The sequence below is a fragment of the Nocardioides lianchengensis genome (assembly GCF_900101465.1).
GTDB classification, from domain to species: Bacteria; Actinomycetota; Actinomycetes; order Propionibacteriales; family Nocardioidaceae; genus Nocardioides; species Nocardioides lianchengensis.
In genome coordinates, this window is the sequence record NZ_FMZM01000010.1 from 1 (window position 1) to 55,188 (window position 55,188).

58 protein-coding genes and 1 tRNA gene are annotated in these 55,188 nt (G+C 72.1%); 24 read left to right on the forward strand and 35 right to left on the reverse strand.

Annotation, left to right across the window (positions count from 1 at the left end; genetic code table 11):
- Both BLT76_RS17565 and BLT76_RS17570 read right to left on the reverse strand, forming a co-directional pair.
- On the reverse strand, positions 1-408 hold a 408-nt coding region (locus BLT76_RS17565; RefSeq protein ID WP_211753043.1), incomplete at its 3' end, for a hypothetical protein.
- A 175-nt stretch (positions 409-583) separates the two neighbouring features.
- Positions 584-1,774 (reverse strand): Nramp family divalent metal transporter, encoded by a 1,191-nt coding sequence (locus BLT76_RS17570; protein WP_244509460.1) that lies wholly within the window; start codon positions 1,772-1,774, stop codon positions 584-586.
- Between the two features lie 438 nt (positions 1,775-2,212).
- Here BLT76_RS17570 and BLT76_RS17575 point away from each other — a divergent pair, with 438 nt between their 5' ends.
- The 5 genes from BLT76_RS17575 to BLT76_RS17595 all read left to right on the forward strand — a co-directional run bounded on the left by BLT76_RS17575 (position 2,213) and on the right by BLT76_RS17595 (position 5,217).
- Positions 2,213-3,139: a ferritin-like domain-containing protein gene (locus tag BLT76_RS17575; protein ID WP_090859197.1), complete on the forward strand. Its 927-nt coding sequence runs from the start codon at positions 2,213-2,215 to the stop codon at positions 3,137-3,139.
- Between the two features lie 194 nt (positions 3,140-3,333).
- On the forward strand, positions 3,334-3,750 hold the full coding sequence (locus BLT76_RS17580) for a sec-independent translocase (RefSeq protein WP_090859199.1): 417 nt from the start codon (positions 3,334-3,336) through the stop codon (positions 3,748-3,750).
- Positions 3,751-3,764: 14 nt separating this feature from the next.
- Positions 3,765-4,019, forward strand: coding sequence for a twin-arginine translocase TatA/TatE family subunit (gene tatA, locus BLT76_RS26615; RefSeq protein ID WP_090859201.1), 255 nt, complete (start codon positions 3,765-3,767; stop codon positions 4,017-4,019).
- Between the two features lie 7 nt (positions 4,020-4,026).
- Entirely contained in the window at positions 4,027-4,869 is an 843-nt protein-coding gene (gene tatC, locus BLT76_RS17590; RefSeq protein ID WP_090859203.1) for a twin-arginine translocase subunit TatC, read from the forward strand.
- A 135-nt stretch (positions 4,870-5,004) separates the two neighbouring features.
- Positions 5,005-5,217, forward strand: coding sequence for a hypothetical protein (locus tag BLT76_RS17595; RefSeq protein WP_090859205.1), 213 nt, complete (start codon positions 5,005-5,007; stop codon positions 5,215-5,217).
- 36 nt (positions 5,218-5,253) lie between these two features.
- Here BLT76_RS17595 and BLT76_RS17600 read toward each other — a convergent pair whose 3' ends face one another.
- From BLT76_RS17600 to BLT76_RS17660, 12 genes are all read right to left on the reverse strand, one after another.
- Positions 5,254-6,897, reverse strand: coding sequence for an LCP family protein (locus tag BLT76_RS17600; RefSeq protein WP_090859207.1), 1,644 nt, complete (start codon positions 6,895-6,897; stop codon positions 5,254-5,256).
- A gap of 60 nt (positions 6,898-6,957) precedes the next feature.
- Entirely contained in the window at positions 6,958-7,932 is a 975-nt protein-coding gene (locus BLT76_RS17605; protein ID WP_090859209.1) for a GNAT family N-acetyltransferase, read from the reverse strand.
- 67 nt (positions 7,933-7,999) lie between these two features.
- Positions 8,000-8,072: transfer RNA gene (locus BLT76_RS17610), tRNA-Asn, on the reverse strand.
- Between the two features lie 61 nt (positions 8,073-8,133).
- Positions 8,134-8,586 carry a hypothetical protein gene (locus BLT76_RS17615; RefSeq protein WP_211753044.1) on the reverse strand — a complete coding sequence of 151 codons (453 nt, stop codon included), beginning with the start codon at positions 8,584-8,586 and terminating at the stop codon, positions 8,134-8,136.
- 23 nt (positions 8,587-8,609) lie between these two features.
- Positions 8,610-10,511: a DNA primase gene (gene dnaG, locus BLT76_RS17620; RefSeq protein ID WP_090859210.1), complete on the reverse strand. Its 1,902-nt coding sequence runs from the start codon at positions 10,509-10,511 to the stop codon at positions 8,610-8,612.
- 28 nt (positions 10,512-10,539) lie between these two features.
- A complete protein-coding gene (locus BLT76_RS17625) occupies positions 10,540-11,454 on the reverse strand; it encodes a 2-hydroxyacid dehydrogenase (protein ID WP_090859212.1) in 915 nt (304 codons plus the stop codon).
- A 24-nt stretch (positions 11,455-11,478) separates the two neighbouring features.
- The gene (locus tag BLT76_RS17630) at positions 11,479-12,717 is read right to left on the reverse strand and encodes a deoxyguanosinetriphosphate triphosphohydrolase (protein WP_090859213.1); all 1,239 of its coding nucleotides are present in this window, start codon (positions 12,715-12,717) and stop codon (positions 11,479-11,481) included.
- A 24-nt stretch (positions 12,718-12,741) separates the two neighbouring features.
- Positions 12,742-13,596 (reverse strand): VldE C-terminal domain-containing protein, encoded by an 855-nt coding sequence (locus tag BLT76_RS17635; RefSeq protein WP_170867120.1) that lies wholly within the window; start codon positions 13,594-13,596, stop codon positions 12,742-12,744.
- A gap of 152 nt (positions 13,597-13,748) precedes the next feature.
- Positions 13,749-14,897, reverse strand: coding sequence for a tRNA dihydrouridine synthase DusB (dusB, locus tag BLT76_RS17645; protein WP_090859219.1), 1,149 nt, complete (start codon positions 14,895-14,897; stop codon positions 13,749-13,751).
- Between the two features lie 37 nt (positions 14,898-14,934).
- Positions 14,935-15,597, reverse strand: coding sequence for a hypothetical protein (locus BLT76_RS17650; protein ID WP_090859221.1), 663 nt, complete (start codon positions 15,595-15,597; stop codon positions 14,935-14,937).
- Positions 15,598-15,621: 24 nt separating this feature from the next.
- On the reverse strand, positions 15,622-17,019 hold the full coding sequence (locus tag BLT76_RS17655; RefSeq protein ID WP_090859223.1) for a glycine--tRNA ligase: 1,398 nt from the start codon (positions 17,017-17,019) through the stop codon (positions 15,622-15,624).
- A gap of 65 nt (positions 17,020-17,084) precedes the next feature.
- The gene (locus BLT76_RS17660) at positions 17,085-17,405 is read right to left on the reverse strand and encodes an antibiotic biosynthesis monooxygenase family protein (RefSeq protein ID WP_090859225.1); all 321 of its coding nucleotides are present in this window, start codon (positions 17,403-17,405) and stop codon (positions 17,085-17,087) included.
- A gap of 61 nt (positions 17,406-17,466) precedes the next feature.
- Here BLT76_RS17660 and BLT76_RS17665 point away from each other — a divergent pair, with 61 nt between their 5' ends.
- Genes BLT76_RS17665 through BLT76_RS17680 form a run of 4 tightly spaced genes read left to right on the forward strand, consistent with a single transcriptional unit; the run spans position 17,467 to position 20,669 of the window.
- Positions 17,467-18,465, forward strand: coding sequence for a metal ABC transporter substrate-binding protein (locus tag BLT76_RS17665; protein WP_090859227.1), 999 nt, complete (start codon positions 17,467-17,469; stop codon positions 18,463-18,465).
- The gene (locus BLT76_RS17670) at positions 18,462-19,265 is read left to right on the forward strand and encodes a metal ABC transporter ATP-binding protein (protein WP_244509461.1); all 804 of its coding nucleotides are present in this window, start codon (positions 18,462-18,464) and stop codon (positions 19,263-19,265) included. Before BLT76_RS17665 ends, BLT76_RS17670 begins: the two co-directional genes overlap by 4 nt.
- Complete coding sequence (locus BLT76_RS17675; protein ID WP_244509479.1) at positions 19,265-20,281, forward strand: metal ABC transporter permease; 1,017 nt, start codon at positions 19,265-19,267, stop codon at positions 20,279-20,281. Before BLT76_RS17670 ends, BLT76_RS17675 begins: the two co-directional genes overlap by 1 nt.
- Positions 20,268-20,669 (forward strand): Fur family transcriptional regulator, encoded by a 402-nt coding sequence (locus tag BLT76_RS17680; RefSeq protein ID WP_090859229.1) that lies wholly within the window; start codon positions 20,268-20,270, stop codon positions 20,667-20,669. The genes BLT76_RS17675 and BLT76_RS17680 overlap by 14 nt, the downstream gene beginning before the upstream one ends.
- A gap of 6 nt (positions 20,670-20,675) precedes the next feature.
- On the opposite strand, the gene BLT76_RS17685 is transcribed toward BLT76_RS17680, so the two are convergent.
- From BLT76_RS17685 to recO, 4 genes are read right to left on the reverse strand one after another with little or no spacing between them, the layout of a single operon-like run.
- Positions 20,676-22,238 carry a PAS domain-containing sensor histidine kinase gene (locus tag BLT76_RS17685; protein WP_090859231.1) on the reverse strand — a complete coding sequence of 521 codons (1,563 nt, stop codon included), beginning with the start codon at positions 22,236-22,238 and terminating at the stop codon, positions 20,676-20,678.
- Positions 22,239-22,254: 16 nt separating this feature from the next.
- Positions 22,255-23,034: an isoprenyl transferase gene (locus BLT76_RS17690; RefSeq protein WP_090859233.1), complete on the reverse strand. Its 780-nt coding sequence runs from the start codon at positions 23,032-23,034 to the stop codon at positions 22,255-22,257.
- Positions 23,035-23,054: 20 nt separating this feature from the next.
- Positions 23,055-24,710 (reverse strand): sensor histidine kinase, encoded by a 1,656-nt coding sequence (locus BLT76_RS17695; RefSeq protein ID WP_090859235.1) that lies wholly within the window; start codon positions 24,708-24,710, stop codon positions 23,055-23,057.
- A gap of 56 nt (positions 24,711-24,766) precedes the next feature.
- Entirely contained in the window at positions 24,767-25,495 is a 729-nt protein-coding gene (gene recO / locus BLT76_RS17700; RefSeq protein WP_090859237.1) for a DNA repair protein RecO, read from the reverse strand.
- 59 nt (positions 25,496-25,554) lie between these two features.
- Between recO and BLT76_RS17705 the strand changes: the two genes are divergently transcribed.
- Entirely contained in the window at positions 25,555-26,775 is a 1,221-nt protein-coding gene (locus BLT76_RS17705) for a serine/threonine-protein kinase (RefSeq protein ID WP_170867121.1), read from the forward strand.
- Here BLT76_RS17705 and BLT76_RS17710 read toward each other — a convergent pair.
- Positions 26,765-27,622 (reverse strand): alpha/beta fold hydrolase, encoded by an 858-nt coding sequence (locus BLT76_RS17710; RefSeq protein WP_090859241.1) that lies wholly within the window; start codon positions 27,620-27,622, stop codon positions 26,765-26,767. The two genes, BLT76_RS17705 and BLT76_RS17710, sit on opposite strands and share 11 nt — an antisense overlap.
- A 50-nt stretch (positions 27,623-27,672) precedes the next feature.
- Between BLT76_RS17710 and BLT76_RS17715 the strand changes: the two genes are divergently transcribed.
- On the forward strand, positions 27,673-30,453 hold the full coding sequence (locus BLT76_RS17715) for a PAS domain-containing sensor histidine kinase (RefSeq protein WP_090859243.1): 2,781 nt from the start codon (positions 27,673-27,675) through the stop codon (positions 30,451-30,453).
- An 82-nt stretch (positions 30,454-30,535) separates the two neighbouring features.
- Here the strand turns inward: BLT76_RS17715 and leuA are convergent, their stop codons facing one another.
- The gene (gene leuA / locus BLT76_RS17720) at positions 30,536-32,245 is read right to left on the reverse strand and encodes a 2-isopropylmalate synthase (RefSeq protein ID WP_090859245.1); all 1,710 of its coding nucleotides are present in this window, start codon (positions 32,243-32,245) and stop codon (positions 30,536-30,538) included.
- Positions 32,246-32,503: 258 nt separating this feature from the next.
- Between leuA and BLT76_RS17725 the strand changes: the two genes are divergently transcribed.
- From BLT76_RS17725 to BLT76_RS17735, 4 genes are read left to right on the forward strand one after another with little or no spacing between them, the layout of a single operon-like run.
- Complete coding sequence (locus BLT76_RS17725) at positions 32,504-33,118, forward strand: response regulator transcription factor (RefSeq protein WP_090859248.1); 615 nt, start codon at positions 32,504-32,506, stop codon at positions 33,116-33,118.
- Between the two features lie 49 nt (positions 33,119-33,167).
- A complete protein-coding gene (locus BLT76_RS25790) occupies positions 33,168-33,320 on the forward strand; it encodes a hypothetical protein (RefSeq protein WP_170867122.1) in 153 nt (50 codons plus the stop codon).
- The gene (locus BLT76_RS17730) at positions 33,317-33,751 is read left to right on the forward strand and encodes an SRPBCC family protein (RefSeq protein WP_090859250.1); all 435 of its coding nucleotides are present in this window, start codon (positions 33,317-33,319) and stop codon (positions 33,749-33,751) included. The genes BLT76_RS25790 and BLT76_RS17730 overlap by 4 nt, the downstream gene beginning before the upstream one ends.
- A complete protein-coding gene (locus BLT76_RS17735) occupies positions 33,748-34,365 on the forward strand; it encodes a methyltransferase (RefSeq protein ID WP_090859252.1) in 618 nt (205 codons plus the stop codon). The genes BLT76_RS17730 and BLT76_RS17735 overlap by 4 nt, the downstream gene beginning before the upstream one ends.
- Before the next feature lie 4 nt (positions 34,366-34,369).
- Here the strand turns inward: BLT76_RS17735 and BLT76_RS17740 are convergent, their stop codons facing one another.
- From BLT76_RS17740 to BLT76_RS17760, 5 genes are all read right to left on the reverse strand, one after another.
- Entirely contained in the window at positions 34,370-34,585 is a 216-nt protein-coding gene (locus BLT76_RS17740) for a CDGSH iron-sulfur domain-containing protein (RefSeq protein WP_244509462.1), read from the reverse strand.
- Positions 34,582-35,520, reverse strand: a complete 939-nt coding sequence (locus tag BLT76_RS17745) for an iron-containing redox enzyme family protein (RefSeq protein WP_090859254.1) — start codon at positions 35,518-35,520, stop codon at positions 34,582-34,584. Before BLT76_RS17745 ends, BLT76_RS17740 begins: the two co-directional genes overlap by 4 nt.
- A gap of 208 nt (positions 35,521-35,728) precedes the next feature.
- Positions 35,729-35,875: a DUF1059 domain-containing protein gene (locus BLT76_RS17750; protein WP_090859256.1), complete on the reverse strand. Its 147-nt coding sequence runs from the start codon at positions 35,873-35,875 to the stop codon at positions 35,729-35,731.
- 10 nt (positions 35,876-35,885) lie between these two features.
- Complete coding sequence (locus tag BLT76_RS17755) at positions 35,886-36,641, reverse strand: response regulator (protein WP_244509463.1); 756 nt, start codon at positions 36,639-36,641, stop codon at positions 35,886-35,888.
- A 25-nt stretch (positions 36,642-36,666) separates the two neighbouring features.
- A complete protein-coding gene (locus BLT76_RS17760; protein WP_170867123.1) occupies positions 36,667-38,550 on the reverse strand; it encodes a PAS domain S-box protein in 1,884 nt (627 codons plus the stop codon).
- A 129-nt stretch (positions 38,551-38,679) separates the two neighbouring features.
- Here BLT76_RS17760 and BLT76_RS17765 point away from each other — a divergent pair, with 129 nt between their 5' ends.
- The 3 genes from BLT76_RS17765 (at position 38,680) to BLT76_RS25795 (ending at position 40,422) form a co-directional block, all read left to right on the forward strand.
- Complete coding sequence (locus BLT76_RS17765; protein WP_090859262.1) at positions 38,680-39,498, forward strand: sigma-70 family RNA polymerase sigma factor; 819 nt, start codon at positions 38,680-38,682, stop codon at positions 39,496-39,498.
- 13 nt (positions 39,499-39,511) lie between these two features.
- The gene (locus BLT76_RS17770) at positions 39,512-39,997 is read left to right on the forward strand and encodes a flavodoxin family protein (RefSeq protein ID WP_090859264.1); all 486 of its coding nucleotides are present in this window, start codon (positions 39,512-39,514) and stop codon (positions 39,995-39,997) included.
- A gap of 281 nt (positions 39,998-40,278) precedes the next feature.
- Positions 40,279-40,422, forward strand: a complete 144-nt coding sequence (locus BLT76_RS25795) for a hypothetical protein (protein ID WP_170867124.1) — start codon at positions 40,279-40,281, stop codon at positions 40,420-40,422.
- Positions 40,423-40,432: 10 nt separating this feature from the next.
- Here the strand turns inward: BLT76_RS25795 and BLT76_RS17775 are convergent, their stop codons facing one another.
- Together BLT76_RS17775 and BLT76_RS17780 are read right to left on the reverse strand one after the other, a co-directional pair.
- Complete coding sequence (locus BLT76_RS17775) at positions 40,433-40,777, reverse strand: STAS domain-containing protein (protein WP_090859267.1); 345 nt, start codon at positions 40,775-40,777, stop codon at positions 40,433-40,435.
- Between the two features lie 96 nt (positions 40,778-40,873).
- Positions 40,874-42,826 carry a SpoIIE family protein phosphatase gene (locus BLT76_RS17780; protein ID WP_139175654.1) on the reverse strand — a complete coding sequence of 651 codons (1,953 nt, stop codon included), beginning with the start codon at positions 42,824-42,826 and terminating at the stop codon, positions 40,874-40,876.
- Between the two features lie 305 nt (positions 42,827-43,131).
- On the opposite strand from BLT76_RS17780, the gene BLT76_RS17785 reads away from it, so the two are divergent.
- From BLT76_RS17785 to BLT76_RS17800, 4 genes are read left to right on the forward strand one after another with little or no spacing between them, the layout of a single operon-like run.
- Entirely contained in the window at positions 43,132-43,971 is an 840-nt protein-coding gene (locus BLT76_RS17785; protein ID WP_090859270.1) for a sigma-70 family RNA polymerase sigma factor, read from the forward strand.
- Positions 43,972-43,977: 6 nt separating this feature from the next.
- A complete protein-coding gene (locus BLT76_RS17790) occupies positions 43,978-44,709 on the forward strand; it encodes a GAF and ANTAR domain-containing protein (RefSeq protein ID WP_090859272.1) in 732 nt (243 codons plus the stop codon).
- Positions 44,710-44,747: 38 nt separating this feature from the next.
- Positions 44,748-45,563, forward strand: coding sequence for a septum formation family protein (locus BLT76_RS17795; RefSeq protein WP_244509464.1), 816 nt, complete (start codon positions 44,748-44,750; stop codon positions 45,561-45,563).
- The gene (locus BLT76_RS17800) at positions 45,560-46,372 is read left to right on the forward strand and encodes a septum formation family protein (RefSeq protein WP_090859617.1); all 813 of its coding nucleotides are present in this window, start codon (positions 45,560-45,562) and stop codon (positions 46,370-46,372) included. The genes BLT76_RS17795 and BLT76_RS17800 overlap by 4 nt, the downstream gene beginning before the upstream one ends.
- 64 nt (positions 46,373-46,436) lie before the next feature.
- Here the strand turns inward: BLT76_RS17800 and era are convergent, their stop codons facing one another.
- Genes era through BLT76_RS17820 form a run of 4 tightly spaced genes read right to left on the reverse strand, consistent with a single transcriptional unit; the run spans position 46,437 to position 50,794 of the window.
- Positions 46,437-47,360, reverse strand: a complete 924-nt coding sequence (gene era / locus BLT76_RS17805) for a GTPase Era (RefSeq protein WP_090859274.1) — start codon at positions 47,358-47,360, stop codon at positions 46,437-46,439.
- Entirely contained in the window at positions 47,357-48,136 is a 780-nt protein-coding gene (locus tag BLT76_RS17810; RefSeq protein ID WP_090859276.1) for a siderophore-interacting protein, read from the reverse strand. The genes era and BLT76_RS17810 overlap by 4 nt, the downstream gene beginning before the upstream one ends.
- 13 nt (positions 48,137-48,149) lie before the next feature.
- Positions 48,150-49,433, reverse strand: coding sequence for a class I SAM-dependent methyltransferase (locus tag BLT76_RS17815; RefSeq protein WP_090859278.1), 1,284 nt, complete (start codon positions 49,431-49,433; stop codon positions 48,150-48,152).
- On the reverse strand, positions 49,430-50,794 hold the full coding sequence (locus BLT76_RS17820) for an FAD-binding oxidoreductase (protein ID WP_090859280.1): 1,365 nt from the start codon (positions 50,792-50,794) through the stop codon (positions 49,430-49,432). Before BLT76_RS17820 ends, BLT76_RS17815 begins: the two co-directional genes overlap by 4 nt.
- A gap of 96 nt (positions 50,795-50,890) precedes the next feature.
- On the opposite strand from BLT76_RS17820, the gene BLT76_RS17825 reads away from it, so the two are divergent.
- The gene (locus BLT76_RS17825) at positions 50,891-51,532 is read left to right on the forward strand and encodes a hypothetical protein (RefSeq protein ID WP_090859282.1); all 642 of its coding nucleotides are present in this window, start codon (positions 50,891-50,893) and stop codon (positions 51,530-51,532) included.
- Here BLT76_RS17825 and BLT76_RS17830 read toward each other — a convergent pair.
- Genes BLT76_RS17830 through BLT76_RS17845 form a run of 4 tightly spaced genes read right to left on the reverse strand, consistent with a single transcriptional unit; the run spans position 51,510 to position 54,676 of the window.
- Positions 51,510-51,863 carry a cytidine/deoxycytidylate deaminase family protein gene (locus BLT76_RS17830; RefSeq protein WP_090859284.1) on the reverse strand — a complete coding sequence of 118 codons (354 nt, stop codon included), beginning with the start codon at positions 51,861-51,863 and terminating at the stop codon, positions 51,510-51,512. The genes BLT76_RS17825 and BLT76_RS17830 overlap by 23 nt on opposite strands.
- Positions 51,856-53,196, reverse strand: coding sequence for a hemolysin family protein (locus tag BLT76_RS17835; protein ID WP_090859286.1), 1,341 nt, complete (start codon positions 53,194-53,196; stop codon positions 51,856-51,858). Before BLT76_RS17835 ends, BLT76_RS17830 begins: the two co-directional genes overlap by 8 nt.
- Complete coding sequence (gene ybeY / locus BLT76_RS17840) at positions 53,193-53,645, reverse strand: rRNA maturation RNase YbeY (protein ID WP_090859288.1); 453 nt, start codon at positions 53,643-53,645, stop codon at positions 53,193-53,195. The genes BLT76_RS17835 and ybeY overlap by 4 nt, the downstream gene beginning before the upstream one ends.
- Positions 53,642-54,676: a PhoH family protein gene (locus tag BLT76_RS17845; protein ID WP_090859290.1), complete on the reverse strand. Its 1,035-nt coding sequence runs from the start codon at positions 54,674-54,676 to the stop codon at positions 53,642-53,644. Before BLT76_RS17845 ends, ybeY begins: the two co-directional genes overlap by 4 nt.
- Before the next feature lie 120 nt (positions 54,677-54,796).
- On the opposite strand from BLT76_RS17845, the gene BLT76_RS17850 reads away from it, so the two are divergent.
- Positions 54,797-55,078: a hypothetical protein gene (locus BLT76_RS17850; RefSeq protein ID WP_090859292.1), complete on the forward strand. Its 282-nt coding sequence runs from the start codon at positions 54,797-54,799 to the stop codon at positions 55,076-55,078.
- Positions 55,079-55,188: the final 110 nt, after the last annotated feature.

Here is a 55,188-nt window from a genome sequence, read left to right on the forward strand (position 1 = left end):
GATGTCGCGGGTCTCACCCGACACGTGGTACCCCGAGCTTCCCGCGCCCGTGATCCGCTCGACCTGGTCCAGCAGCCGGATCGGGCTCTCGTCGAACGGACCCTGCTGGATCGAGAACACGACACCGTCCTTGGTCAGGACCGTCTGCTCGACATCCCGCGCCTGGTCGCCGCCGCGCGGCTCGTCGGTGGTCCTCAGACCCGAGATCACGCCCCACCCCGGCGGAACCGACATGCTGACCTCCGTGGTGACCCGGAACGCCTCGCCGGTGCGGGTCGTGTCGTCCCACGCCACCTGGTCATCGACCCACGGCACGACCCAGGCCCACAGCGCCAAGACCGCGAACGCGACCACCGCGTAGGGGATGGACCGACGGTCCAGTCCCAGCCACCGGTGCTCCACGGGCACCCGACGCCCGCTCAGTTCCGTCGACGACATCACGCCTCACTCCCCGAGCGGCTCCGAGCCGCACCTTGCGGGAAAACCTAGGGATCCGTCTTGGATCGGTCAAACATCAGCTCGGCGGTCTCGCGGAGGCCCGGCGGCGGTGGGCCGGCGACGCGCCGTCTCACCGCGCGCCGGGTCAGCCGCGGACGGTGAGGACGATCAGGGCGAGGTTGAGGGCGATGATCACCGCGGCGACGACGGCTGCGGCGTACGTCGTACCGCGTCGGTTGACGAGGGCGCCCATGATGTCGCGGCGGCGGGTGAACATGATGAGCGGCACCAGCGCGAACGGGATGCCGAACGACAGCACCACCTGGGAGACGACCAGGGCCTGGGTCGGCTCCACTCCCAGGGCGAGAACGACGAGGGCCGGGGCCAGGGTGACCAGCCGCCGCACCACCAGCGGGATCCGGCGGCGCAGGAAGCCCTCCATCACGATCTGGCCCGACAGGGTGCCCACGCTGGAGGCGGCGAAGCCGGAGGCGAGCAGGGCGAGCGCGAACAGCAGCGCCGTCACCGTGCCGAGACTCGTCCCGATCGCGGCGTGCGCGCCCTCGATGGTGTCGGCGCGTCCGCTCAAGGCGCTGGCGGCGATGACGAGCAGCGCGAGGTTCATGAACCCGGCGACCGTCATGGCGGTCACGACATCGATCCGCTGGCTGCGCAGCAGTCCCAGCCGCTGGGGCTCGGTGGTCGTGACGTAGCGGCCGGTGGTCAGGCTGCTGTGCAGATAGATCGCGTGCGGCATCACGGTCGCACCGAGCATCCCCGCCGCCAGGAGCACCGACTCCGAGCCGGCGAACTGCGGCGTGAGGCCGGAGGCGACCGCGAGCGGCTCGGGCCCGCCGCGCAGCACGTTGTAGACGAAGCCGATCAGGATCACCGCCAGCAGGCCGGTGATGGCGGCCTCGAAGGGCCGGTGCCCTCGTGACTTCAGTCCGAGGAGGGCGAAGGCGACGACGGCCGTGATCGTCCCGCCGACGAGGAGCGGCAGGTCGAAGAGCAGCTTCAGCGCGATCGCTCCGCCGACGACCTCGGCCAGGTCGGTGGCGATCGCGACCAGCTCGGCCTGGAACCACAGTCCGCGTACGGCGGGCCTCGGCAGCTGGCGACGGCACAGCGCCGGCAGGCTCAGCCCGGTCGCGATCCCGGCCTTGGCCGAGAGGTACTGGATCAGCATCGCCATCAGGTTGCTCGCCACCACGACCCAGACCAGCAGGTAGCCGTAGGTCGACCCGGCGCTGAGGTTGGTCGCGAAGTTGCCCGGATCGACGTACGCGATGGCGGTGACGAAGGCCGGTCCGAGCAGCGGGAGAGGCCCGCCCACGGTGGCACGGGGACGAGCGAGGAAACGACGTCGTTCCTGGAACATGGCATCGGTCCTGACCGGGCGAAATTGGCGCTGACAATTCACCAAAGCGCATATTTGGGCGCATTTCAAGAGCGCCATTTTAAAGCGAGGTCATGGCTCTTCATCTTCGAAGCCATCGCCAGATCGGATTGGAGGCGACTTTATTTTTCTTTTCTCCAACCCCTTGGCAAAGCCCGATTCAGGAGTACGTTCATCCAGGTCAGCGGCCTGCGTGGTGCATGTGCGTCAGGTCCATGATGTCGCAGAAATCCGCATCGGGGAAATCCAAGCCGGCGCGGATGTCGAATAGCGCAAGGGTGGCCACGCCATTCTCGCAAGATCGAGCAGTGGCGCATTCTCGGCGGTCCGACCGGTCCGCGTGCGCCGTTCCACGTGAATTCGGATGGAGATGACATGTTCGGAAAGACCGTCGTTCGCGACATGATCAACCGCAGTGCCGAGAACGAGACCGACCGCCGGATCTTCCTGAAGTCGGCGGGAGTCGCCGGCCTGGGTGCCGTCGGCGGGGCCGCGCTCACCGGCGCGGCGACCACCTCTGCCTCGGCCGCCGCTCCCAGCGACGGGGCGGTGCTCAACTTCGCCCTCAACCTGGAGTACCTGGAGGCGGAGTTCTACCAGCAGGCCGCGTTCGGGCGCTCGCTGGGTGACCGGCTGACCTCCGGTAAGGGCCGCAAGGGTGGGGTGACCGGCGGCCGCAAGGTCGACTTCGACACCCCGCGCATCGCCAAGGCGGCTCGCGAGATCGCCGGGGACGAGCTGGCGCACGTCAAGTTCCTCCGGACCGCGCTGGGCGGCGCCAAGGTGGCTCGCCCGCAGATCAACCTGCGCAGCAGCTTCACCGCCGCCGCCCGGGCCGCCGGCCTCATCGAGGAGGGTCAGACCTTCGACCCGTTCGCCAACGAGAACAACTTCCTGCTGGCGGCGTACATCTTCGAGGACGTGGGGGTGACCGCCTACAAGGGCGCCGCTCCTCTGATCAGCAACAAGACCTACCTGGAGGCCGCCGCCGGCATCCTGGCGGTCGAGTCCTACCACGCCGGCATCATCCGGTCCGCGCTCTACGAGAAGGACCTGTGGAAGCCGGCCCGGGCGATCAGCAACGCCCGCGACTCGCTCGACGGCCGGTCCGACCTTGACCGGGGTCTCGGCAACACGAAGAAGATCAACCTGGTCCCCACCGACCGCAACGGCATCGTCTACAGCCGCTCGGCCGCCCAGGTGCTCAACATCGCCTACCTGAACCCGAAGCAGGTCTCCCGGGGCGGCTTCTTCCCGCGTGGCGTGAACGGCGCCATCACGGTCAGCGGCGGCAAGAAGTAGGTGACCGCGATGACCTGGCAGCAGTACCTCGGCGCCCTCGTCCTGGTCCTGATCCACCTCCGGATCGCGTGGGCCCTGATCGGACCCGCGCACCTGCAGAGGGTCACCGTCCCGGTCCGCTGACCCGATGCCGGTCGGGACGGGACGATCCCGTCCCGTCCCGACCGGCACGTCCCCCGAAGGAGGGAGAGCACATGTTCGGCATCGGACTACCCGAGCTCGCGATCCTCGCGCTCGTCGCCGTCTGCGTCTTCGGCCCTGATCGGATCCCCGAGCTGGCGCGTCAGGCCGGCTCGCTGATCCGTGCCGCGAAGCGCCTGGCCGAGGGCGCGCGTGACGAGCTGCGCGAACAGCTCGGCCCCGAGTATGCGGACCTCGAGCTCCGCGACCTCGATCCTCGCGAGATCGTCCGTCGTCATGTCACCTCGGCCCTGGAGGACGAGGACCGGCCCGACGACCGCGCGGACGACCAGCAGGACGAGGAAGACCCCGACGACTTCGTCGTGTCGGATCCCGACGCGAGGGACGACCTGGACGACGACCCGGACGACGACGTCCCCACCCGCTCCACCCGCCGGCACGACGCCCCGTCGTACGCCGACGCGACCTGAGGAAGGAACGCCCCATGAACCCGCTCCTGATCGGAGGGCTCGGCACGACCGAGCTCCTCATCATCCTGGCCGTCCTGGTGCTGCTCTTCGGCGCCACCAAGCTTCCCGAGCTGGCTCGCGGCAGCGGCCGTGCCCTGCGAATCTTCAAGGCGGAGACCCGTGAGCTGATGGACGGCGACGACGACACCGTCGACACCGGCCGTGCCGCCGACGTCCCCCAGCCCCGCCCCCGGGTCGAGCCGGTCGCCGCGCCCGACCCGCGTCCCTGAGATCGTCATGAGCATCAGCGGAGCGATCGGCATCCTCAGCACCCGCCCGCGTCACGCGGTCGGGACGGACGGTCGGATGGTCCTCACCGACCACCTCCGCGAGCTGCGAGCGCGGATCATGCGCTCGGTCCTCGTGGTGGTCGTGGTCTTCGGGATCTCGTTGTTCTTCTACGACCAGCTCCTCGAGCTCGTCCGGCGCCCCTACGACCAGGCGGTCGCGGCGCTCGGCCAGGAGGTCCCGACCGATCTGGTGATCTCTGGCGTCACCTCTCCGCTGATGCTCCAGCTCAAGCTGTGCGGTGTCGCCGCCGTCATCCTCTCCAGCCCCTACTGGCTGCTGCAGATCTGGGGGTTCGTCGTCCCGGGCATGCGTTCCGGGGAGAAGCGGTGGACGCGCGTCTTCGCAGCCGTGGCCGGCCCCCTGTTCCTCGGCGGCGTCGCCCTCGGGTACTACGTCCTGCCGAAGGGCATCGAGGTGCTGATCGGCTTCACGCCGGTCGACGTGACCAACCTGGTCGACTTCGGCGAGTTCTTCTCCTTCCTGACCCGGATGCTCCTGGTCTTCGGGATCGCCATGGAGATCCCTCTCTTCGTCGTGATGCTCAACCTGGCCGGCGTCGTCTCCGGGAAGGCCATCGGCCGGCACCGGCCCTGGATCGTGATCGGCACCTTCGTCTTCGCGGCGGTCGCCACCCCGTCGACCGACCCGTTCTCCATGCTGATGCTGGCCTTCCCCATGCTCGGGCTGTTCATCGTGGCCGAGATCGTCTCTCGACTGCTCGACCGACGCCGTGGCCGTGCCCAGGACCCGGCCTGGGCGGACGACGAGGTCTCACCGATCCACGACTGATGGTCCGCGGACCATCCGGGGAGACGACAGGCCTACCCAAATTCGGCGATCTCGCACTCGCATCGTCCCCCGGGTGGGTCAGGGACCTCGCCAGTCTTAACCCCAGCGGATCGCGCCACGGGGACGGAGCAGGGGATGGACCAGGCGGAGTTCAGGACGATCGACGGACAGATCGATGCCGTCGCCCGACGCACCTCACACGCCCTGCTCGCCCTGGACGGGTTGCGACGCTCGCCCGACCCGGCCATGCGGCTGGCCTACCGCGAGGTCCACGACCTGGTCGGCGACCTCGGCGCGCTCCGCGTGACCGTGGGCTCACTGGCCACGCCACCGCGACGCACGGCGTAGGCCCGTCAGTCATCCGCCGGGTCGCCTGAGCGGGCTCTACTCCCCCGCGGCCTCGACGCCCTCGACCGGCTCGTAGCCGCAGGAGTCGCGGGCGTCGACCGCTGCGCCGGGCTCCTCGGACGGGGTCGCGGTCGGCGAGCCCGACGGGGTCCCGGACGGCGACTCGGACGGGGACCCGGAAGGCGACTCGGAAGGCGACTCGGTGGGCGTGGCCGAGCGGGGCTTGATCGCCCGCGTCACGGTCTCGTGCATCCATGCGAAGTCGGGGTCGCCGGAGAAAAACTTGTCGGACCGCTTGAAGACGACCGAGCGGACATTGGCGTCCTTGACCTTCAGCGCCAGCTCCACGAACGCCGGGACCAGGTCGAGCGGGATGTCGCTGGAGACGACCTCCTTGCCGGCGGCCGCCAGCTCGGTGTAGCGGGTGATCAGGGTCGCCGGATCGGCGGCGTCGATGATCGCGTCGATGGTGCAGCGCTGGCGCTCCATGCGCTCGTAGTCGTCGGACCCCCAGCGGCCGCGCGCGAACCACAGGGCGTGGAAGCCGTCGAGGTGCTGGTCCGGGCCGGGCTCGATGTAGCCCGTCGGCGGGATCCCCGCGTCGGTGTTGCCGTTGATCGCCACCGGCTTGTTGACGTTGACGGTGATGCCGCCCATCGCGTCGACGACGTCCTTGAAGCCCTTGAGGTTGGCCAGGACGTAGTAGTCGACCCGGATGCCGAGGCTGCCCGCGACGGCCTGCTTGATCGCGTCCGCGCCCTCGTTCTTGCTCTTCCCGAGCACGCCGGGGTGGCGCTCCGGGATCTGGCCGTAGATCGCGTTGAGCATGTAGAAGCCGTCGTCCTCGGCGCCGGAATAGCCGTCCGGGTAGAGGTCGTGGAGCGGGCTGTCCTCGGGGAACTGGGCGTTCATCATGTTGCGCGGCAGGCTGAACATGACGGTCCGGCCGGTCCGCACCGAGATGCTGGCGAGGATCACCGTGTCGGTGCGGACGCCGGTGCGGCCGACGCCGCCGTCGCCACCGAGCAGCAGCACGTTGACCCGCTCGCGGTCGCCCCACGGGTTGGCCTTGGTGACGTCCTCCGGCGACGTCGCCGTCTCGTTGCCCTCGAAGACCGACGACACCAGGTCGGAGGTCGCCAGCGCCGAGCGGGCGGCGTACGCGACGGGGACGCCGACCAGCAGGCAGAGCACGACCACGAAGCCCTGGCCGACCGCCGTGTGCCAGCGGGACCGCTGCAGCGGCCGGACCTTGCGGTAGGTCAGGTGGACGACGCCCGCCCAGGCGACGAGACCGACGACGAACACCGCGGCGGCGATCTTCAGCTGGGTCGGCGAGGTCGCGAAGTCGAGGACGGCGCGCAGGTCGCGGCCGACGTACCAGCCCGCGGCCGCGAGACCGAGCACGGTCGGCAGCAGGACCAGCCACCCGAGGGCGCGACGGCCGCTCCACACGAGCCCGGAGCCCGGGAGCAGCGCGCCGAGCAGGGTGACCCCGATCGTGCCGGGGAGGCCGTGCGCCCGTCGCTGCCCGCTCGCGCGCCGGGCGCCGCCGCGCGGGACCGCCGAAGCCGAACGCCGGGACCGGCGGGCGTCACCCGACTCGGCCCTCCGCCGGCCTCCCCGTCGCGAGGGCGCGGGGACCTGCGGAGCAGGGAGAGGGGGCAGCGCGTCGACCATGGCGCGGACAAAATACCCCGTCGAGGTGCCGGATCGTGGCTGATCCCCAGGTCTGCGGGTTCAGTCCTCCCGTTGCACCTGGTGGAGCAGCTCGGCCGGGCGGTAGCCGAACGCCTCGTTCGTACGACGCATCGCGTGGTTGTCGGGGTCGGTCCAGGTGTGCAGCGCGCGCCGGTCCGGGTGCTCGCGGGCGAGCACGTCGAGGGTCGCCAGCTTCAGCTGCCGCCCGAGTCCGTGGCCCCGGTGGGCCGGCATCACCAGGGTGTCGTCCTGGATCGCCTCGCGGTCGTCGTGGGCGCAGAAGACGACGGAGTACCCGGCCCTCGTCCCGTCGTCGTGCCGGGCGACCGCCACCACCTGCCGGTAGGACCGAGCGGTACGACGCTCCTGGGTCCGCAGCCGCTCCGCGTCGAGCCGGACCGGCGCCTGGTCGAGACCGCCGGTCGGGACGTCGAGCGCCATCCGGTGGCGCATCGCGAGGTAGGCGTCCAGGTGCTCGTCCGGGCAGCGGTCGCGCCAGGTGAGGACGTCGTACCCGGGCGGCGGCTCGGTGCGGGGCGGGTCGGCCGGCAGCGGCAGGACCAGGTGCTCCTCCCGGTGCACGGTCGTGAAGCCGAGCGCCTCGGCGAACGCGAGCCCGGACGCCGCGGCGTCCTCCGCAGCGACCGACAGCTCCCCCGTCACGGTCCGGCGGCCGTCCGCCCGGCGTACGGCGTCGGCGTGGTCGTGCAGCGCCCGACCGATCCCGCGGCGCCGGTGGTCGGGGTGGACGTGCACCTCCAGCTCGGCCAAGTGCCGGTTCTCCGCCTGGTCGAGGACCAGCTCCGCGATGCCCGCGGTCGCGCCGTCGACACGCACCGCCAGCAGGTGCACCCGCCGGAAGGGACTGGGGTCGCGGACCGGGTGGGCCAGCGCCGCGAAGGTGCGGTGCAGCGCGTGCGGGCGACCGTGGCGCACCGAGGCGGCCTCGACGTCGTACCACTCCCGCAGGGCCGCCTCGTCGTGCGGATCGACCTCGACCACCGGGTGCGACATGGGCCGGAACCTACCCCGGACGCACGAGTGGGGCCGACACCGTGACGGTGTCGGCCCCACTCTTCTGCTCCCCCGGTTGGACTCGAACCAACAACCCTCCGATTAACAGTCGAATGCTCTGCCAATTGAGCTACAGGGGATCGGTGCAGCGCGGGAAACCCTAGCAAGACGCGAGCGGCCCGACGAAATCGAGGTGGGTGGTCAGCCGACCTCGGCCTGCGCGGCGGCCAGGGCCTCGGTGGCCGCGGCCTGCACGGCCGGGTCGTCGGGGTCGACGCCCTCGTCGTACTCGTAGAGCCAGGCGAGCGGACGGTCGCCGCGCGGCGCCCGTCGGGCGATGACCCGGAAGCCGCGACCACCGTCGACGGCGACGTGGCGCTGCAGCACGATGCTGGCCGTCACCCGCTCCCGCACGAGCTCCAGGAGCCGGCCCGGCTCCTCGATCGACAACCGGTGCTCCGCCCTCGGGGCGCCCCAGCGGCCGACCTCGCTGACCGTCAGGGTGGACTCGTCGCGGCCCCAGTCGGCGGCCTCGACCTCCTCCCAGGGCAGCCGAGTGCCGTCGGGGAGGTAGAGCGCGTCGCGGGTGCCGCCGACGACGCCCTCGGCGCTGTCCGCCGAGGCCAGCAGCCGTTCGCCGCGGTGCACCGCCACCGCCGGAGGGGTACGGCGCAGCCTCACAGGGTCGAGCCCCCGAGCCGGTCGCGCAGCGCGCGACGGTGCGCCTCCAGCGCCGCCAGCTCGCCGAACATCCGGTTGAACTCCTCCGGATGCTCGACCGGGTTGGTGCGCTGCAGCTTGGACTTGATGTCGGCGATCCGCCGCGCGGCCGTCAGCTCCAGCAGCTTGAAGACGTGCTCGGCGACGTAGGCCGCGTCGGGCTCCTTGATGGTGCGCAGCGGCTCGACCGCGAGGGCGCTGATCGCGGCCGAGACCTCGGGGTCGCTCGCGCCGTCGCGGATCCGGCCCGCCCACCCCGGGTCGCCCGAGCCGGCCGCCGGGCCGCCGGCGGCGGCCACCAGCTCCCAGACCGCTCGGTACGTCGGGTGCAGGAAGTCGTTCCCGCCGATGTCGCCGGTGGTGCGGCCGATGGCCATCGGGTGCTGGATGACCAGCTTCAGCGTCTCCCGCTCCAGGGCGAACCGCGGGTCGCGCAGGTCGGGCACCTGCCGGCGCGGGGCGGGCGCCGGCGTCGGCTCGGGCTCCGGCTGGCGGGCCCGGCGGTCGTCGGTGCGGGGCGGCTGGGCCGGGCGCTTCGCGGCCCGTCGTACCTCGTTGCGGGCGTCCTCGGGGTCGGCGCCGACCATGCCCGCCAGCTCGCGGGCGAAGGCGTCGACCTTGGACCGGTCGCGGATGCTCGAGACCAGGCGGGCCCCCTCGCGCAGGGCGTCGACCCGGCCGTCGGCGCGGTCGAGGTCGTACTTGCCGACGACGTTGCTGAGCACGAAGCGGTAGAGCGGGACCCGCCGGGCGACCAGCTCGCGGACCGCGGCGTCGCCCTTCTTCAGCCGCAGGTCGCAGGGGTCGAGTCCGTCGGGCTCCACGGCGACGTAGGTCTGGGACACGAAGTTCTGGTCGCCGGCGAAGGTCTTCAGCGCCGCCTTCTGGCCGGCGGCGTCGCCGTCGAAGGCGAAGATCACCTCGCCGCGGAACTCCTCGTGGTCGTGCAGGAAGCGCCGCAGCACCCGGGAGTGGTCGTCGCCGAAGGCGGTGCCGCAGGTCGCGACCGCGGTGCCGACGCCGGAGAGGTGGCAGGCCATCACGTCGGTGTAGCCCTCGACCACGACCGCCTGGGAGGACTTGGCCATCTCCTTGCGCGCGAGGTCGATGCCGTAGAGCACCTGGCTCTTCTTGTAGATCGAGGTCTCGGACGTGTTGAGGTACTTGGCCTCGATCCGGTCGTCCTCGAGGATCCGGCGCGCGCCGAAGCCGATCGTGTCGCCGCTGGCGTCGCGGATCGGCCACATCAGCCGCCCGCGGAACGCGTCGTACGCCGAGCGCCCAAGCTTGACCAGCCCGGCTGCCACGACCTCCTCCTGCGAGAAGCCGCGCTGGCGCAGGTGGCGGAAGAGCTCCTCTCCGCCCTGCGGCGAGAAGCCGATGCCGAACATGTCGGCGTGCGACTGGTCGAAGCTGCGCTCGGCCAGGAACTGCCGGGCCGGCAACGCCGCCGGCGTCGCGAGCTGCTCGGCGTAGAACTCCTGGGCAACCCGGTGCGCCTCCACCAGCTTCCCGCGCTGGGGACCGCGCGGACGGTCGTCGCGGTCGTCGCCCTCCTCGCGCTGCAGCTGGACGCCGTACTTCTCGGCGAGCCGCTCGACCGCCTCGCCGAAGTTGAGGCCGTCCAGCTTCATCACGAAGCTGATGACGTCGCCGCCCTCCCCGCAGCCGAAGCAGTGGTAGAACCCCCGGCTCGGGTTGACGTTGAACGACGGCGACTTCTCGTCGTGGAAGGGGCACAGACCCTTCTGGGAGCCGCCGCCGGCGTGGCGCAGGGTGACGTACTGGGAGACGACCTCGTCGATGCGCGCCTTCTCGCGCACCTCGACGATGCTCTGTTCGCGAATCCGGCCCGGCACGTGCCGATCCTACGGGCGCGTGGGCGGGCTAGTACTCCCCGGACATCACGTTGTGGAGCGGCTCCCCCGCGGCGAAGCGGTGCAGCTGGTCGCGGACCAGCCGGTGGGCGCGCGGCCACATCGCGCTGCTGGCCCCGCCGACGTGCGGACTGATCAGCAGGCCGGGGGCGTCGTACAGGGGGCTCTCGGGTGGGAGCGGCTCGGTGTCGGCCACGTCGATGGCCGCGGTGATGCGGCCGGTGCTGAGCGCGGCGACGAGGTCGTCGGTCACCACGACGGCGCCACGGGCGACGTTGACCAGCAGCGCGCCGTCCTTCATCCGGGCCAGGAAGCCGGCGTCCACCAGGCCGCGGGTGGCGTCGGTGAGCGGGATGATCAGCACCACGACGTCGGCGTCCGGAAGCAGGTCGGGCAGCTCCTCGACCGGGTGGACGCCGTCGCGGGCGGTGCGCGCGACCCGGACGACCTCGGTCTCGAACGGCCGCAGCCGGGCCTCGATGGCCTCGCCGATGGCGCCGTACCCGACGAGCAGGACGCGCTTGTCGGCCAGGGCCGGCCGCCAGCCCGGGCTCCACTCACGCCGGTCCTGCTGGCGCACGAAGTCGGGGATGCCACGGAGACTGCTCAGGATCAGCGCCAGTGTGAGCTCGGCCGTCGACGTGTCGTGGATGCCCCGGCCGTTGCACAGCGTCACGCCGTCGGGGATCCGGGACCGGACGTTGTCGACGCCCGCGGACAGCGTCTGGACGACCTCGAGGCTCGACATCCGGCCGAGCACCTCGCCGATCGAGGGCCCCATCTGGTACGGCGGCACGTAGAAGCGCACGTCCGTCACGCTGTCCGGCACCTGCTCGGTGGGGTCGACGACCTCGTAGCGCAGCCCGCTCGGCGGGTCGCCCAGGAGCTCGGGTTCGAAGGGCAGCCAGACGAGGGGGTCGCTCACGCCCTCGAGCCTAGGCTCCCCGGCCTACCGGGACGTGAGCCGGGTGTGCCAGGCCACCGCGCTGGCGTCGGTGAGCGAGGCGACCTGGTCGACCACGACGCGCAACCGGGCGGCGTCGTCGGCCGCGGACCGCCAGTCGTCGCCGAACGGGCGCTGGAGGACGTCGGGGCCGCGGTCCAGCAGGACGGCGACCAGCTCGGCGACCAGCTCGCGCTGGCGGACCATCAGGGCGATCCGGTCCTCGGCCTGCATGACGTAGTGCGCGGCGATGCCCTTCAGGACCGCGATCTCCAGCCGGGTCCGCTCGGGGACGACCAGGTCGGCCTCGTAGCGGGCGAAGGGGCCATCGCCGGCCGCGAAGGTAGCGTGCTGGGCCGCGCCGCAGAAGCGGCCGATCAGGTCGCTGGTGAGGTTCTTCAGGGCGGCCTGGCCGCGCCTCGACCCGTCGTACGACGTCGTCGGCCAGCTCTCCTGCGTGCGCAGCCCGGCCAGCACCTCGTCGAGCTCGTCATCCGTGGCGTCCGGGAGGTACCAGCCGCGGACCGTCTCCCAGACCGCCGCCGGGTCGAGCCGGGTCAGGTCGACCCGCTCGGCGACGATCCCGTCCTCCACGTCGTGCACGGAGTAGGCGACGTCGTCGGCGAGGTCCATCACCTGCGCCTCCAGGCACTGGCGGGTGCCGGGCGGCGCGGGCGCCCGCAGCCAGCCGAAGACCGGCAGGTCGTCGGCGTAGACGCCGAACTTGCCGGAGGCGGGCGCCTCGGCGCGGGTCCACGGGTATTTGGTGCAGGCGTCCAGGGTCGCCCGCGTGAGGTTGAGGCCCACCGAGGCACCGTCGGCGTCGAAGGTCTTCGCCTCCAACCGGGTCAGCAGCCGCAGCGTCTGGGCGTTGCCCTCGAAGCCGCCGCAGTCCTCGGCGATCGCGGCCAGCGCCCGCTCGCCGTTGTGGCCGAACGGCGGGTGTCCGAGGTCGTGCGCGAGCGCCGCGGTCTCGGCGAGGTCCGGCTGGCTGCCCAGCGCCCGCGACAGGTCCCGCGCGACCTGCGCGACCTCCAGGCTGTGGGTGAGCCGGTTGCGCACGAAGTCGTCCGCCCGCGGGTCGACGACCTGGGTCTTCGCGGCCAGTCGGCGCGAGGCCGCGGCGTGCACGACCCGCGCCCGATCGCGCTCGAACGGCGCCCGGGTCGGGGCGTCCACCCGCTTGGGGGGCTCCGCGACCAGGCGCTCGCGCGCAGCCTCGTCGTACCGGCTCAGGACGTCCATCGGGGACGACCCTACTGAGATGGGTCAGTAGGTCGTGACGTGGACGTGGTCGTAGTGGTTGGCGGTGGTGGACCCGCGGTCCGACATCCCGCGCCAGCCCTCACCGGACCGCTCGACCGACCAGATGTTCTGGGAGTAGATGACGTAGCTGACGCCGAGCTCGGAGTAGTTGGCGCGGACGAACTCCGCGACCTTCCAGCCCTCCTCGCCGCTGACCATGATGTCCACCGCGATGCCCTGGGCGTGCTCGCCGTCGCCGCGGAAGGTGCCGTACGTCGAGATGTCGGGGAACGCCGCGCAGACCGCGGCGTGCACCTTCTTGATGTTCTCGCTGACCCCGGCGGGCACGGAGGTCCCGTTGGTGCAGTCGCCGCCGATGACCAGCGGCTCCTCGTCGGTGAGGTAGCCCTCGGTGACCCAGCGGGCGACGCCGTCGACGACGACCTCGACCCGGCCGTCGAGCTCGCGCCCGGTGACCAGCAGCTTCTCGCCGGCGTCGATCTCGCCGACCTTCTCAGCGTCCTCGCCCGGCTCGGCCCACAGGTTCAGCGCCTCGCTCGTCCACAGCCGGGTGTCGGCCTGGCGGACCGCCACCCGGGTCGCGGCCGGGGAGGTGACCTTCTCCTCCTTGGACAACGGCTCGATGGTCGCCCGGCGCGAGCTGCGGGAGATGACCTGCTGCCGCGGCGCGACCGGGGCGGCGGCGGCGAGGCCGGAGGAGGCGTCGGCGGCCAGGAGGTCGCGGGTGCCGGGGTCGCTGGCCAGGACACCCAGCGTCACGGCGGAGGCGGTCGCCAAGACGGCGAGCGGGCCTGCGACGACGGCGGCGCGGGGCATACGGCGGGCAGGGGTCTCCCGCTTGTGGCGGTGTTCTGCCACAGCGTCGATCCTTTGCTGTTGCTGACAGGGGACGGCCGGGTCCGAGGTGACGGCTCCGGCTCGGTTGACGACTAAACCACAGCCCCGGTGACCTGTCCCAAAACCGGACGGCAAAAGTACGGCGTGTTCCCGCTCACCCGGGCCGGGTCAGCTCAGCCGCCGGTGGTCTCCCCGGCGTCCTCCTGGACGTGGCTGCCCGCCCCGTCGGCGTCGTCCAGCCAGCCCTCCGGCAGCGCGACCTTGTGCCGCGGCGAGCCCTGCCGGCCGCGCGGCGTCCCGAGCTCGGAGACGGGGAACGACTCGTCCGGGTCGAGGTCGGCGAGCAGCGCGTCCAGCGCGGCGAGCGAGTCGACCAGGCCCAGCGACCGGCGTATCTCGCCGCCCGCGGCGAACCCCTTGAGGTACCAGGACACGTGCTTGCGGAACTCCTTGCAGCCCCGCTCCTCCCCCATGTGCTGGCAGAGCAGCTCGGCGTGCCGGCGCATCATCGCCGTGACTTCGCCCAGCGTCGGCAGGGTCGCGACCTGCTCGCCTGCGAACGCCGCGGCCAGGTCGCGGAACAGCCACGGACGCCCCAGGCAGCCCCGGCCGACCACCACGCCGGCCGCCCCGGTCTGCTCGACCATGCGCAGCGCGTCGGCCGCCTCCCAGATGTCGCCGTTGCCGAGCACCGGGATGTCGACGTGGGCGACCAGGGCGGCGATCGCGTCCCAGTCGGCCGCGCCGGAGTAGGCCTGCGACACGGTGCGCCCGTGCAGCGCGATCGCGGCGCAGCCGGTCTCCTGGGCGATCCGCCCGGCGTCGAGGTAGGTCAGGTGGTCGTCATCGATGCCCTTGCGGGTCTTCATCGTCACCGGCACGTCGTACGGCGTCGCCGCGGCGACCGCGTGCTCCAGGATCTCGCCGAGCAGCCCGCGCTTCCACGGCAGCGCCCCGCCGCCGCCCTTGCGGGTCACCTTGGGCACCGGGCAGCCGAAGTTCAGGTCGATGTGGGCGACGCCGTACTCGGCGCAGAGGATCTCGGCGGCCTTGCCGACGTAGACGGGGTCGGTGCCGTAGAGCTGGACCGACCGCACCGTCTCGCGCTCGTCGAAGACGAGCATGTCCTTGGTGTGCTGGTCGCCCTCCACCAGCCCGCGGCTGGTGATCATCTCGCAGACATAGAGGCCCGCCCCCTGCTCCGCACACAGCCGTCGGTAGGCGGCGTTGGTGATGCCCGCCATCGGCGCGAGCACCACGGGCGTGTCCACGCGCAGGGACCCGAGGGTCAGCGACGTCGACGGGGGCACGGCCAGGACCATGGGTCCATTCTCCGGTCGGGCGGGCCGACGGACGAAATCAGGAGCTCTTCTTCTTGACCTTCGTCGAGGACGCCGCCGCCGGCTTGGTCAGCTCACCGGTCCAGGTGATCGGGTTGACCTCCTGGGTGGGCCGGAAGCTCACCGCGGTCAGGTCGCCGCGGTCGGGCACCAGGTAGACCAGGCAGAACTCGGCCGTCGTCCCGGGCGCGAACGCCTCCGGGAAGTCGGTGCTCGCGCACGGCTTGAAGGAGCTGCCGAAGCCGGAGTAGTCGACGAGCCGGTTCTCCCCGTCTACTGCGTAGAGCGGGACCCGCTGCCCGCCCAGGTCGGTCTCACCGGTGTTGGTGATGGTCGCGCGGACGAAGTAGGGGCGCGTCTTCAACGTCGTGTCGTCGATCTTCCAGCCGGCGAACGACCGCTTGAACGAGGTCTGCTCGAGTCGGTCGACCCGGATGTCGAGGACGCCGACCGTGTCCTGGACCGGCTCCCACGCGACGGTGGCGGTGTCGCCCACCGCCAGCGAGGTGCCCTGCGCGGTCAGCTCGACCCCGTCAGGGACCGGCAGGTACGACGCCGCGGCCGACGGGCTCGCCGAGGAGCTCTTCTCGCCCGAGCCGCTGTCGGAGTCGTCCGAGCAGCCGGCCAGCAACGTCGTACCGAGGAGCACGGCCAGGAGCGCGGCGGAGGTGCGGTTCAGCATCCGGCCATTGTGCATCGCAGATCCTCAGCAGCCGACGAGCCGCTCCGCGAAGAAGCGCGTGATCCCCTCGAGCGGGATCCGCTGCTGCTCCATGGTGTCGCGCGAGCGCACGGTGACGGCGTCGTCCTCGAGGGTGTCGAAGTCGACCGTCACGCAGAACGGCGTCCCGATCTCGTCCTGGCGGCGGTAGCGGCGCCCGATCGCGCCGGAGTCGTCGAAGTCGACGTTCCAGTTCCCGCGGAGCTCGGCGGCCAGGGCCTTCGCCTTGGGCGACAGGTCGGCGTTGCGCGACAGCGGCAGCACCGCGACCTTGACCGGCGCGAGGCGCGGGTCGAGCTTCAGCACGGTGCGCTTGTCGACGCCACCCTTGGTGTTCGGCGCCTCGTCCTCGGTGTAGGCGTCGACCAGGAAGGTCATCAGGCTGCGCGAGAGCCCGGCCGCCGGCTCGATGACGTACGGCGTGTAGCGCTCGTTGTTGGCCTGGTCGAAGTACGACAGGTCGGTGCCGGAGTGCTTCGCGTGCGTCGTCAGGTCGAAGTCGGTGCGGTTGGCGATGCCTTCGAGCTCGCCCCACTCGGACCCGGCGAAGCGGAAGCGGTACTCGATGTCGACGGTGCGCTTGGAGTAGTGGCTCAGCTTCTCCTGGGCGTGCTCGTAGTGGCGCAGGTTCTCGGGGTCGATGCCGAGGTCGACGTACCACTGGGTGCGCTGGTCGATCCAGTACTGGTGCCACTCCTCGTCCTCGCCCGGCTTGACGAAGAACTCCATCTCCATCTGCTCGAACTCGCGGGTGCGGAAGATGAAGTTGCCGGGCGTGATCTCGTTGCGGAAGCTCTTGCCGATCTGGGCGATGCCGAACGGCGGCTTCTGGCGCGAGCTGGTCACGACGTTGGCGAAGTTCACGAAGATGCCCTGCGCGGTCTCGGGGCGCAGGTAGTGCAGGCCGGACTCGTCCTCGATCACGCCGAGGTAGGTCTTCAGCAGGCCGGAGAACTGGCGCGGCTCGGTCCATGCGCCGCGGGTGCCGCAGTTGGGGCAGGCGACGTCGGTGAGGTCGACGTCGTCGGGGTTGTCGAGGCCCTTCTTCTCGGCCACGGCCTCCTGCAGGTGGTCGGCCCGGAAGCGCTTGTGGCACGACTGACACTCGGTCAGCGGGTCGGAGAACGTCTCGACGTGGCCGCTGGCCTCCCACACCGGGCGCGGCAGGATGATGCTGGAGTCGAGGCCGACGACGTCGTCGCGGCTCTGGACCATCGAGCGCCACCACTGGCGCTTGATGTTCTCCTTCAGCTCCACGCCGAGCGGGCCGTAGTCCCAGGCCGACCTGGTGCCGCCGTAGATCTCGCCGCACGGGTAGACGAAGCCGCGCCGCTTGGCGAGGGAGACGACGTGGTCGACGGTGGATGCGGGCGGCTTGGCCACGGGGTTCAGCTCCTGGTGCAGGGGGCGGTCGGCTGGCTGCCGACCGAGGAGGAAAGGTCGAGCGTTCAGCCTAGCGAGCGCGTCGCCTGGATATTGAGGTCGGCCCCGGGCTCGACCGGCTCGTAGGCGCTCGGCTCGTCCAGGGCGCGTCCGAGCAGCGGGACGGCGTGCAGCTTCACGTCGTACGACGAGAGCGCGCGGCGGTAGGCGCCGACGTGCTCCCAGGTGGTCGTGAGCACCCACAGCTCGGGATCGTCGAGGTTGCGACCGATCGCGCCGCCGACGTACCCGGGCCGCTCGGCGAGCGTCGCCCGGGCCAGCTCGACGTCGACCCGGAAGGTCTCGCCCTCGCCGACCGGGACCCGGAACCTGTTCACGACCAGCACGTCCTCACCCTACCCACGGCTGATTTGACAACGATTCTCAATCGCCATGAGAATCGTTCTCATGCAGCGTTCCCGCCTCCTCGTCCCCGCCCTCGCCGCCGTCGGCGCGCTCTCCCTCACCGGCTGCGCCGCCTTCTCCGACGACAGCGAGGCGGCCGCGGACTCGCGGACCGTGGCCGTCGGCCTCTACCCCCTGGAGTACGTCGCCGCCCGCGTGGCCGGTGACGCGTTCGACGTCGAGAACCTCACCACCCCCGGTGGCGAGCCGCACGACCTGACCCTCGACGTGAAGGAGACCGCGACCATCGCCGACTCCGCGCTGCTGGTCTACGTGGACTCGCTGCAGCCCGCCGTGGACGACGCGGCCGAGGAGGTCGCGACCGGCCAGGTGCTGGACGCCGCCGACGTCGTCGACCTGCTGCCGTTCGCCGAGGAGGAGGGCCACGAGGGCGAGACCGCGGAGGAGCACGCGGAGCACGCCGACGAGGAGGGCCACGCCGAGGAGGAGGGGCACGTGCACGGCGAGGAGGAGCACGACCACGGCGAGTACGACCCGCACTTCTGGCAGGACCCGCTCCGGATGGCCGAGCTCGGCGACGCGATCGCCGGCCGGCTCGGCGAGATCGACCCGGACCAGAAGGACACGTTCGCGGCCAACGCGGCCGACCTCCGCACCGACCTCGAGGAGCTCGACGCGTCGTACGCCGACGGGCTGGCCCAGTGCACGATCACGACGGTGGTCACCAACCACGACGCGTTCGGCTACCTGGAGAAGTACGGCCTGCACCTGGAGTCGATCACCGGCATCACCCCGGACGCCGAGCCCACGCCGGCCGCACTCGCCGACCTGCAGGAGCTCATCAAGTCCGACGGCATCACCACCGTCTTCTCCGAGAGCCTGGTGAGCCCCAAGAGCGCGGAGACCCTGGCCTCCGACGTGGGTGTGCAGACCGAGGTGCTGGACACCCTCGAGGGCCTGACCGACGACACCGCGGACGAGGACTACCTTTCTCTCATGCGGCAGAACCTCACGAAGCTCGAGCAGGCGAACCGCTGTTGACCCGTCCGACCGAGCCCGTGGTCGAGCTCAGCGACGGCGCCGTGGCCATCGCCGGGCGGCCGGTGCTGCGACAGATCGACCTGACGGTCCGGTCGGGCGAGTTCGTCACGCTGCTCGGCCCCAACGGATCGGGGAAGTCCACCCTGGTACGGGCCCTCACCGGCCTGCGTCCGCTCTCCCGGGGGCAGCTGAAACTGTTCGGCACCCCGTTCGAGTCCTTCCGGGACTGGCACCGCCTCGGGTTCGTGCCGCAGCGCTCCAGTGCGGCCAGCGGCGTCCCGGCCTCGGTCGCCGAGGTCGTGGCCTCCGGCCGGCTGACCCGGCGCCGGCTGCTGCGGCCGCCGAGCCGCGCCGACCGCGCGGCGGTCGCGGCCGCGCTCGACCTGGTCGGCCTCGCCGACCGGTCCCGCGACAGCGTGGCCACCCTCTCGGGCGGCCAGCAGCAGCGGGTCCTCATCGCCCGGGCGCTCGCGGGCGAGCCCGACCTGTTCTTCCTCGACGAGCCCACCGCGGGCGTCGACCTGCCCAACCAGCACGCCCTCGCCGCCGCGCTCTCGGCCCTGTCGCGGTCCGGCAGCACGATCGTGCTCGTCACCCATGAGCTCGGCCCGCTCGCGCCCCTCGTCGACCGCACCGTCGTCCTCCGCGACGGCCGTCTCGTGTACGACGGCCCGCCGCTCGCCCTCGACGACGCGCACGGCCACCACCACCCGCCGCAGGGCCGCCACGACCACCACCCGGGCGTGATGGCGCCCCTCGACCGGACCCCGCACCCGCACGGCGAGGAGGCCTCCTGGTGATCGAGCTGCTGCAGTACCAGTTCATGCAGCGCGCGCTGCTCGCCGCGTTCGTCACCGGCCTGGCCGCGCCCGTGATCGGCACCTACCTGGTCCAGCGTCGCCTGGCCCTGCTCGGTGACGGCCTGGGCCACGTGGCCGTCACCGGAGTCGCGCTCGGGCTGCTGACCGGCGTCGCCCCGACCTGGACCGCCGTGGTCGTCGCCGTCCTCGGCGCAATCGCCATCGAGGTGATCCGCGAGCGCGGGCACACCAGCGGCGACCTCGCCCTGGCCCTGCTCTTCTACGGCGGACTCGCGGGCGGCGTGATGATCACCGGCCTCGCGGGACAGACCGGCGCGAAGCTGCAGCAGTACCTCTTCGGCTCGATCACCTCGATCTCGCGGGCCGACCTCTGGTTCACCCTGGGCCTGGCGGCCGTGATCCTGCTCCTCGGCCTCGGCCTGCTCCCCCAGCTGTTCACGGTCTCGCAGGACGAGGACTTCGCCCGGGTCGCCGGGCTGAACGTCCGCGCCTACAACCTGCTGGTCGCCGTGCTCGCCGCGGTGACGGTCACCGTGGCGATGCGCACGGTCGGCCTGCTGCTGGTCTCGGCGCTGATGATCGTGCCGGTCGCGGCGTCCCAGCAGCTGGCCCGGTCGTTCCGCGCGACGGTCGCGGGCGCGGTCGTGGTCGGTGCGGGCGCGGGCGTGGGCGGGCTGCTGGTCTCGGCGTACCTCTCCACGAGCCACGACCTGACCGTCGCGCCCGGGCCGGCGATCGTGCTGCTCGCCCTGGCCTGCTTCGTCGCGACCTGGCCGGTCGGCGCGCTGCTGCGCCGACGGGCCCGGCTGCGCCGGCCGTTCCCCGCGGTCGAGGCCGAGGAGCACGCGGCCACCCACCAGGTCTGCGACGAGCAGCACGCCCACGAGCACGGACCGGACTGCGGGCACCCCGCCGTACCCCACGGCGACCACGTCGACTACGTCCACGACGGCCACCGGCACGCGGTCCACGGGAGGCACTATGACGAGCACTGACGCGACCCCGCCGCTGCGCCCGACCCGGCAGCGGATCGCCGTCGCGGAGGCGATGGCCTCCTTCGACGACTTCCGCTCGGCGCAGGAGATCCACGAGCTGCTCGGCCGGCGGGGCGAGCACGTCGGCCTGGCCACGGTCTACCGCACCCTGCAGCGCCTCGCCGACGCCGGCGAGGTTGACATGCTCCGCACCGAGGACGGCGAGGCGATCTATCGCCGCTGCTCCGACACGCACCACCACCACCTGGTCTGCCGCTCGTGCGGACGCACGGTGGAGGTCGAGGGCCCCGCCGTCGAGCGCTGGACGCGCGCGATCGCGTCCGAGCACGGCTTCACCGACGTGAGCCACACCCTGGAGATCTTCGGGACCTGCCCGAGCTGCGGCTGAACCCGCTCAGCGCTCGAGCGGGAGCCGCACCCGGAAGACGCTGCCGGTGCCGAGGACGCTCTCGACCTCGATCCGACCACCGTGGGCCTCCACGATCTCCTTCGTGATGCTCAGGCCCAGGCCGACCCCCGGGATGGTGCTCTCGGCCGCCGAGCGGGTGCGGAAGAAGCGGGTGAAGAGCCGGTCCCGGTCCGCGGACGAGATGCCGATGCCGCCGTCCTGCACCTCCAGCTGGGCGCGGTCGCCATCGAGGGCCAGCGACACCTGGACCCGGCCGTCGCGGTGGCTGTACTTGACCGCGTTGGAGAGCAGGTTGTCGACGACCTGGCCGATCCGGCGCGGGTCGGCGCACATCGGCAGCCGGGGCGGCGCGGTCAGCTCCAGCACCACGCCCGCGGCCTCGGCGGCCGGCGAGGCGGCCTCGACCGAGTCCCGGACGATCACGGCCAGGTCGGTGTGGCTCCGCTCCAGCTGCGGGCCGCTGGCGTCAGCCTGGGCCGCGTGCAGGAGGTCGCCGATCAGTCGGAGCAGCCGGTCTCCGTTGCGTGCCACGACCCCGAGCTGGCTCGCCGCCTGCTCGGGCAGGTCGTCGCGCTCCTGCAGGATCTGGACGTAGCCGGTGATCGAGGTGAGCGGGGTCCGCAGCTCGTGGGAGACCGAGGCGACGAACTCGTCCTTCACCCGCAGCGCCCCCATGAAGTCGGTGACGTCCTTGTAGGCCAGCACGGCCCCGGCGAAGTCGCCCTGCTCGTCGCGCACGGTCCGCGCCGAGACCGAGATGGCCCGGCGATTGCGCGGGTCGGTCCCGATCCACAGCCGGCAGTCGTCGAACTCCTCCCCCGTCATCGCGCGGAACGTCGGGGTCAGCTCGCGCGCCAGCGGGGTGCTGCCGTCCTCCTCGAAGACCGCCCCGGTCTGCCCGGCCACGCCGTCGTGACCGTCGGGGTAGCCGACACGCATGAACTCCTCGTGCCGGCGGTTCATCCGCTCGTAGGTGCCGTCGCGCCCGAGCAGGACCAGGCCGACGTCGACGGTGTCGAAGATCGCGTCGGACATCCGCTGCTGGCGACCGATCGCCTGGACGGCGGAGGCCTTCGCGACCGTCGCGCCGACCGCGACCAGGGCTGGGAGCACCGAGCGGGAGAGGTTGGCGCCGGCCAGCTCGCCGTACACGAGGCCGGGCAGGGCCTGGAACAGCCCGACCGCGAGGAAGCAGACGACCGCGCCACGGACGGCGCCGTACCGCCCGAGCCAGAGGGCCGGAAGGAGCAGCAGAATCGCGATGCTGCTGCCCTCCGGGCTGAGTCGGCCGGTGCCGATCACCGCGATGTCGAGCACGGCCAGCACCCCGAGCATCACCGACGGCATCCGGTCCCACGGCAGCAGCAGCGTCGCCGCGGTCACGACCGCGAGCAGCACGACGGCGAAGACTGGCCAGGAGACGAGGTCCCAGCGCGCCCCACCCTGGATCCGGAAGGCCAGGTCGAGCGTCACCAGCAGCGCGAACGCCGCCTGCAGCAGGCGCGGATCGTCGTCGTCGACCGCGCTCCAGCTCAGCTGTCGCATCATCCCCCCGCCCCTCGACTCAGACCTGGTTCGGCAGCGCGCCGCCGTAGCGTCGGTCGCGCCGGGCGTACTCCTCGACGGCCGCCCACAGGTGCCGGCGGTCGACGTCGGGCCACAGCACGTCGGAGTAGACGAACTCGCTGTAGGCGGCCTGCCAGAGCATGAAGTTCGAGAGCCGCTGCTCCCCAGACGTGCGCCAGACCAGGTCGGCGTCGGACTGCTCGGGCACGTAGAGGTGGCGGGCGAAGACCTTCTCGTCGATCTTCTCCGGCTTCAGCCGGCCGGCCGCGACCTCCCGGGCGATGCTGCGCGCGGTGTCGGCCAGCTCGGCCCGGCCTCCGTAGTTGACGCACATGGTGAGGGTGCAGACGTCGTTGTCCTTCGTGAGCTCCTCGGCGACCTGGAGCTCCTTGATGACCGACTTCCACAGCCGCGGCGCGCGCCCCGCCCACCGGACCCGGACGCCGAGCTCGTGCATCTCGTCGCGCCGGCGCCGGATCACGTCGCGGTTGAAGCCCATCAGGAACTTCACCTCGTCGGGCGAGCGGCTCCAGTTCTCGGTCGAGAAGGCGTACGCCGAGACCGCCTTCACCCCGATCTCGATCGCGCCCTCGACCACGTCGAAGAGCGAGCTCTCGCCCTGCTCGTGGCCCTTGGTGCGCGGGAGGCCCCGCTCCTTGGCCCAGCGGCCGTTGCCGTCCATGACGATCGCGACGTGCCGGGGCACGAGCTCCCGCGGGACCGGGGGCGGGGTGGCTCCCGACGGGTGCGGGGTGGGCTGGCGGACGCGACGCTTCACGCCCCGGAGCCTAGTGGCGCTCAGGACGCCAGCCGCTCAACGACGTGCAGCGGGAGGACGACGCGGAACTCGCTGCCTTGGCCGACCTCGCTGTCCACCTCGATCACGCCACCGTGGCTCTCGACGATGGACTTGGTGATCGACAGGCCCAGGCCCACGCCCTGGATCGCGCGCAGCGTGGCCTCGCGGGTGCGGAAGAAGCGGGTGAACAGCTGGTCGTGGTCCGCCGGGTCGATGCCGATGCCGGTGTCGCGGACTCGGATCACCGCGCTGCCGCCCTCGACGCCCGCCCGGACCTCGGTCCGCCCACCGGCCTCGGAGTACTTGATGGCGTTGGAGACCAGGTTGTCGACGACCTGGGCCAGCCGCTGGCCGTCCCCCGTGAACGGGATCGACGCCGGTACGTCGGCGACCAGCTCCACCTCGGAGGCGGTCGCGTGCGGACGGGCGGCGGCGACGCTCTCCCGCACGATCTCGGCGAGGTCGGTGGTCTGGTCACGCAGCGAGGCCGGCCGCCGTTCGTGCTGGACCTCGTCGAGCAGGTCGCCCACCAGGCGCTCGAGGCGCCGTCCGTTGCGGGCCACCACCTCCAGCTGCTTGCGGAGCACCGGGTCGAGGTCCTCCTCGTCCAGCGCGATGGCGACGTACCCCACGATGGAGGTGAGCGGGGTGCGCAGCTCGTGGGAGACCAGTGCGATGAAGTCGTCCTTGACCTGCGCGGCCCGCATGAACTCGGTGACGTCGGTGTAGGAGACCGCCGCCCCGAGCAGGGCGCCGTCGGAGTCCTCGACGCGCCGCGCGGAGATCGACATCGCCCGTCGGGTCCGCTCCTCCGCGCCGATCCAGACCCGTACGTCGTCGAACTCCTCGCCCAGCTGCGCCCGGACCGTCGGCACGTCGTCGAGCGACAGCGGGACCCGACCGGTCTCGTCGAACACCCGCGGGCGGCTGATGTCGCCGCCGGGGTAGGCGAGCTCCGAGAACTCGGTGAGCCGGTGGTTCATCAGCGTCGGGCGCCCGTCCCTGTCGAGCAGGGCCAGCCCGACGTCGACGGCCTCGAAGATCGCGTGCGCGGATCGCCGGTTGCGCTCGATGATCTCCAGCGCCGCCGCGAGGTCGGCCTCGCGCGCCTCCGCCCGGGCCTGGGCGCTGCGCGCCGCGACCAGCCCGGCGGTGATCGACGCCGCGCCGACCCCGGCCACCACCGGCAGCACCACGAGGCGCTCCAGCGTCAGGGCGTCGACGCCGTGGGCGAGCAGGCCGGGGACCGTGATGAAGGCCAGCACCGAGCCGACCGCGAGAGCCACTCCGCGCAGGCCGAGCTCCAGGCCGAGCCAGAGGGAGGGCAGCAGGAGCAGCGGCGACGCCGTACCCAGGTCGGACCCGGCGGCGAGCATGCCGAGCGCGGCGATGTTGACCACGGCCATCACGCGCGTCAGGAACGGCACGCAGCGGTCCGGTGCCGCGAGGACGACGGCCGCCCCGAGGACCGACAGTGCCACGCCGGCGGTCGGCCACGAGAGGACGTCCTCCGAGCGGCCACCCGCGTCGCGCAGCACGAGCACCCCGACCAGGGCCAGCGTGAAGCCGATCTGGAGGACGCGAGCGTCGGGCTCGCCGTCGTTCCAGCGCAGGTGGGCGAGCACCCACCCGCCGCGTCGACCCCAGCCCCTCATGTCTGACCCCTCATCCGTCAGGGTGAGGATCGGCCGGTCCGCGCGGAAGTTGAGGCTCAGCGCTCGACGTAGGCGAGCGAGCGCAGGCTGCGCTCCAGGTGCCAGGCGAGGTACGCCGCGACCAAGCCGCTGGCCTCCTTCAGGTGCCGCGGCTCGGAGACCTCGACGCTCGGCCAGTCGCCAGCGAGCAGCGCGCCCATCAGCCGCAGCGTCTCGGGGGCGGGGTTCGCCGAGCCCGGCACCCGGCAGGTCGCGCAGAGCACCCCGCCCATCGAGTGGTTGAACCAGCGGTGCTCGCCCTCCAGGCCGCAGCGCGCGCAGTGGTGGAACGACGGCGCGTAGCCCGCGACCGCCAGCGAGCGGAGCAGGTAGGAGTCGAGGACCTGGCTGGGGGTGCGCTCGCCGTTCGCCAGCACCCGCAGGCCGCCCACGAGGAGCAGGAACTGCTGCAGGGCCGGCTCCTTCTCCTCCGAGACCAGCCGCTCAGCGGTCTCCAGCATCACCGTGCCGGCGGTGTAGCGGTCGTAGTCGAGGCCCAGCCCGGCGTGGAAGAGGGTCAGCGTCTCCGCCTGGGTGACCGTGTCGAGGTTGCGCCCCTCGGCCAGCTGCAGGTCCACGTGGGTGAACGGCTCCAGGCGCGAGCCGAACCGGGAGGTGGTGCGTCGTACGCCCTTCGCGACGGCGCGGACCCGGCCGCGATGGCGGGTCAGCAGGGTGATGATGCGGTCGGCCTCCCCCAGCTTGTGGGTGCGCAGCACGATCGCCTCGTCGCGGTAGAGAGGCACCTCGCCATCCTCCCGCACGGATGGTCGGCAGCCGGGACCCGTCGGGCAGACTGGGGCGCGTGTCGCCGCCACCCGCCCTCGGCCGTCTGCGGCGGCAGCACCGGATCGGCGCCGGCGCGTTCGCGACGGTGTGGCTCTACCGCGACGAGGACCTGGACTCCGCGGTGGCCGTGAAGCTGCTCGCCGACAACTGGACCGGCGACCCGGCGATCCGCGAGCGCTTCCTGGCCGAGTCGCGGCTGCTGCGCCAGGCCCGCTCGCCGCACCTGGTCGACGTCTTCGACATCGGCGTGACCGACGACGACGTCCCCTACTTCGTGATGGCCTACGCCGACGGCGGCTCGGTCGCCGACCTCGTCGACCCGGCCGCGCCGGTGGCCCCGGAGGTGCTGGTCGACGTGGTCGCGCAGGCCGCCGAGGGCCTGGCCGCGCTGCACGCGCACGGGATCGTGCACCGCGACGTCAAGCCGGCCAACCTGCTGCTCACCCACGACTCGAACGGCGGCCGACGCGTGATGGTCGCGGACCTCGGCGTCGCCTGGGCCGCCGGGCCGGAGGTGACCCAGGCGGTCGGGACGCCGTCGTACATGCCGCCCGAGCAGCGCGCCGACACCGCCGACCTGGACCCGCGGGCGGACGTCTACGCGCTCGGGGCCGTCGCCTGGGCGCTGCTCGCGGGCCGGCCGCCGCGCAGCCCCGCCGGACCCGACGACCGGGTCGAGCCGGTCGGTCGCTGGCGGCCCGTGCCGCCGGGCGTGGAGGCCGTCGTCCAGCGCGCTCTGGAGCCGGACCGGGCGCGGCGCTGGCCCGACGTACGCGCCTTCGCCGCCGCCCTGCGCGAGGCGTGCGAGGGCCGGACCGTGCTGCTCCCTCCCCCGCCACCCGTCCGGCGGCGTCCGGTCTCCCCCGTCCGCCTCGCCGTCGGTGGACTGGTCCTCGCACTGGTGGCGGCGGTGGCGACCCTCGCCGTCGTCCTCACCCGGGGCGGCGACGATCCCGGCGACGGGACGGCCGCCTACCGCGACGCCGCGGTCTCGTACGTCGAGCTGCTGCAGCAGGACCGGTGCGAGGACGCGCTGCTCTACGCCGACGGCGGCAGTGCCGACGAGCTGTGCGCGAGCGTGCACCACAGCGTCGCCCAGCGCCTCGACACCAGCGGCGAGATCCGGGTGGAGATGATCGGTGAGGACCGGGCCCGGGTCGTCTTCGTCGACCAGGGGTACGTCGAGGTCGTCCGCGGGGACGACACCCTGATGCGGGTCGGCTACGTCAGCGGGTGACCCGTCGTACCCGCCCGCGAGGCCGCCAGCACTCGAGGGCGAACGCGGCCGCCTCGGCGTCCAGCCGCTCCGGGCGGAGCCGCCACTCCAGGATGCTGCGCGCCCGGACGAAGGTGGCGTTCGGCAGCTCGGCGGCCAGCATCGCCGCGTCGGCCGCCGGATGGATCGGGTCGGCGGGGTGCCCGACGACGAGCGCCGGCGCCTGGATCGCCCGCCGCTGACGCGAGTGCGGCGCGACCCGCCCGAAGAAGAGGCCGTGCACGACCGCGGCGACCGACGCCGGGCGCTGATCGAGGGTGTCGAGGGCGATGCCCGCCCAGAACGGCACGATCCCGCGCGGCACCGGCCGGGTGAGCAGCCGGACGCCGGTGACGGTGAACGGCAGGAAGCGGGCCGCGAGCATCAGTGACCCGAACGCGACCACGCCCGCCTCCAGGGCGTTGTTCAGCACCGGCATCTCGGCGATCAGCCCCCGGACCCGCTCCGGCGCCAGCACGGCCACCTCGAGCGAGACGTTGGCGCCCAGGGAGGTCCCGCCGACCACCGCCTGGGCCGCGCCCAGGTGGTCGAGCAGCGCCAGCACCTGCTCCGCCCAGGCCTGCACCGAGTAGGCGTGCGGGTCGGCCGGCCGGTCCGAGCGCCCGTGGCCGAGCAGATCCAGGGTGACGACGTGCAGGCCCTCGGCGGCCAGCGCCCGGGCCAGCGGTTGCTGCATCCGCCGCGGCATCAGCTGGCCGTGCAGCAGCACGACCCAGGCGTCGCCCGCGCCGTACTCCGTGTACTCCAGGCGGTCGCGTCCTGTCTCGGTTTCGAGGAAGAACTGACCGATCCGCTCGGATACCAACATGCCCGGCAATCTAGTCCGCGCGCCCCGGTCCGCGGTGCGACACTTCCGGCATGCCAGCCGCAGGTCACCGGTACGTCGGCTGGCCGGTCACGCTCCTTCTGCTGGCGGTCGTCGTCGGGGCCGGCGTCTCGACGGTGCTGGCCGACCCGGGTGATCCGCTCGCCCTCCGGTGGCCGGTGGCCGGCGTCGCCGCGGCCGCCCTGGTCCTTGCCCCTGCCCGTCGCTGGCCGGTCGTCACCGCCGCGATCGCCGCCGCGGCCGCCGCCGCCCAGCTCGTCGACGGCCAGGACCTCCCCGTCGCCGCGGCCCTGGGCGTCGCCGCGGCGGCCGGCACGCTCACGGGCGCGGTCGTCGTACGCCGGCGCCGGGACGGGGCCGAGCCGCGCCTCGCGACGCAGGAGGACTTCGTCCGGCTGCTGCTGGCCTCGACCGCCGGTGGCCTGGTCGCCGGTGCGCTGACCACCGTGGCGGTCGCGGCGCTCGACGACCGGACCGCCCTGCTCTCGGCCTTCGGCCGGACGTACGGCGCCCACTCCGCCTCGCTGCTCGTCACCCTGCCGCTCGCCCTCACGCTGCGTGCCCGCCGCGAGCCGGACCGCACCGGTGAGCTCCTGCTCCAGGCGGTCGCGACCGCCGCGGCGACCGCGGTGGCCTTCGCCCCCGACCAGCAGCTCGCGCTGGTCTTCCTGCCGCTGCCCCTGCTCGTCTGGGGCGCCCTCCGCTTCCCGCTGCGCACCGTCGCCGCCGAGGTGCTGCTCCTGTCCGCCGTGGTCACCGTCCTCACGGCTCGCGGCTTCGGCCCGTTCAGCGCCGCCCGCGACGCCGGGCTCGTCGACCAGGCCGGGGTGATCGGCATGTCGCAGGCGTACGTCGTCTGCGCCGCCGTGCTCGCGATCCCGCTGGCGGTCGCCGTCCAGCAGCGCACCCAGCTGCTCCAGCGCGTCTCGGCCGACGAGCGGCTCTTCCGGCGCAACTTCACCGAGTCGCTGGTCGGCATGGTCCTGATGCGCCAGGACGAGCAGGAGCTCACGATCGTCGACGCCAACGAGACCGCCGCCCGGATCCTCGGCAGCGACCGGGACTCGCTGGTCGGACGGGCGCTGGAGTCGCAGCTCACCGTGGAGGGCAGCACACCGGCGCTGATCACCCGGGCCCGGCAGGACGGACCGCACGGCTGGCGCAGCCACGCCGAGGTCGCGGCCCGGCCCGGCAGCCGGGTCGAGGTCGCGGTCTCCCTGCTCTCCGAGGACGACGGCGCCCCGGTCTGGTCGGCCCAGCTGCTCGACGTGACCGCCGAGCACGAGGCCCGCCGTCGCCACGAGACCGCCGAGAAGCTCACCAGCGCCACGCTCGACACCACCGCCTGCATCATCCTGGTCACCGAGCTCGACGGGCGGATCGTCCGGGTGAACGCGGCGACCACCGACATCACCGGCTACGCCGCGTCGGAGCTGGTCGGGCGCCGGGTCTGGGAGACCGCGCTCGACCCCGCCGACGAGGGCGAGGTCGAGGCGCTGTTCGTGTGGCCCAACCGCTCGGGGGTCCCGGTCTCGCGCGAGCGCGCCCTGGTCGGCCGGGACGGCGAGAAGCTGCGCATCGTGTGGAGCAACAACGTCGTCCGCGACGAGACGGGCACTCCGGCGTACGCCGTGATGACCGGCATCGACGTGACCGCCGAGCGCGCGGCCTCCGGCCTGGTCGACCACCTGATGCGGGCGTCGTTCACCACCGCGCTGGTGGGCATCGACCCCGCGGGCCGGGTGACGGTCTTCAACTCCGGGGCCCAGCACATGCTCGGCTACGAGCCCGCGGAGATCGTCGGCCAACCGTTCACCCGCCTCCTCGACGCCGAGGAGCTGCTGGCCCGCACCGGCGCCGCCAGCGTCGCGGAGGCGTACGACGCCCTGGTGGCCGGCGTCGGCTCGGACGGCGAGTCACGCGCCCGCGACTGGACCTGGGTCGCGCGGTCCGGCCACCGCCAGACCGTGTCGATGACCCTCAGCGCCGCCGAGGACGCCTTCGCCTCCCAGGTCGGCCTGCTCTGCGTGGGTCGCGACGTGACCGACCAGCGGCAGGGCCAGGAGATGCTGGTCGCCGCCCTGGAGAAGGAGCGGACCGCGGTCGACCGGCTGCGCCACCTCGACCGTGCGAAGGACGAGTTCGTCTCGACGGTCTCCCACGAGCTGCGCACCCCGATCACCAGCATCGTCGGCTACACCGAGATGCTCAGCGACGGATCGATGGTCGACCCCGACCCCGCCCAGGTGCCGTTGCTCGACACCATCGCCCGCAACGGCCAGCGGCTGATCGTGATCTGCAACGACCTGCTGCTGCTCTCCGGGCTGGACTCCGACAACCTGCAGTGGCGTCAGGAGCCGGTCGACCTCTCCGAGATCCTCGGCCCGGTCGAGGAGTCGGTGCGGCCGTTGCTGGTCGGGCGCGACCTCGACGTCACCTTCGCCGCCCCCGGCGGGCCGGTCCCCGTCCTCGGCGACCGCTCCCAGCTCGACCGGGTGCTGCTCAACCTGCTCAGCAACGCCGTGAAGTTCACCGACGACGGCGGCAGCGTGCGCTGCCGACTCGAGTCGGACCGCCGCGACGCGATCATCACGATCCGCGACACCGGCATGGGCATCCCGGTGGAGGAGCAGGACGGACTGTTCCAGAAGTTCTTCCGCAGCTCGACGGCCCAGAAGCGCGCCATCCAAGGCACCGGCCTGGGCCTCTCGATCGTCGCTGCGATCGTCGAGGGCCACGGTGGCCGGATCTCCGTCGAGTCCGCCCACCTCGCCGGCACCACCTTCACCGTCCGCCTCCCCCTCGCCCCCTGACCTCCTGTGGACAGGATCGCCGAGTCGGCGCACATGTGCGCCGACTCGGCGATCCGGAGAGGGTCTCCTGTGGAGAGGACGGTCAGGCGCGGCGGTTGACGGCGCTGATGACGGCCTTGAGGCTCGCGGTGACGATGTTGGCGTCGACGCCGACGCCCCAGAGGATCTCGTCGCCCACGGCGCACTCGACGTACGCCGCCGCGAGGGCGTCGCCTCCCGACGACAGGGCGTGCTCGGCGTAGTCGAGGACCCGGACGTCGAAGTCGTTCGGGAGCTCGTTGATCGCGCTGACGAACGCGGCGATCGGGCCGTTGCCGGTGCCCTCGAGGGTGCGGATCTCGCCGTCGACGTAGACGTTGACGGTGAGCGCGTCCTTCTCGCCCGCGGCCGAGGAGGTGTGCACCGAGTTGAGCTTCAGCGGCGTCTCGCGGTCGAGGTACTCGCCGCGGAAGATGCTCCAGATGTCGGCGGGGGTGACCTCGCCGCCCTCGGCGTCGGTGTGCTGCTGGATCACCCGGCTGAACTCGATCTGCGCACGACGCGGCAGGTCGAGCTTGTGCTCGGCCTTCAGCACGTAGGCGACGCCGCCCTTGCCGGACTGGCTGTTCACGCGGATCACGGCCTCGTAGGTGCGGCCGACGTCCTTCGGGTCGATCGGCAGGTACGGCGCTTCCCAGGCGATCTGGCCGACGGGGATGCCCTGCTCGGCGGCCTGCCGCTCGAGGTCCTCCAGACCCTTCTTGATCGCGTCCTGGTGGGAGCCGGAGAAGGCCGTGTAGACCAGGTCGCCCGCGTAGGGGTGGCGCGGGTGGACCGGCAGCTGCGTGCAGTACTCGACGGTACGACGGATCTCGTCGATGTCGCCGAAGTTGATCATCGGGTCGACGCCCTGGCTGAAGAGGTTCATGCCGAGCGTGACCAGGCAGACGTTGCCGGTGCGCTCGCCGTGGCCGAACAGGCAGCCCTCGACCCGGTCGGCGCCGGCCATCATCGCGAGCTCGGTCGCGGCGACCGCCGTACCACGGTCGTTGTGGGGGTGCAGGGAGATGACGGTGTTCTCGCGCCGGGTCAGCTGACGGGAGAACCACTCGATCTGGTCGGCGTAGACGTTCGGCGTCGCGGACTCGACGGTCGCCGGCAGGTTGAGGATGATCTCGCGACCGTCCTCGGGCTGCCACACGTCGGAGACGGCCTCGCAGACCTCGAGCGAGAACGGCAGCTCGGTGGAGGTGAAGATCTCGGGGCTGTACTCGTAGCCGATGACCGTCGTGTCGAGCAGGTTCTCGACGTGCTTCATCACCAGCTGCGTGCCGCGGACCGCGATGTCCTTGATCTCGTCCTTGCTGGCCCGGAACACCACCCTCCGGAAGAGCGGCGCGACCGCGTTGTAGAGGTGGATGTTCGCGCGCGGTACGCCGACCAGCGACTGCACGCTGCGTTCGATCAGGTCCTCGCGGGCCTGGGTCAGCACCGAGATCGTGACGTCGTCCGGGACGTGGTCACCCTCGATCAGCTGGCGCACGAAGGAGAAGTCGGTCTCGGAGGCCGCCGGGAATCCGACCTCGATCTCCTTGTAGCCCATCTTCACGAGCAGCTCGAACATCTTCATCTTGCGCGCGGGGCTCATCGGGTCGATCAGCGCCTGGTTGCCGTCGCGCAGGTCGGTGGAGAGCCAGCGCGGGGCTTCGGTGATGACCTTCGACGGCCAGGTGCGGTCGGGCAGGTCGATGGGCGGGAAGGCCCGGTAGCGCTCGTGCGGCATGCCGCCGGTCTGCTGCTGCGGAATGGTCATGGGAGGTCCTCGTTGACTGGTTGCTGGGAGCCGGTCGCGCAGCACTCACCCGCAGCGAGGGGGTCCGGCGTTCAGACCTCGCTGCGGCAGCGAAGGAGGAGCAGTCGCGTCATGACCTCTCGAGGGTAGCCCACGGCCGTCGTGGGCGGGCGCCGGGGTCGAGAAAGGGCAGGTCAGGGAGCACAAGTTCGAAAATCATCCCTAAGGGTGAGGCTTCTGGAACGGGTCCAGAAGCCGCGCCACATTAGGTTCGGGGACATGACGTCGTCCGCCTCCGAGCGCGCCGCGCTCGGGCCTGTGCGGCTCGGCGTACTGGCCGAGACCGAGCTCGTGACCACCGGCCTCGCGGGCATGCTCGGCCCCCACGGTGACCGCGTCGAGCTGGCCTTCCTGGACGAGCTCACGACCTCGACCGACGGTCTCGACGTCGTCCTCATCGACCCGGTGATGCGTGAGGTCGGCGCCCGCGAGCACGTCGAGCAGGTCACGAGCCTGGGCGCCGCGCGAGTCCTCGTCTACACCTGGAACACCCGCGCCGCGGGCCTCCGCGACGTCCTGGAGGCCGGCGCGCACGGCATCGTCGCGAAGTCGTCGACGACCCGAGAGCTGCTCGCGGCCGTCGAGGCCGCCCACCGGGGCGAGTCGGTCGAGACCCGCTCCCCCGAGCTCCACCTGTTCCCGCTGCTCAGCCAGCGCGAGTCCGACGTGCTCCGGCTGATCTGCCGCGGGATGAGCAACCTGGAGATCGCGGCCGAGCTCTACGTCAGCGTCAACTCGGTGAAGACCTACATCCGGCAGGTCTACCAGAAGACCGGCGTCACCCGGCGCACCCAGGCGGTCGCCTGGGCGCACCGCCAGGGCTACTCCCACTGACCACCCCTCTGGGCGGCGTGCGGCACGACCCCCCGGGTACTCGGGAGGCATGAAGCTCTCCAACCGCGCCGCGGCCGGCTGGGCGATCGCGGTGTTCGTCGTCATCGGCCTGGTCCTGCTCCTGATCGGGGTCCTCGAGGGCAGTGACACCGGGTCCCAGCAGAAGCCTCCCGTGAACCGAAGCCTGGGATCCGTCCGATGAGCCGCAACACCCGCCTGGTCCACGCCACGCCCGACGAGGTCTGGTCGGTGCTGGCCGACGGCTGGCTCTACCCGCTCTGGGTGGTCGGTGCGTCCCGCATGCGCGAGGTCGACGACCACTGGCCGGAGGTGGGCGCCCAGCTGCACCACTCGGTGGGGTCCTGGCCGCTCCTGATCGACGACACGACCGAGGTGCTGGAGGCGGTCCCCGGCTCGCTGCTCAGGGTCCGGGCCCGCGCCTGGCCCGGTGGCGAGGCCGAGGTCCTCCTCCGGCTGGAGGCGTCGGGCCCCGAGACCGAGGTGGTCATCGAGGAGGACGCCGTCACCGGTCCGGGCCGGCTGGTTCCGAAGCCGCTGCGCGACGTACCCCTCGCGTGGCGCAACGTCGAGACGCTGCGCCGTCTCGCCTACATCGCGGAGCGGCGGGAGTGAGCGAGCAGGTCGCCGAGTTCGGCACCCTGGAGATCCGGTACGACGAGCGCGTGCTGCGGCCGCGCGCGTGGACCGCCGCCCAGTCGGTGTGGGGCGCGGAGCTGCTGCGCTCCGGCCCGGACGGTCCGGTCCTGGAGCTGTGCTGCGGGGCCGGCCAGATCGGGCTGCTCGCCGTCGCCCACGAGCCCCGACCGCTGGTCTGCGTCGACCTGAACCCGGTCGCCTGCCACTTCACCCACCGCAACGCCGTGTCCGCGGGACTGGGTGAGCTGGTCGAGGTCCGCGAGGGGGCGATCGACGCGGTGCTCCACCCCACCGACCGGTTCGCCCTGGTCCTCGCCGACCCGCCGTGGGTACGCCGGACCGAGACCGGTCGGTTCCCCGAGGACCCGCTGCTGGCCATCGACGGCGGCGACGACGGACTCGACGTGGCCTGGCTGTGCGTCGCCGCGGCGTCGCAGCACCTGGTCGACGGCGGGTCCGCGCTGCTCCAGCTCGGCAGCACCCGGCAGGCGGACACCATCGGCGCCGGGCTCGCGTCGTACGGCGACCTGCGGCTGGGCGAGGTGCGCTCCTACGAGCGGGGCGTCGTCGCCCGCCTGGAGAAGCCCTGAGCGCCTAGGCCGGCCGCAGCTTGGCCGGCAGCACCTGGTGGGTGCCGTCGCACCACGGCTTGGTCTGAGACTTCCCGCACCGGCAGACCGCGGAGACGGGCCGGGTGGTCCGGTGCGCGACGCCGTCGGAGTCCTGGACCACGTGGTCGCCGCGCAGCAGCATCGGACCGCCCGGGCAGAGGACGACGTCGGGATGGTCGTAGCTCTCCGCCTCGCTCACGCCACGCCCCACTCCGCGAGCTGGCGCCGGGCGAACCGGTCCTCCAGGTCGAGGCAGGTGAACGCGCCCAGGAAGACGTCGCCGGCGAGCGACGGCTCGGCGGCCACCAGGGCGCCGCAGATGCTCCGCGCGGCGAGCTGCTCGTGCACCGCGTCCGCCTCCACGTGCTCGGCGTAGTAGGCCACCATCGCGTCGGCCAGGCCGAGCCGTTGCAGACCCTGGGCCATCCGGCGCGACGGCATCGAGCTGGTCATCTCGAAGGCGGCCAGGTGCCCGAGGGCCGCGCCTCGGAGCCGTCGGTGCAACCCGAAGAGGGACATGACGTTGTTCTGCTCGAGGATCTCCGGCGGGACGTCGTCGATGTAGGCCCCGTAGTCGGCGCGCAGCCCGAGCGCATCCATGCCGAGCGCCCACAGGTGGCTGTGCAGCCGGTTCGGGTCGCCGTCGCCGTACTCGTCGAACTGCAGCTCCATCAGGGCGGCCTTGGGCCCGGTGGACAGTCGCGGGACCACCCAGGCCGTCGGGTCGGCCTCCTTGGCGTGGTAGATCGACCGCAACCGGAAGAGCTCCAGGACCTGCTCCTCGTCGGCCTGCGACTGCACGTGCTTGGCCAGCGAGGGCCCGTCGTGGGCCGCGACGTACGCGAACAGCTCCTCGCCCACGTCGCCCGTCGGCGTGTACGGCGTCCACCGCGACCGCAGCCGGTCCTCCAGGTCCTGCTCCAGATCGCGGCGCACCCCCAGCAGGCCGGGGTGCCACTCCAGCGCGTCGTCGACGTCGTCGAACCCGCGGTAGTGCAGCTCGTAGAGCGTCCAGAGCGCGATCGCCGCGTCCTCGGCGGACCCGGCGTCCGGGACGTCGACCCGGTCCGGAGCGATCGCCAGCGCCTCGTTCACGGCCTGGCTCAGGGGACCGCGAGCCTTGGGGGTCAGCATGTCCGGGCGGTACCCGGGCGGCGTCGGGGGCACGCGAACCCGAAGGGGTGACGCAGCCGTCCGGACACGGATCCGCCCCCGCACCGCTGCTGCGTGAGTCCGGTGACGGGGGCGGATCGTGTTCCTGGTCCTCAGGTGCCCGACCCGTCCCCCGACAAACTCACATCCGAGGTGGTTCACCCTCTCGGGTGACGCTCGGATCGAGGGGTCAGAGAGCCATGAACAGGATCATGTCGCGGTCGTACTCGCGCCCGGGGTGCTCGGCGGCCAGGTGCTCCTGGGCGAGGGTGACGAGCTCGTCCTCGTCCTTGCCGACGATCGTGGTCCCGCAGGGGCAGGTCAGCCTGGTCTTCACGCTCGGGAGCCTACGCCGACGCAGCGACGCCGTGGGCGAGCTCGGCCCAGACGACCTTGCCCTCCCGGGTCTGTTCGAGGCCCCACGACACCGACAGTGCGGAGACCAGGAGCAGGCCCCGACCACCCTCGCGCGTCGGGCTGGCCGACTGCGGCTCGGGGGTCCCCGCCCCGCCGTCCCGCACCTCGATCCGGATCGTGCTGGGGTTGTGATAGATCCGCACCTGGTACGACGACCGCGCGTGGTTGAGGGCGTTCGTGGCCAGCTCGCTGACGACCAGCGACGCTTCGTCGTCGAGGTGGGCGAGGTCCCACTGGGCGAGAGTCCGTCGGACCAGCGACCGTGCCTCGCGCACGCTGCCGAGGTCCTGGGTCAGGTCGAGCACGGCCACGGCCCGCTGCGGGCGCACCACCGAGACCAGGAGGTCGACGAGGTAGTCGAGGTCGTCGTTCTTCAGCACGTAGCCGGCCGCCCGCTCCTCGTACCAGGAGCGGTCGTCGGGATCGGCGCCCGAGAACACCACGACCTTCGTGGCAGGCGCGGCCTCACGCACCTGGGTGAGCACGTCGCGCCCCGCCAGGTCGGGCAGCCCCAGGTCGAGCACGACGACGTCGGGCTGCAGCGCGGTCACCAGCTCCACCGCCTGAGCGGCCGTCGACGCCTCCCCGCTGAGCTCGAAGCCGCCCCGGAACCGGAGCGCCGTGCGCACCAGGCGGCGGACGTCGACCGCGTCGTCGACGAGCAGCACCCGGATCGGGATCTCCACCTCGGCATCGTCCGTCACGGGCGCCTCACCACGACTCCGAGGAGTCGGTGGTCGGCGCGGCCGGCAGGGTGAGCACGAAGGCTCGGTCCCCCGCGTCGTACGACGCGTCTCCGCCCTGAGCCCGGGCCAGCTCGCGGACGATGTGGAGACCCAGGCCCGTGCCGCCACTGCTCGCGGTGGCGAACCGCTCGAACAGTCGCGACCGCATCTCGGGGGGCACCCCGTCCCCGGAGTCGCGCACGACGAGGTCGACGAGGTCGCCGCGCGGGCGCACGCCGACGTGGATCGGCGAGCGGCCGTGGCGCAGCGCGTTGGTCAGCAGGTTGTCCATCGCCTGCGTCAGCCTTCCGGGGTCGGCGAAGATCGTGGCGTCCCTGTCCCCATCAAGGAGCACCTCCGCCTGAGGATGCGCCTTCAGCAGCGTCGTCGCAAGCACGGACACGTGCTGTCGGACGGAGATCTGCTCGGGCCGCAGGTCGAGCGAGCCCGCCTGGAGCCGCGACGTGGTCAGGAGGTCCGTGAGCAGCCGGTTGAGCTGCCCGGCGCTGGAGCTCATCCCGACCAGGAACTCTCCGCGCTCGGACTCGGACAGCTCCGCCCAGTGCCGGTGCAGCGTCTCCGCGGACATCGCCAGCACTCCCACGGGACCTCGCAGCTCGTGGGCCGTGACGGCGAGGAACTGGGCCTGGTCGTCGGCCACCCGCTGCAGGGTCTCGTTGGCCGACTCCAGGGCCTCGGCGGCGTGCAGCCGCTCGGTCACGTCGCGCGTCACCTTCGCGAACCCGAGGTGTCGGCCGGTCTCGTCGCGCACGGTGGTGAGGGTGACCTGGGCCCAGAACCGGCTGCCGTCCTTGCGGATCCGCCAGCCCTCCTCCTCGTAGCGCCCGTCCCGCAGCGCCATCTCCAGCTCGTGCTCGGGATGCCGGGCCCCCTGGACCTCGGGCGGGTAGAACACCCGGAAGTGCTGACCGACGATGTCGTCGGCGTGGTAGCCCGAGGTGCGCTGGGCCCCGATGTTCCAGCTGGCGACCCGACCGTCCGGGTCCAGCATGAAGATCGCGTAGTCCGCGACCGTCTCGACCAGCAGGCGGAAGCGCTGCTCGCTCTGCCGCAGCCGTCGCTCGGCCCCGCGCTGCGTGCTGACGTCCTGCGCCTGGAGGAAGAGGTAGAGGGGCGCACGGGCGGCATCGCGCACGGGCGTCACCGTGGCCAGCAGGGTGAGGCCCGGGCGACCGGTGACGGTGTGCTCGACCTGGACGGCGTCCTCGCCCCCGGCCACGATCCGATCCAGCACCGGGGCCAGGCCCTGCGCCTGGCCGTCCATCAGCTCGGTGTAGTCGAGACCGACGAGCTCGCCCATGGTCCGGCCCGCGACCCGGGCGAGGCTCCGGTTGGCCCGGACGACCCGACCGGCGAGGGTCAGCGTCGCCATCCCGATCGCGGCGTCCTCGAAGACCTCGCGGAACCGCTCGACGTGCGCCTCGATGACCGGCTCGCCCGGCCCGGGGGCGGGAGGCCGGTCCGGCTCCGGGTTCTGGCCGTGCAGCACCGAGATCAGGTCGTCGACCAGGTTGCCCAGTGAGCCCGACTTCTGCAGGTACGCCGCCGCGCCGAGCACCCGGGCCTGGGCCTCCAGACCCTGCTCCTCGAAGCCGCTGTACATCACCACGACGGTCTCCGGCGACGCCGCACGGATGCCGCGCAGGGCCTGGAGGCCGTCCATCCCGGGCATCGACACGTCGAGCAGCAGCAGGTCGGGCCGGTGCTGGGAGACCAGGTCGATGGCCTCCTGTCCGTCGGCACCCTCGGCCAGCACCTCGAGGCGTCGGGAGAGCATGATCCGGGTACGGAGCAGTCGGCGTACGTCGGCGGCGTCGTCCACGATGACGATGGTCGGCACCGGGCTCATGGGCGCAGAACGTACCGGAGCCGAGCGACCGGCGCGTGTCTGGACCGGCCTGCGGTCCGAGTCACCCATGGGGGTGAAGTTTCCCTGGTTGGAGTTTCAACTGTGCGACTCACGGGGCAGGAGGACCTCATGACCACTGGAGCGCTCCACCGCGAAACGCCCGACGACGTCCGGCGGGAGAAGACCGCTTCCCTGCTGGCGGAGGCCGCGACCTGCTCCGACGAGCGGCGCACCCAGGTGCTCGACGAGGTCGTGGTGCTCAACCTCCAGGTCGCGCACGCCGTCGCCCGGCGGTTCCGGAACCGGGGTGTCGCCCTCGAGGACCTCGAGCAGGTGGCCGCCTGCGCGCTGGTCCGCGCCGCCCGCAAGTTCGACGTCGCGCAGGAGCGCGACTTCCTCAGCTACGCCGTGCCGACCATGTCCGGCGAGCTGAAGCGCTACTTCCGCGACCACGGCTGGACCGTGCGGCCGCCGCGCCGGATTCAGGAGATCCACGCCAAGGTGCACCACCTGCGGCGCACCGGCAGCCACGACGGCTCCCCGATGCCGGCCGCCGACATCGCGGCCGAGCTCGACGTTCCCGTCTCCGACGTCCTAGAGGCCCTCGAGGCCCGCGGCTGCTTCCAGCCCGCCTCGCTCGACCACCCCGTGCGCGAGGAGGGCGACGTCACCGTCGGTGACCTGCTCACCCTCGACGACGAGGCGGACCGCGAGGCCCTTGAGGCCCGCGTGATGCTCCAGCCCGTGATGCGTCAGCTCTCCGAGCGCGACCGGCGGATCCTGCACCTCCGCTTCGCCGAGGACTGCACCCAGCAGCAGATCGGGGAGGAGCTGGGCGTCACCCAGATGCAGGTCTCGCGGCTGCTCAACCGGATCCTCGGCCAGATGCGCGACGACCTCACCGCGGAAGCCCCCCAGGGCGCCGGCCTGGCCTCCTCGCTGCGCTGACCTTCCTCGACCCGTGGCCCGGCTGCTGGTCGTCCACCACTCCCCGACGGCGTCGGTCAGTTCTCTGACCGACGCCGTCGTGGCAGGTGCCCAGGACGACGTGATCGAGGGGGTCGAGGTCGTGGTCCGTCCGGCCCTGGAGGCCACGGCGGACGACGTGCTCGCCGCCGACGGCTGCCTGCTCGGCACGCCGGCGAACTTCGGGTACATGAGCGGCGCGCTCAAGCACTTCTTCGACACGGTCTTCCTGGAGATCGGCGGCTCGTTGTCGGACCACGGCTCGGCCTCGGGGAGCGACGGCGGCCACAAGCCGTTCGGGCTCTACGTCCACGGCCGCTACGACACGGCTGGGGCGGTTCGCTCGGTCCTGTCCATCGTGAGTGCCTTGCCGTGGCGACAGGCTGCCAACGTGCTGGACGTACTCGGTGACGTCACCGAGACCGACGTAGCGGCTGCCTACGAACTCGGCGCGACCCTGTCGGCCCTGGTGAGTGGGTGAGTCCCGGGTCCGGAGCGGACTACATGAGGCCCCGCGCGGGCCACGCGTGCGATCGCCCCGTGAGTCGCTCCTTACTCACTCCGGTTCGGCGAACCTCGGGCGCCCCGGGGACGCCTGTTGTCGGGACATGACCATCGTCGCAGGTCACGACGACAAGTTCATCCACCATGGACGACGTCGCAGGTCGGCTCGCGTAGCAGCACTTCTTCGGAACGCAGCGGCGGCCGGAAGCCGTTCGGCCTCTACGTCCATGGTCGGTACGACACGACCGGTGCGGTGCGGTGCGCTCGGTCCTCGCGATCGTCGGCGCCCTGAGCTGGCGCCAGTCGGCCGAGATCCTCGAGGTCGTCGGCGACGTCGGCCCCGAACAGCACGAAGCCGCCTACGGCCTGGGTGGCACCGTGGCGGCTCTGCTCACGCGGTGAGGCGGTCGGGTCAGGCGACGACCGGGTTGTCGGGCGGGGTGTTCTCCTCGTCGACGGTCTCGCGGTAGGGCAGCGCACAGACCATGAGGACACGCTGGGCGATGGTGCCCGGAGCGGCGACCAGGGACAGCGAGGCACCGTTCTGCTCGCTGGAGCGCATCGCCGCCACCAGCACGCTCACGGCGACGCTGGGGAGGTAGTCGGCGTCGGTCAGGTCGACCGACAATGAGGTGGTGTAGTCCGCGGTCTGCTCCCGCAGGGCGTTGCGGAGCGCGATGACGGCGTACTCGTCGACGGACCCGCTGACGGTCAGGAGACCCGGGCTGGGCGTTGCCGAGAACGGCCTTTCTTCCATAGCCCGACCCTAGGCTGTCCAGACCAGGGCGTACAGCCAGGGCCCTCACCCTCCGGGGTGAAAACCTCCTGGTCCGGTGCACTTCTCGGGAAATGCTCAGGTTGCGGGCGGTACCTCGTGGTCGGAGGCGTACGGCAGCCGCACCAGCTCCAGGACGTGCTGGGCCGGCGAGCCGGCCGGCGCCACGAGGGTCAGGCCGGACCCGTCGTCGCGGCCCGGGATCATCTCGTCATACAGGACCTGGACGCCGGCGCTGCCCAGGTGGGTCACGCCCCCCAGATCGACGACGACGCCGATGGTCCCGCCCCGGGTCGCGTGGGAGAGGCGACGCCGCAACTCGTCGGCGGACCGGTGATCGAGGGTCCCGCGCAACCGGACGATGGTGCCGTCGTGCTCCATCTCCATCGGGGCGGAGGTGACGACCGCAGCGGTGGCGGTGCCCTTCAGCAGGTCGACCGGCGTGCTCGGTCGCTGGCGCAGCACCGCCCGGGTTCCGTGCGCGTCGTGGGTGACGTGGAGGTCGTCGGTGAAGCCGCTGGCCATCGCCAGGCCGCGACCGCGACCGCCGGCCGGCCCCGGACGCCGCCAGGTCCCGCGGTCGGCCACCTCGATCTCGACCAGTCCCCCAGGCACCAGGCAGGCCGTCACCGAGACGATCGCCTCTTGGCGCGAGCGCTCGGGCTCGTAGGCGTGCTCGACCGAGTTGCTGACCAGCTCGCCGACCGCGTGCTGCAGGGCCAGCTCGTCGATCTGGCCGACGCCGAGGTCGGCGAGCCAGTCGCCGAGGTTCTGGCGAACGGCTCGCAGGGTGTCGGGGAACGCAGGCACGGTCATCTGCAGCGGCTCCGGCAGCCGGACCCGGCGTACGGCGAGCACGGTGATGTCGTCGTCGTACCCGGAGGAGGCGGTGAGCTGCTCGACGGCGGCCCGGGCCAGACGCTGCACGACGCGCTCCCCGCCGCCCGGCTCCTCTTGTCGTACGGCGTCGGCCGCGACCCGGGCCAGGTCGAGGGTGTTCTCGCCGGGCGAGCGACCGGGCCGCTCGACCAGGCCGTCGCTGTAGAGCAGCACGATGTCGTCGACGGCGAGTCGGTGCTCGGCCAGGACGAAGGGCAGTCCCGACCCGAGGGCGCCCGACCCCGTGACCGGGAGGTACGTCGCACCGCCGGCGGCCGAGACCACCAACGGAGGCGGGTGGCCGGCCGTGCAGTACGTCAGGGTGCCGGCCTCGGGGTCGATCAGCGCGGCGCAGACCGTCGCCGCGCGAGCCTGCGGGACCCGGCCCGCGCGCCGCTCGAGCAGCTCCAGGGCGGCCACCAGGTCACCGTCGGGACGCACCCGCTCCTCGAAGAGCGTGCGCAGCTCGCCCATCACGACGGTGGCGCGGACGCCATGACCGACCACGTCGCCAACGACGACCACGATCCGTCCGTCGGGCAGCGCGATGGCGTCGAACCAGTCGCCGCCGGCCCGGGCGCCGTCCTCGGCGAGCAGGTATCGGGCCGCCAGCTCGACGCCCGGCGCGAGCGGAAGGCCCTCGGGCAGCAGCGCGTCGTGGAGGTCCACCAGGTTGTCGCGAGCCAGGTCGAGGCGGTGCTGCAGATCCTGGACCTGCTGCTCCGCGCGGATGCGGAACAGCTCACGCTCGGTCACGTCGACCGCCTGCGTCACGACGCCGCGCACAGTGCCGTCACCGGCGCGGCTCGGCACCATCGAGAAGCTGAGCCAGCCGTCGACGTCGTCCCCCTCGACCGCGGCGACGCGCCACACCTGGTCGACCACCGGCCGCCCCGTCCGGAAGGTCTGCTCGGTCCAGTCGCGGATCCGCTCGGTGTCGGGGGCCTGCAGCGCCTCCGCCACGGGCTGCCCGACGCGGTCGCCGTAGACCTGTCGGGCGGCGTCGTTCAGCGCGGTGATGACCAGGTCGGGCCCCTCGCAGACGGCGAGCAGCGACGGAGCCCGCTCGAAGGCGGCGAGCACCGAGTCGGTGTCGGTATCGGCTCCGAGCAGGTCGTCGAGCTGAGCCCTGAGCTCGTCGTCCGTGCTCACGCGCCGCTCCCTCCCTGGTCCGCTGGTGGTCCGCTGAATCCTGCCCGAACGGATCTCCGTCGGGCCCGTCGGGCGGTCGCCCTGAGGTAACCCTTGGTCGCCCAGGCGAAACGCGCCACCCGATCGGGTGGTTTCCCCGAGAACGACGGTTGTCTGGACCAGCGCCGGGGTAGGAGCGGAACAGGTGTACACCGTGTCGGGTTGCACTCCTCGCTCCCTCCGGTAGCGTCGAGATCTGGAACGGCTGCTGCACCACCTCGCTGGAGCAGACCGGCGAGGGCACCATCTCGGGATGGGAACGCTCCATGACCGCTTCGACCGTTACGAACGACGCCACGACCGACCGTCGCCGCTCTGAGGCGCGAGCCACCGGCTCGCGGGACGGTGATCGCGGCCTGACCCGCCAGCAGCGGTCCGAGCGGACCGCCGAGTTGCTCGACCTCGCCTGCGACGCCGACGAGACGACACGCCGCGAGTTGCTCGACGAGGTCGTGCTGATCAACCGCGGGGTCGCGGAGGCCGTCGCCTCGCGCTACCGCAACCGCGGGATCGCCCAGGACGACCTGGTGCAGGTCGCCTACGAGGGCCTGACCAAGGCCGTCCTGCGGTTCGACCCGCGGCTGCGCAACGACCTGCTCACCTACGCGGTCCCCACCATCCGCGGCGAGCTGCAGCGCTACTTCCGCGACCAAGGCTGGACGGTCCGCCCGCCGCGCCGGGTCCAGGAGCTGCAGTGGCGGGTCAACCACGCCCTGGAGGACCTGGGCCAGCGGCTCGGCCGCGAGCCGACCGACGTCGAGGTCATGGACCATCTCGATATCGACGTCGACGAGTACCGCGAGGCGATCGAGGCCTTCGGCTGCTTCCAACCCACGTCCCTCGACCTGCCGATCGGTCAGGAGTCCCCGACCACCCTCGGCGCCCTGATCCCCGACGACGACCACGACCGCGACGCCGCAGACGCGCGGGTCGCCCTGGCGCCCGTCGTACGACGGCTCTCCGAGCGGGACCGCCGCATCCTCTACCTGCGCTTCTTCGAGGACCGCACGCAGGAGGAGATCGGTGCCGACCTCGGGGTCACCCAGATGCAGGTCTCGCGGCTGCTGTCGCGGATCCTGCAGAACATGCGCGACGAGGTCGGCTGAGGTCCGATGAGCGACGGCATGCGGCTGGCGGCGTACTTCGCCCAGGTCGCCGAGGACCTGCTCGCCGACCCCGGCGAGGTCACGTTCGAGCGCGTGGTCCGGCGCGCCGTCGACGTCGTACCGGCCGCCGATCACTGCGGCATCACCCTGCGGCAACGGCGCGGCCGGGCCGAGAACGTCGCGGCGACCGACGACCTCGTCGTCGCCGTCGACGCTGCGCAGTACTCCCTCGGCGAGGGGCCGTGCCTCGATGCCGCGTTCGAGGCGGGGAGCCGGATCGCCCACGACCTCCACGCCGACGACCGCTGGCCGCGGTGGTCCCGGGTCGCGCTCGACCACGGGGTGCGCTCGGTCCTGGCCATCCGGCTGCACGCCGGCGACCGGACCCTCGGCGCCCTCAACCTGTACGCCGCGCGCTCCGGCGCGTTCGACACCGACACGGTGGACACCGCGCTGATCTTCGCCACCCACGCGGCCGAGGCACTCAGCCAGGCGCGCCTGGTCAGCAACCTGGAGGCCGCGCTCGAGTCGCGGCACGACATCGGGATGGCCCAGGGCGTCCTGGCCGTGCGGTACGACGTGTCGTACGAAGCGGCGTTCACCGTCCTGCAGCGCTTCTCCAACGACAACAACGTCAAGCTGCGCGAGGTCGCCCAGATGGTCCTGGAGTCCCGCGAGCTGCCGGTTCTCGGCGCGGCTCGCGTCGACGCCCCGCTCGGCGACCTGGACCCCGCCTGATCAGGGCCGGCCAGGGTCCCGCGGGTAGCATCGCGCCCGTGCTGCGCGACTCCCGGCTCCGGCCGCTCCCCCTGCGAGCGGTGGCGCTGGTCCTGGCCGCGGCACTGCTCGCCGGCTGCGGCGACGGCGACTCCGAGGCGAAGGCCGATCCGTCCGACACGGTCGCGGCTCCGGCCAACGGCGTCTGCCGGGTGCTGACCCCCGAGGACGTCGCCGAGACCAGCAACGCGAGCCCGGTCGTCGCGTGCGCCGAGCCGCACACGGCCCAGACCTTCGCCGTCGGCGACCTTCCCGAGTCCTTCGCGGACGCCGAGCAGGACGATCGCCGGCTCGGGGCCTTCGCCTACCGCGCCTGCTCGAAGGCGTTCACCGAGTTCCTGGAGGCGGACCAGAGCACCGTGATGCGGACCGTGCTGAGCTGGGCCTGGTTCCGCCCCTCGGAGAAGGCGTGGGACAAGGGGGCGCGGTGGTACCGCTGCGATCTGATCGGCGGCGGCGAGCAGTCCGCGTCGTACGTCGACCTCCCCGAGGACGCCGCCGGCATGCTCGAGGGCAAGCCCGACGACCAGTGGATGGCCTGCGTGGCCGGCCCGAGCGTGCCGAACGCGCCGCGGATCCCCTGCTCGGAGAAGCACGACTGGCGGGCGGTCACGACGATCAAGGTCGGCGACGCCGACGACCCCTACCCCGGCGACCGCAAGGTCGAGGTGACGACCCGCGACTACTGCTCGAGGTCGGTGAGCGCCTGGCTGCAGTACCCGGTCAGCTACGACTTCGCCTACACCTGGTTCCGCGAGGCGGAGTGGGAGGCGGGCAACCGGCGCTCGGTCTGCTGGGCGAAGACGGCCCGATGAGGAGGTGGGCGGTCGCCGCGGCGGCCGCGATCTTCCTGGCCGGCTGCTCCGGCGGCGGGGACCCGGACCCCGGGCCCACGACGACCCCCACCCCGAGCGTGCTCCCGAGCGCGACGCCGGTGCCGGGTCCGGCCGCGGAGGCCTGCTACCGCCTGGCGTACGGCGAGGCGCTGGCCCCCACCAACGACCGTCCGGCGGTCGACTGCGACCGCCGGCACACCTCTCAGACGTACGCCGTCGGCCGGGTGGACACCGTCGTCGACGGCCACCTCCTGGCCATCGACTCCACCCGGGTCCGCGAGCAGGTGGCGCGGACCTGCCCCGAGCAGCTGGGCGGGTTCGTCGGCGGTGACGAGGACGACCTGCGGCTGAGCATGCTCCGGGCGGTCTGGTTCACCCCGACCGTCGAGCAGTCCGACGCCGGCGCCGACTGGTACCGCTGCGACGTCATCGCGGTCGCCGGCACCGACGACCTCGCGACCGTCACCGGCCGCCTGGACGGCGTGCTGGACGAGCAGGAGGGCCGCGACCGCTGGGGCATGTGCGGCACCGCTGCGCCCGACGCCCGCGACTTCGCCCGGGTGCTGTGCTCGAGCGACCACGCCTGGCGCGCGGTCTCCGTCGTCGAGCTCCCCGACGGCGGCTACCCGGGCGAGGCCGACGTGCGGGAGGCAGGGCAGACCCCCTGCCAGGACGCCGGGCGCGACGCCGCCGAGGACCCGCTGGACTACCAGTGGGGCTACGAGTGGCCGACCGCCGAGCAGTGGGCCGCCGGCCAGACCTACGGCCGCTGCTGGGCTCCCGACTGACGCCGACCCGTCACTGAATGACCCGACACGCCGACGCCAGGCGTCACTGAGTGACGGGTCGCGGTCAGAAGCCGAGCTTGCGGAGCTGGCGGGGGTCGCGCTGCCAGTCCTTGGCGATCTTCACGTGCAGGTCGAGGTAGACCGGCGTGCCGAGGAGGGCGACGATCTGCTGACGGGCCCGGGTGCCGATGTCGCGGAGCCGGGCGCCCTTCGGGCCGATGATGATGCCCTTCTGCGAGTCGCGCTCGACGTACAGGTTGGCGTGGATGTCGAGGAGAGGCTTGTCCTCGGGCCGGTCCTCGCGCAGCCGCATCTCCTCCACGACGACGGCGACCGAGTGGGGCAGCTCGTCGCGCAGGCCCTCGAGGGCCGCCTCGCGGACCAGCTCGGCGACCAGGATCTCCTCGGGGGCGTCGGTGAGGTCGCCGTCGGGGTAGAGCTGCGGGCCCTCGGGGAGCAGGGCGACCAGCAGGTCCTGGAGCAGGGCGATCTGGTCGCCCTCCTTCGCGGAGACCGGGACGATCTCGGCCCAGTCGACACCGATCTCGGCGCCGAGCGCCTGGATGTTGAGCAGGTGCTTCCCGATCTGCTCGGGGGTGGCCAGGTCGGTCTTGGTCGCGATCGCGACCTTCGTCGTGCGCTTGACCTTCGCCATCTCGGTGGCGATGAACCGATCGCCCGGCCCGATCTTCTCGTTGGCGGGGAAGCAGACGGCGACGACGTCGACCTCGCCCAGCGTGGTGGCGACCAGGTCGTTGAGCCGCTCGCCCAGCAGGGTGCGCGGGCGGTGCAGGCCGGGGGTGTCGACCAGGATCAGCTGAGCGTCGGGGCGGTGCACGATGCCGCGCACGACCGTGCGGGTCGTCTGCGGCTTGTCGGAGGTGATGACCACCTTCTGGCCCACCAGCGCGTTGGTCAGCGTCGACTTGCCGGCGTTGGGCCGGCCGACGAAGGAGACGAAGCCGCTCTTGTGCTCGTCGGTGCTCATGACTGCTCCCTCGCGTCGTCGTACTCGGCCCAGATCTGCTCGTCGGTCTTGCCTGCCGCCTTGCCGGCCCGCCAGATCGGGCCGGGGTCGACCGCGCGTGGCTGGCGCTGCGCGTTGCCGCGCCAGTAGCCCATCACGTCGTACGACGTCGACGGCAGCTGGCGCTCGCGCATCAGGTGCTTGCGGATGGCCCGCATCTGGGCGGACTCGCCGGCCATCCAGAAGTAGCCCGGTCCCTCGGGCCAGACCAGGTCCTCGACCACCTCGGCGAGCGCGCTCTGCCCGTCGCCGGGCTGAGCGAGCCAGGTCACCTCGGCCCCGGCGGGCAGGTAGCCCTCCGGCCGCTCCGGGACCTCGGCCCAGATCCGCGTCGGCAGCGTGGTCTCGGAGGCGATCCGGGCCATCGCCGGCAGCGCGGTCAGGTCGCCGACGAGCATCAGCCAGCCGGCGTCGCCGGGCGGGAGGAAGGAGCCCTTCGGGTCGGTGACCGTGACGGTCTCCCCCACCACCGCGTCGGCCCGCTGCGCCCACTCGGTCACCAGGCCCACGTCGTGCACGACGACGTCGAGGGTGAGCTCGCCGCCGGCCCAGGAGCGCACCGTGTAGTAGCGACTCTGGAACTGCTCGGGCACGACCAGACCGACCCACTCGTCGGCGATCCCGGTGGAGGCGAACTCCGCCAGCCCGGGACCGCCGAGCACCAGCCGCAGCAGGTGCGGCGAGAGCGGCTCGCGGCGCAGGACCTCCGCGGTGTGCTGCTGGGCTCTCGTGCTCACCTGTGGAGGTTAGTCACCAGGACGGCCGCAGGGGGAATCCGTCGTCGCCGTCGTCCGTCGTACGCGACGCGAGGATCTGGTGGAGCTGGATCTCGTTGCGCTCGAAGCCCAGCCGGCTGCCGGCCATGTAGAGACCCCAGACCCGGGCGGTGCCCTCGCCGACCTCGGCGACGCAGTCGTCCCAGTTCTCGACCAGGTTCCGGCACCACTCGCGCAGCGTCATCGCGTAGTGCTTGCGCAGGTTCTCCTCGTGCACGACCTCCAGGCCGGCGTCCTGCGCGGACGCGATCATCGTGCCCGAGCCCGTGAGCTCGCCGTCGGGGAAGACGTAGCGGTCGATGAACGCGCCGGTGTCGGTGGAGACGTTGTCGTGGCGGGTGATCGAGTGGTTGAGCAGCCGCCCGCCCGGGCGCAGCCGGCTGCGCAGGAAGGAGAAGTACGACGGGTAGTTCTTGATGCCGATGTGCTCGGTCAGACCGATCGAGCTCACCGCGTCGAAGTCGCCCTCGAGTACGTCGCGGTAGTCGAGGTGGCGCACCTCGGCCAGGTCGCCCAGGCCCTCCTCGTCGATCGCGCGCTTGGCCCACGCGGCCTGCTCGCGCGACAGCGTCACGCCGAGCGCCTGCACGCCGTACTCCTTGGCGGCGTGGCGGACCATCCCGCCCCAGCCGCAGCCCACGTCGAGCAGCCGCTGGCCGGGCTTCAGGTCGAGCTTGCGCGCGACGAGGTCGAACTTCTCGGCCTGCGCCTGCTCGAGGGTCGCGTCGACGTCGGGGAAGACCGCGCATGTGTAGGCCATCGAGGGACCGAGGACCATCTCGTAGAACTCGTTGGAGACGTCGTAGTGGTGGTGGATCACCTCGGCGTCGCGGGCCATCGAGTGGCGCAGGCCCTCCATCGCCCGGCGCCAGCGCGGCAGGTGCTCCTGGGGCGGGGGCGGCGGCGGCTTCAGGTTGGCGATGCCGAGGCCGCGCAGCAGGTGCAGCGCCTCGGCAGCGGTCGGCTTGCGGAAGCGCAGGTGGTTCTGGAGCAGCTTCATCGCGTCGTACGGGTCGCCCGGGTGCACGCCATGCAGCTCCAGGTCGCCGGCCACGTACGCCCGGGCCATGCCGAGGTCGCCGGGGGCGGTCAGCAGGTAGGCCAGGCCGCGCTGGTTGACCAGGTGGAGACGGATGTCGGCGTCGGCCGGACCGGCGCTGCTCCCGTCGTACGCCGTGAACCGCACGGGCATGCCGTCGCGCAGCAGCGAGGCCACCGCCTCGCCGATGCTCACCGTCGGCTTGTTCAGGAGGGTCATCGCTTCTTCACCGCCTTGTCGTAGAGGCTCGTGAGCCTGTCGTCGGGGTCGTATCGCTGCTTCACGGCGGCCAGGTGGGGGCCGTCGTAGAGCCGGTCGAAGGTCTCGGAGTCGTAGAACGCCTCGGAGTAGAGGGACTTGTGCCCGCCCAGCTCGTGGACGCGAGCCTCGATGGCCCGGTTGGTCGGACCCTCGGGCGCATCGGGGCCGACGTGGACGGTGCCCCAGAAGCCGGCGTTGACGTAGGTCGTGCCGACCTCGAGCGGGTACGTCGGCCACTCCTTGTCGCCGCGCAGCCGCAGCGGGCACAACCACACCGGGCGCATGCCGACCGCCTCGTCGAACCAGTCCAGGAACTCCGGCAGCCGGTCGACCGGCACCTCGACGTCCTGGATCACCCGCTCGCGCTGCGGGCGACCGGCCCGGCGGTCGAGCCGGTCGACGATGCCGAAGCGGTTGTCGAGGCCGATCAGCCGGTGGTAGGCGTCCGAGCGACGCCAGCGCTTCGGCCACACCCGGCGGACCCGCGGGTCCTGGACGCCGAACGCGCCCGAGCACCAGAACCAGTCGGTGTCCCAGCGCCAGAGGTAGTCGTACATCGTCAGCAGGTCGGTCTCCCGCGCCTGGATGCTGCGGTAGTAGATCTCCTGGCCGGTGTAGTCGCTGGTCTCCCCAGGCTCGTGCTGCCAGGTGGCGAGGGTGAGGTAGTACTCGCCCGGCGCGAACGCGACGCCGTCGAGACCGTCGACGCGGACGCCGTCGTGCTCGCCGGTCTCGATGATCTCGGCGAGCGCCTTGGTCAGCAGACCGGCGTCGTCGTACCGCACGTGGCGCAGGGCGACGTACGACGGCGCGGGCTCGAGCTCGATCCGCAGTCGGGTGGCGTAGCCGAGCGAGCCGTAGCTGTTGGGGAAGGTGTCGAACAGGTCGTCACCGGGGCGGGTCGTGACGACCTCGCCGGCACCGGTGAAGACGTCCATCTCGAGGACCGACTCGTGCGGCAGCCCGTTGCGGAAGCTGGTCGACTCGATGCCGAGACCGGTGACGGCGCCGCCCAGGGTGATGGTCCGCAGCTGAGGCACGACGAGCGGGATCAGCCCGTGCGGAAGGGTCGCGTCGACGAGGTCCTCGTAGGTGCACATGCCCTGCACCTCGGCGGTGCGCGCCGCCGCGTCGACCTCGATCACTCCGGTCAGTCCGGAGACGTCCAGCCCGGGTGCGGTGGTCGCCGCCCGGGGGCGGAAGAGGTTGGACGTCTTCTTGGCCAACCGGACCGGCGATCCCGAGGGGATCGCGGTGTACGACGCACGCAGCCGCTGGACGGCCCGCTCGTGCGCCTCCCAGGCACTCGCACGACTCACGATGTGCAAGTTACTCCTGTCCGGTGACGACCCGGTTTCGGGTGGCGGCAGGGGTGGTCGTTCGTGGCGGCGGTCACCGTGCGGCAGGATGCGCGGATGCTGCTCCGTGCTCTCCTGGCTCTCGGGCTCGTCGTGACCCTCACCGGTTGCGGCGACGACTCCTCGGGAAGCGGCATCGCCCACGACGACGGTGCCGTCGTGCGCGAGGCGCCGACGGACGTGACGACGCCCGAGGGACCGCGGTCCCTCGAGGAGGACTTCCTCGTCGTGGAGGGCGTGTGGTGGCTCGGGACCGACTACCCGCGCGTCACGAGCCCCTCGGGCAACCGCCTGCTGTGGTCGGGCGGCCGGTCCGGCCTGTGGATCTCGGTCCCCGGTCTCTACGGCCTCTGGCCGGTCCGCCTCGACGTACGGCGGACCGAGCCCCGGGTGCCGCGGTGGTGCGAGGACGTGGTCGAGGCTCCCTACGAGCACCACGGCGACGAGCTCCGGATGGGCAGCTTCGAGACCACGAGCGACCCGCTCCCCCTCGCCGCCGGCAGCTACCGCGTCCGGCTCTGCGCGACGGGACTCGATGCGGCGGCGACCGAGGAGGAGTTCGACGGCGAGGAGTACCACGTCTACTCCAGCCGGCACCTGATCCAGGTCTGGCCCGCACCGGCCGCCCCGGAACGGGTCCTGAGGGAGGGCTCGCGGTGGGCCCGCGACTCCCGGATCAGCTCGACGTCGAGCCGGTGACCGTCCCGCGGGCGTCGGCGAGATGCACAGGTACGCCGGCGCCGGCGAGGTCGCGCAGCGCGGCCAGGTCGGTCTCGGCGACGGCCTCGACACCGGTCAGCACCACCGCCGCCTCCAGACCCTTCGCCCCGGACGCGACCGCCATCGCCACGCAGACGCCGAGGGCGCTCACCTGCAGCGACGGGAGGTCGACCGTGGCGGCGGCGTAGGTCCGGCCGTCGGCGTCGCGGACGGCGGCGCCCTCCGCCGCGCCGGTGCGCGCGCGGGTCGCGCGGGCCAGGGTGACGAGCTTGCGGTCCTCCGCGGAGAGCTCGCCCGTGGTCTCAGTCATCGGCGTCGTCCTCGTTCTTGTCGTTCTTGTCGTTCCTGTCCACCGGGTCGCTCTCGTCGTCGGGCGTCTCCACGCGGGCGATGAGCACCGTGCCGATCTTGTTGCGACGGCCGGCGGCGTCCTCGGCGACGAACCGCAGGCCGTGGGCCTCGACCGCCGAGCCGGGGATCGGCACCAGGCCCAGGTGCTTGGCCATCAGGCCGCCGACGGAGTCGACGTCCTCCTCCTCGACCTGGAAGCCGAACAGCTCGTCGAGGTCGTCGACCGGGTAGCGCGAGGAGACCCGGACGATGCCGTCGACCAGCTGCTCGACCTCGATCTCCTCCTCGTCGTACTCGTCGGTGATCTCCCCGACGATCTCCTCCAGGAGGTCCTCGATGGTGATGATGCCGGCGGTCCCGCCGTACTCGTCGACGACGACGGCGATGTGCTGGCGGCGGGCCTGCATCTCGCGCAGCAGCGCGTCGACCGGCTTCGACTCCGGCACCCAGTGCACGCTCCGCATCACCGACTCGATCCGCTCGGTGGTCTCGGCGTCGGGCGCCTCGAAGTCGCGGCGGACGATGTCCTTGAGGTAGGCGAAGCCGACGATGTTGTCGAGGTTCTCGCCGACCACGGGGACGCGGGAGAAGCCGCTGCGCAGGAAGAGCGACATCGTCTGGCGCAGGTTCTTGTGCCGCTCGACGTACACGACGTCGTTGCGCGGCACCATCACCTCGCGGACCGTGGTGTCGCCGAGCTCGAAGACGGAGTGGATCATCTTGCGCTCGCCGGACTCGATGAGCGCCGACGCCTCGGCGAGGTCGACCAGCTCGCGCAGCTCGGTCTCGGTCGAGAACGGGCCCTGGCTGAACCCGCGGCCCGGGGTCAGCGCGTTGCCGATCAGGATCAGCAGCCGCGGCAGCGGCCCGAGCACCCGGGTGACCAGGGTGAGCGGGCCGGCCGACCAGAGCGCGATGGTCTCGCTGTGCTGGCGCCCCATGGTGCGCGGCGCGACGCCGATCACCACGAAGGAGACGACGAGCATCACGCCGATGGCGACCAGGGTGCTGACCCAGAACTCACCGTCGAGCGCCTCGTCGACCAGCTGGGCGACCAGCACGATCGCGGAGATCTCGCACAGCAGGCGGAGGAACAGTGCGGTGTTGAGGTAGCGGGCGGCGTCGTCGAGGATGCCGAGCAGCCGCTTGGCCCCCGGCCGCTTCTCGGCCACGAGCTCCTCGGCGCGGGCGTGCGAGAACGACGCGAGTGCGGCCTCCGCGGCCGAGAAGGCACCGGCGAGCACGACGAGGGCGGCTGCTGAGACCAGCAGCCACAGATCGCCCGAGCTCACTCCCCCGCCCGCCACTCGGCGAGCAGCCGGTCCTGGAGACCGAACATCTCGGCGTGCTCCTCGGGCTCGGCGTGGTCGTAGCCGAGCAGGTGCAGGATGCCGTGGGTGGTGAGCAGCTCGATCTCGGCCAGCGTGCCGTGGCCCGCGGTCTCGCCCTGCTGGACCGCGATGGCCGGGCAGAGGACCAGGTCGCCGAGCACGCCCTCCTCGGGCTCCTCGTCGACCAGTCCGGGCCGCAGCTCGTCCATAGGGAAGGCGAGCACGTCGGTCGGCCCCTCCTTCTCCATCCACTGCTCGTTGAGCTCGGCGATGGTCGCCTCGTCGACGGCCTTGATGCACAGCTCGGCCAGCGGGTGGACCCGCATCCGGTCCATCACGAACCGGCTCAGCGACGCGAGGTGCTTCACGTCGAGGTCGTGGCCGGACTCGTCCAGCACCTCGATGCTCACGGGCGGGCCTCCTGCTGGCGCTCCTGGGCGCGCTCGGCGCGGGCGTCGTGCTCGTCGTACGCCGCGACGATCTTGCCGACCAGCCGGTGGCGTACGACGTCGCTGCTCGTGAGCCGGTTGAACGAGATGTCGCCGACCTCGTCGAGGATGCCCTCGACGACGCGCAGGCCGGACTTCTGGCCGCTCGGCAGGTCGGTCTGGGTCACGTCGCCGGTGACGACGATCTTGGAGCCGAAGCCGAGCCGGGTCAGGAACATCTTCATCTGCTCGGGCGTCGTGTTCTGCGCCTCGTCGAGGATGATGAACGAGTCGTTGAGCGAGCGCCCACGCAGGAAGGCCAGCGGAGCGACCTCGATCGTCCCGGCCGCCATCAGCTTGGGGATCAGCTCGGGGTCGAGCATGTCGTGCAGCGCGTCGTACAGCGGCCGGAGGTAGGGGTCGATCTTCTCGGTGAGGGTGCCGGGCAGGAAGCCCAGCCGCTCCCCCGCCTCCACCGCCGGGCGGCTCAGGATGATCCGGTTGACCTGCTTGCCCTGCAGCGCCTGCACGGCCTTGGCGACGGCCAGGTAGGTCTTGCCCGTGCCGGCGGGGCCGATCCCGAAGGTGATGGTGTGCTGGTCGATGGAGTCGACGTACCGCTTCTGGTTGAGCGTCTTCGGCCGGATCGAACGACCACGGTTGGACAGGATGTTGAGGCTCAGCACGTCGGCCGGGCGCTCGGTCGTCTCGGCCCGGAGCATGGTGATGACCCGCTCGACGGTCTCGGACGTGACGCCCTGACCGGTGCGGATGATGGCGACCAGCTCGTCGAGCAGGCGGTCGGCGAGGGCGACCTCGCCCGGCTCGCCCTTGAGGGAGATCCGGTTCCCGCGCACGTGGATCTCGGCGTCGAAGGCCCCCTCGATGATGCCGAGGTGCTCGTCGCCGGGACCCAGCAGGCTCACCATGTTGACGCTGGTGGGGACGACCACGGTGTGCCGGGTCGTGGAACGGGGGGCCGGGTGGTCCCCGTGCTGGTGGCTGTCAGTCATGGATGCCCGGGCGGGCGGCCTTCCTGGAAGGGTCTGGGAGCGTCTCCATGCTACGGGAGCGCTCCTCCCGCATCGAGCGAGTTGCAGCCAGGACCGGAGGCAGGCACGTACGGTGGTCGCATGGCCGCGCCGGACGAGCACCCCGAACCGGCCTGGGACGACGAGGACCACGGCCCCGACGACGACACCCCGCCGGTCTGGTTCGCGGGTCAGCATCTCCCCGAGGACGCCCGCCGGATGGGCCTGAACCACTCCGTCCCCGACGGCGCCCTCCTCGACTTCGCCGGCCGCCTCGACTCCACCAAGCCACTTCACAAGGTCACCGCCTGGGCGATGCTCGTGGTCTTCGGCATGCCGGTCGTGTTCTACGTCCTCCGGCTGATCCGCGACTTCTCGGGCTGAGCACGGACGTACGACGACCCCGGATGGCGGTCGCCGGCGACGCTCCCCTACGACGGTCTCCGCCGACGGTCTCCACCGGTGGTCTCCACCGGTGGTCTCCGCCGGTGGTC

Excerpts from the sequence above, each read along its gene's own strand:
- BLT76_RS17760 (WP_170867123.1), bottom strand. The coding sequence starts at position 38,550 with ATGAGCCCGGTGCCGACCATCGTCATCGTGGACGACGCCGCCGACGTA.
- BLT76_RS17850 (WP_090859292.1), top strand. The coding sequence starts at position 54,797 with ATGGCCGCGCCGGACGAGCACCCCGAACCGGCCTGGGACGACGAGGAC.
- BLT76_RS17715 (WP_090859243.1), top strand. The coding sequence starts at position 27,673 with ATGCCAGCCGCAGGTCACCGGTACGTCGGCTGGCCGGTCACGCTCCTT.
- BLT76_RS17665 (WP_090859227.1), top strand. The coding sequence starts at position 17,467 with ATGCAGCGTTCCCGCCTCCTCGTCCCCGCCCTCGCCGCCGTCGGCGCG.
- BLT76_RS17845 (WP_090859290.1), bottom strand. The coding sequence starts at position 54,676 with ATGACTGACAGCCACCAGCACGGGGACCACCCGGCCCCCCGTTCCACG.
- BLT76_RS17710 (WP_090859241.1), bottom strand. The coding sequence starts at position 27,622 with ATGTTGGTATCCGAGCGGATCGGTCAGTTCTTCCTCGAAACCGAGACA.
- BLT76_RS17650 (WP_090859221.1), bottom strand. The coding sequence starts at position 15,597 with ATGCTGAACCGCACCTCCGCCGCGCTCCTGGCCGTGCTCCTCGGTACG.
- BLT76_RS17775 (WP_090859267.1), bottom strand. The coding sequence starts at position 40,777 with ATGGAAGAAAGGCCGTTCTCGGCAACGCCCAGCCCGGGTCTCCTGACC.
- BLT76_RS17595 (WP_090859205.1), top strand. The coding sequence starts at position 5,005 with ATGGACCAGGCGGAGTTCAGGACGATCGACGGACAGATCGATGCCGTC.
- tatC (WP_090859203.1), top strand. The coding sequence starts at position 4,027 with ATGAGCATCAGCGGAGCGATCGGCATCCTCAGCACCCGCCCGCGTCAC.
- BLT76_RS17785 (WP_090859270.1), top strand. The coding sequence starts at position 43,132 with ATGACCGCTTCGACCGTTACGAACGACGCCACGACCGACCGTCGCCGC.
- BLT76_RS17685 (WP_090859231.1), bottom strand. The coding sequence starts at position 22,238 with ATGATGCGACAGCTGAGCTGGAGCGCGGTCGACGACGACGATCCGCGC.
- leuA (WP_090859245.1), bottom strand. The coding sequence starts at position 32,245 with ATGACCATTCCGCAGCAGCAGACCGGCGGCATGCCGCACGAGCGCTAC.
- BLT76_RS17830 (WP_090859284.1), bottom strand. The coding sequence starts at position 51,863 with ATGACTGAGACCACGGGCGAGCTCTCCGCGGAGGACCGCAAGCTCGTC.
- era (WP_090859274.1), bottom strand. The coding sequence starts at position 47,360 with ATGAGCACCGACGAGCACAAGAGCGGCTTCGTCTCCTTCGTCGGCCGG.
- BLT76_RS17580 (WP_090859199.1), top strand. The coding sequence starts at position 3,334 with ATGTTCGGCATCGGACTACCCGAGCTCGCGATCCTCGCGCTCGTCGCC.
- tatA (WP_090859201.1), top strand. The coding sequence starts at position 3,765 with ATGAACCCGCTCCTGATCGGAGGGCTCGGCACGACCGAGCTCCTCATC.
- BLT76_RS17745 (WP_090859254.1), bottom strand. The coding sequence starts at position 35,520 with ATGCTGACCCCCAAGGCTCGCGGTCCCCTGAGCCAGGCCGTGAACGAG.
- BLT76_RS17825 (WP_090859282.1), top strand. The coding sequence starts at position 50,891 with ATGCTGCTCCGTGCTCTCCTGGCTCTCGGGCTCGTCGTGACCCTCACC.
- BLT76_RS17725 (WP_090859248.1), top strand. The coding sequence starts at position 32,504 with ATGACGTCGTCCGCCTCCGAGCGCGCCGCGCTCGGGCCTGTGCGGCTC.
- dusB (WP_090859219.1), bottom strand. The coding sequence starts at position 14,897 with ATGGTCCTGGCCGTGCCCCCGTCGACGTCGCTGACCCTCGGGTCCCTG.
- BLT76_RS17600 (WP_090859207.1), bottom strand. The coding sequence starts at position 6,897 with ATGGTCGACGCGCTGCCCCCTCTCCCTGCTCCGCAGGTCCCCGCGCCC.
- BLT76_RS17730 (WP_090859250.1), top strand. The coding sequence starts at position 33,317 with ATGAGCCGCAACACCCGCCTGGTCCACGCCACGCCCGACGAGGTCTGG.
- BLT76_RS17765 (WP_090859262.1), top strand. The coding sequence starts at position 38,680 with ATGACCACTGGAGCGCTCCACCGCGAAACGCCCGACGACGTCCGGCGG.
- BLT76_RS17605 (WP_090859209.1), bottom strand. The coding sequence starts at position 7,932 with ATGTCGCACCCGGTGGTCGAGGTCGATCCGCACGACGAGGCGGCCCTG.
- BLT76_RS17790 (WP_090859272.1), top strand. The coding sequence starts at position 43,978 with ATGAGCGACGGCATGCGGCTGGCGGCGTACTTCGCCCAGGTCGCCGAG.
- BLT76_RS17695 (WP_090859235.1), bottom strand. The coding sequence starts at position 24,710 with ATGAGGGGCTGGGGTCGACGCGGCGGGTGGGTGCTCGCCCACCTGCGC.
- BLT76_RS17800 (WP_090859617.1), top strand. The coding sequence starts at position 45,560 with ATGAGGAGGTGGGCGGTCGCCGCGGCGGCCGCGATCTTCCTGGCCGGC.
- BLT76_RS17630 (WP_090859213.1), bottom strand. The coding sequence starts at position 12,717 with ATGGACGTCCTGAGCCGGTACGACGAGGCTGCGCGCGAGCGCCTGGTC.
- BLT76_RS17680 (WP_090859229.1), top strand. The coding sequence starts at position 20,268 with ATGACGAGCACTGACGCGACCCCGCCGCTGCGCCCGACCCGGCAGCGG.
- BLT76_RS25790 (WP_170867122.1), top strand. The coding sequence starts at position 33,168 with ATGAAGCTCTCCAACCGCGCCGCGGCCGGCTGGGCGATCGCGGTGTTC.
- BLT76_RS17815 (WP_090859278.1), bottom strand. The coding sequence starts at position 49,433 with ATGACCCTCCTGAACAAGCCGACGGTGAGCATCGGCGAGGCGGTGGCC.
- BLT76_RS17575 (WP_090859197.1), top strand. The coding sequence starts at position 2,213 with ATGTTCGGAAAGACCGTCGTTCGCGACATGATCAACCGCAGTGCCGAG.